This window comes from Arthrobacter sp. NPDC058192 (genome assembly GCF_042883665.1).
In the GTDB taxonomy this organism is placed as follows: domain Bacteria; phylum Actinomycetota; class Actinomycetes; order Actinomycetales; family Micrococcaceae; genus Arthrobacter.
This window is the reverse complement of record NZ_JBHVVJ010000001.1, coordinates 1-53,841: the sequence shown is the minus strand read 5'-3', so window position 1 is coordinate 53,841 and position 53,841 is coordinate 1. Positions and strand designations below refer to the sequence as shown.

The 53,841-nt window shown below is 66.2% G+C and carries 59 protein-coding genes (1 of these 59 only partly in view); 35 read left to right on the top strand and 24 right to left on the bottom strand.

Annotation, left to right across the window (positions count from 1 at the left end; genetic code table 11):
- Positions 1 to 1,162 carry the 3' portion of an aminotransferase class I/II-fold pyridoxal phosphate-dependent enzyme gene (locus ACFVVK_RS00295; RefSeq protein WP_390261801.1) on the top strand. The gene continues 299 nt to the left of window position 1, outside the view, so 1,162 of the gene's 1,461 nt are visible here — the last part of the coding sequence; the start codon falls outside the window, past its left edge; the stop codon is at positions 1,160 to 1,162.
- A 133-nt stretch (positions 1,163 to 1,295) separates the two neighbouring features.
- Here the strand turns inward: ACFVVK_RS00295 and ACFVVK_RS00290 are convergent, their stop codons facing one another.
- Positions 1,296 to 1,709: a hypothetical protein gene (locus ACFVVK_RS00290; protein ID WP_390261798.1), complete on the bottom strand. Its 414-nt coding sequence runs from the start codon at positions 1,707 to 1,709 to the stop codon at positions 1,296 to 1,298.
- 61 nt (positions 1,710 to 1,770) lie between these two features.
- Here ACFVVK_RS00290 and ACFVVK_RS00285 point away from each other — a divergent pair, with 61 nt between their 5' ends.
- Positions 1,771 to 2,139 (top strand): VOC family protein, encoded by a 369-nt coding sequence (locus ACFVVK_RS00285; RefSeq protein ID WP_390261796.1) that lies wholly within the window; start codon positions 1,771 to 1,773, stop codon positions 2,137 to 2,139.
- A 77-nt stretch (positions 2,140 to 2,216) separates the two neighbouring features.
- Here the strand turns inward: ACFVVK_RS00285 and ACFVVK_RS00280 are convergent, their stop codons facing one another.
- The 4 genes from ACFVVK_RS00280 to ACFVVK_RS00265 form a co-directional block, all read right to left on the bottom strand.
- A complete protein-coding gene (locus ACFVVK_RS00280; RefSeq protein ID WP_390261793.1) occupies positions 2,217 to 2,444 on the bottom strand; it encodes a hypothetical protein in 228 nt (75 codons plus the stop codon).
- Complete coding sequence (locus ACFVVK_RS00275) at positions 2,441 to 3,187, bottom strand: GAF and ANTAR domain-containing protein (RefSeq protein WP_390261791.1); 747 nt, start codon at positions 3,185 to 3,187, stop codon at positions 2,441 to 2,443. Before ACFVVK_RS00275 ends, ACFVVK_RS00280 begins: the two co-directional genes overlap by 4 nt.
- A 105-nt stretch (positions 3,188 to 3,292) precedes the next feature.
- Positions 3,293 to 4,057 (bottom strand): GAF and ANTAR domain-containing protein, encoded by a 765-nt coding sequence (locus ACFVVK_RS00270; RefSeq protein ID WP_390262757.1) that lies wholly within the window; start codon positions 4,055 to 4,057, stop codon positions 3,293 to 3,295.
- 293 nt (positions 4,058 to 4,350) lie between these two features.
- A complete protein-coding gene (locus ACFVVK_RS00265; RefSeq protein WP_390261788.1) occupies positions 4,351 to 5,064 on the bottom strand; it encodes a GAF domain-containing protein in 714 nt (237 codons plus the stop codon).
- 478 nt (positions 5,065 to 5,542) lie between these two features.
- Here ACFVVK_RS00265 and ACFVVK_RS00260 point away from each other — a divergent pair, with 478 nt between their 5' ends.
- Positions 5,543 to 6,127 (top strand): ArsR/SmtB family transcription factor, encoded by a 585-nt coding sequence (locus ACFVVK_RS00260; RefSeq protein ID WP_390262754.1) that lies wholly within the window; start codon positions 5,543 to 5,545, stop codon positions 6,125 to 6,127.
- Between the two features lie 290 nt (positions 6,128 to 6,417).
- Here the strand turns inward: ACFVVK_RS00260 and ACFVVK_RS00255 are convergent, their stop codons facing one another.
- The 3 genes from ACFVVK_RS00255 to ACFVVK_RS00245 all read right to left on the bottom strand — a co-directional run bounded on the left by ACFVVK_RS00255 (position 6,418) and on the right by ACFVVK_RS00245 (position 11,012).
- Positions 6,418 to 7,341 (bottom strand): AEC family transporter, encoded by a 924-nt coding sequence (locus ACFVVK_RS00255; protein WP_390261785.1) that lies wholly within the window; start codon positions 7,339 to 7,341, stop codon positions 6,418 to 6,420.
- 304 nt (positions 7,342 to 7,645) lie between these two features.
- Positions 7,646 to 10,042 (bottom strand): phosphoenolpyruvate synthase, encoded by a 2,397-nt coding sequence (gene ppsA, locus ACFVVK_RS00250; RefSeq protein ID WP_390261783.1) that lies wholly within the window; start codon positions 10,040 to 10,042, stop codon positions 7,646 to 7,648.
- 151 nt (positions 10,043 to 10,193) lie between these two features.
- Entirely contained in the window at positions 10,194 to 11,012 is an 819-nt protein-coding gene (locus tag ACFVVK_RS00245) for a pyruvate, water dikinase regulatory protein (protein ID WP_390261781.1), read from the bottom strand.
- A gap of 132 nt (positions 11,013 to 11,144) precedes the next feature.
- Between ACFVVK_RS00245 and ACFVVK_RS00240 the strand changes: the two genes are divergently transcribed.
- Entirely contained in the window at positions 11,145 to 11,291 is a 147-nt protein-coding gene (locus ACFVVK_RS00240; RefSeq protein ID WP_390261778.1) for a lmo0937 family membrane protein, read from the top strand.
- 132 nt (positions 11,292 to 11,423) lie between these two features.
- A complete protein-coding gene (locus ACFVVK_RS00235) occupies positions 11,424 to 12,578 on the top strand; it encodes an MFS transporter (protein ID WP_390261775.1) in 1,155 nt (384 codons plus the stop codon).
- 19 nt (positions 12,579 to 12,597) lie between these two features.
- Here the strand turns inward: ACFVVK_RS00235 and ACFVVK_RS00230 are convergent, their stop codons facing one another.
- On the bottom strand, positions 12,598 to 12,939 hold the full coding sequence (locus ACFVVK_RS00230; protein ID WP_390261772.1) for a YnfA family protein: 342 nt from the start codon (positions 12,937 to 12,939) through the stop codon (positions 12,598 to 12,600).
- 103 nt (positions 12,940 to 13,042) lie between these two features.
- Entirely contained in the window at positions 13,043 to 13,711 is a 669-nt protein-coding gene (locus tag ACFVVK_RS00225; protein ID WP_390261769.1) for a GntR family transcriptional regulator, read from the bottom strand.
- 118 nt (positions 13,712 to 13,829) lie between these two features.
- On the opposite strand from ACFVVK_RS00225, the gene glyA reads away from it, so the two are divergent.
- The 8 genes from glyA (at position 13,830) to ACFVVK_RS00185 (ending at position 23,418) form a co-directional block, all read left to right on the top strand.
- Positions 13,830 to 15,170 (top strand): serine hydroxymethyltransferase, encoded by a 1,341-nt coding sequence (glyA, locus tag ACFVVK_RS00220; protein ID WP_390261766.1) that lies wholly within the window; start codon positions 13,830 to 13,832, stop codon positions 15,168 to 15,170.
- Positions 15,167 to 16,387, top strand: coding sequence for a sarcosine oxidase subunit beta family protein (locus tag ACFVVK_RS00215; protein ID WP_390261763.1), 1,221 nt, complete (start codon positions 15,167 to 15,169; stop codon positions 16,385 to 16,387). The genes glyA and ACFVVK_RS00215 overlap by 4 nt, the downstream gene beginning before the upstream one ends.
- A gap of 27 nt (positions 16,388 to 16,414) precedes the next feature.
- Positions 16,415 to 16,729, top strand: coding sequence for a sarcosine oxidase subunit delta (locus ACFVVK_RS00210; RefSeq protein ID WP_390261760.1), 315 nt, complete (start codon positions 16,415 to 16,417; stop codon positions 16,727 to 16,729).
- Positions 16,726 to 19,689, top strand: a complete 2,964-nt coding sequence (locus ACFVVK_RS00205) for a sarcosine oxidase subunit alpha family protein (protein ID WP_390261757.1) — start codon at positions 16,726 to 16,728, stop codon at positions 19,687 to 19,689. Before ACFVVK_RS00210 ends, ACFVVK_RS00205 begins: the two co-directional genes overlap by 4 nt.
- Complete coding sequence (locus tag ACFVVK_RS00200; protein WP_390261754.1) at positions 19,682 to 20,332, top strand: sarcosine oxidase subunit gamma; 651 nt, start codon at positions 19,682 to 19,684, stop codon at positions 20,330 to 20,332. Before ACFVVK_RS00205 ends, ACFVVK_RS00200 begins: the two co-directional genes overlap by 8 nt.
- Positions 20,332 to 21,747 (top strand): L-serine ammonia-lyase, encoded by a 1,416-nt coding sequence (locus ACFVVK_RS00195; RefSeq protein ID WP_390261751.1) that lies wholly within the window; start codon positions 20,332 to 20,334, stop codon positions 21,745 to 21,747. Before ACFVVK_RS00200 ends, ACFVVK_RS00195 begins: the two co-directional genes overlap by 1 nt.
- A 3-nt stretch (positions 21,748 to 21,750) precedes the next feature.
- The gene (purU, locus tag ACFVVK_RS00190) at positions 21,751 to 22,647 is read left to right on the top strand and encodes a formyltetrahydrofolate deformylase (RefSeq protein WP_390261748.1); all 897 of its coding nucleotides are present in this window, start codon (positions 21,751 to 21,753) and stop codon (positions 22,645 to 22,647) included.
- A 363-nt stretch (positions 22,648 to 23,010) separates the two neighbouring features.
- Complete coding sequence (locus tag ACFVVK_RS00185) at positions 23,011 to 23,418, top strand: hypothetical protein (RefSeq protein WP_390261745.1); 408 nt, start codon at positions 23,011 to 23,013, stop codon at positions 23,416 to 23,418.
- Between the two features lie 83 nt (positions 23,419 to 23,501).
- On the opposite strand, the gene ACFVVK_RS00180 is transcribed toward ACFVVK_RS00185, so the two are convergent.
- Positions 23,502 to 24,137: a LysE family translocator gene (locus tag ACFVVK_RS00180; protein ID WP_390261742.1), complete on the bottom strand. Its 636-nt coding sequence runs from the start codon at positions 24,135 to 24,137 to the stop codon at positions 23,502 to 23,504.
- A gap of 170 nt (positions 24,138 to 24,307) precedes the next feature.
- Here ACFVVK_RS00180 and ACFVVK_RS00175 point away from each other — a divergent pair, with 170 nt between their 5' ends.
- Positions 24,308 to 24,619, top strand: a complete 312-nt coding sequence (locus tag ACFVVK_RS00175) for a DUF3311 domain-containing protein (RefSeq protein ID WP_390261739.1) — start codon at positions 24,308 to 24,310, stop codon at positions 24,617 to 24,619.
- Complete coding sequence (mctP, locus tag ACFVVK_RS00170; protein WP_390261737.1) at positions 24,616 to 26,313, top strand: monocarboxylate uptake permease MctP; 1,698 nt, start codon at positions 24,616 to 24,618, stop codon at positions 26,311 to 26,313. Before ACFVVK_RS00175 ends, mctP begins: the two co-directional genes overlap by 4 nt.
- Positions 26,314 to 26,362: 49 nt before the next feature.
- Here mctP and ACFVVK_RS00165 read toward each other — a convergent pair whose 3' ends face one another.
- From ACFVVK_RS00165 to ACFVVK_RS00155, 3 genes are all read right to left on the bottom strand, one after another.
- Entirely contained in the window at positions 26,363 to 26,689 is a 327-nt protein-coding gene (locus ACFVVK_RS00165; protein ID WP_390261734.1) for a hypothetical protein, read from the bottom strand.
- Positions 26,690 to 26,878: 189 nt separating this feature from the next.
- A complete protein-coding gene (locus tag ACFVVK_RS00160; RefSeq protein WP_390261732.1) occupies positions 26,879 to 27,058 on the bottom strand; it encodes a hypothetical protein in 180 nt (59 codons plus the stop codon).
- 354 nt (positions 27,059 to 27,412) lie between these two features.
- The gene (locus ACFVVK_RS00155) at positions 27,413 to 28,495 is read right to left on the bottom strand and encodes a LacI family DNA-binding transcriptional regulator (protein WP_390261729.1); all 1,083 of its coding nucleotides are present in this window, start codon (positions 28,493 to 28,495) and stop codon (positions 27,413 to 27,415) included.
- 177 nt (positions 28,496 to 28,672) lie between these two features.
- Between ACFVVK_RS00155 and ACFVVK_RS00150 the strand changes: the two genes are divergently transcribed.
- From ACFVVK_RS00150 to ACFVVK_RS00100, 11 genes are all read left to right on the top strand, one after another.
- Positions 28,673 to 29,536: an ABC transporter substrate-binding protein gene (locus ACFVVK_RS00150; protein WP_390262751.1), complete on the top strand. Its 864-nt coding sequence runs from the start codon at positions 28,673 to 28,675 to the stop codon at positions 29,534 to 29,536.
- Positions 29,537 to 29,657: 121 nt separating this feature from the next.
- Positions 29,658 to 30,446 carry an amino acid ABC transporter permease gene (locus ACFVVK_RS00145; protein WP_390261726.1) on the top strand — a complete coding sequence of 263 codons (789 nt, stop codon included), beginning with the start codon at positions 29,658 to 29,660 and terminating at the stop codon, positions 30,444 to 30,446.
- The gene (locus tag ACFVVK_RS00140) at positions 30,443 to 31,243 is read left to right on the top strand and encodes an amino acid ABC transporter ATP-binding protein (protein WP_390261723.1); all 801 of its coding nucleotides are present in this window, start codon (positions 30,443 to 30,445) and stop codon (positions 31,241 to 31,243) included. Before ACFVVK_RS00145 ends, ACFVVK_RS00140 begins: the two co-directional genes overlap by 4 nt.
- Positions 31,243 to 32,286, top strand: a complete 1,044-nt coding sequence (locus ACFVVK_RS00135) for a Gfo/Idh/MocA family oxidoreductase (protein WP_390261720.1) — start codon at positions 31,243 to 31,245, stop codon at positions 32,284 to 32,286. The genes ACFVVK_RS00140 and ACFVVK_RS00135 overlap by 1 nt, the downstream gene beginning before the upstream one ends.
- Positions 32,287 to 32,348: 62 nt before the next feature.
- A complete protein-coding gene (locus ACFVVK_RS00130; RefSeq protein WP_390261717.1) occupies positions 32,349 to 33,470 on the top strand; it encodes an NAD(P)/FAD-dependent oxidoreductase in 1,122 nt (373 codons plus the stop codon).
- A gap of 198 nt (positions 33,471 to 33,668) precedes the next feature.
- A complete protein-coding gene (locus tag ACFVVK_RS00125; RefSeq protein WP_390261715.1) occupies positions 33,669 to 34,040 on the top strand; it encodes an ArsR/SmtB family transcription factor in 372 nt (123 codons plus the stop codon).
- On the top strand, positions 34,015 to 34,482 hold the full coding sequence (locus ACFVVK_RS00120) for an SRPBCC domain-containing protein (protein WP_390261714.1): 468 nt from the start codon (positions 34,015 to 34,017) through the stop codon (positions 34,480 to 34,482). Before ACFVVK_RS00125 ends, ACFVVK_RS00120 begins: the two co-directional genes overlap by 26 nt.
- Before the next feature lie 104 nt (positions 34,483 to 34,586).
- On the top strand, positions 34,587 to 34,997 hold the full coding sequence (locus tag ACFVVK_RS00115) for a molybdopterin-binding protein (RefSeq protein WP_390261711.1): 411 nt from the start codon (positions 34,587 to 34,589) through the stop codon (positions 34,995 to 34,997).
- The gene (gene modA, locus ACFVVK_RS00110) at positions 34,994 to 35,809 is read left to right on the top strand and encodes a molybdate ABC transporter substrate-binding protein (RefSeq protein WP_390261708.1); all 816 of its coding nucleotides are present in this window, start codon (positions 34,994 to 34,996) and stop codon (positions 35,807 to 35,809) included. The genes ACFVVK_RS00115 and modA overlap by 4 nt, the downstream gene beginning before the upstream one ends.
- A gap of 8 nt (positions 35,810 to 35,817) precedes the next feature.
- Complete coding sequence (locus tag ACFVVK_RS00105; RefSeq protein WP_390261706.1) at positions 35,818 to 36,636, top strand: ABC transporter permease; 819 nt, start codon at positions 35,818 to 35,820, stop codon at positions 36,634 to 36,636.
- On the top strand, positions 36,633 to 37,682 hold the full coding sequence (locus ACFVVK_RS00100) for a sulfate/molybdate ABC transporter ATP-binding protein (RefSeq protein WP_390261703.1): 1,050 nt from the start codon (positions 36,633 to 36,635) through the stop codon (positions 37,680 to 37,682). The genes ACFVVK_RS00105 and ACFVVK_RS00100 overlap by 4 nt, the downstream gene beginning before the upstream one ends.
- A 36-nt stretch (positions 37,683 to 37,718) precedes the next feature.
- Here ACFVVK_RS00100 and ACFVVK_RS00095 read toward each other — a convergent pair whose 3' ends face one another.
- Positions 37,719 to 38,255: a hypothetical protein gene (locus ACFVVK_RS00095; protein ID WP_390261700.1), complete on the bottom strand. Its 537-nt coding sequence runs from the start codon at positions 38,253 to 38,255 to the stop codon at positions 37,719 to 37,721.
- A 318-nt stretch (positions 38,256 to 38,573) separates the two neighbouring features.
- Between ACFVVK_RS00095 and ACFVVK_RS00090 the strand changes: the two genes are divergently transcribed.
- On the top strand, positions 38,574 to 39,005 hold the full coding sequence (locus tag ACFVVK_RS00090; RefSeq protein WP_390261697.1) for an SRPBCC domain-containing protein: 432 nt from the start codon (positions 38,574 to 38,576) through the stop codon (positions 39,003 to 39,005).
- A 17-nt stretch (positions 39,006 to 39,022) separates the two neighbouring features.
- On the opposite strand, the gene ACFVVK_RS00085 is transcribed toward ACFVVK_RS00090, so the two are convergent.
- The 4 genes from ACFVVK_RS00085 to ACFVVK_RS00070 all read right to left on the bottom strand — a co-directional run bounded on the left by ACFVVK_RS00085 (position 39,023) and on the right by ACFVVK_RS00070 (position 42,549).
- Entirely contained in the window at positions 39,023 to 39,595 is a 573-nt protein-coding gene (locus tag ACFVVK_RS00085) for an MOSC domain-containing protein (protein WP_390261694.1), read from the bottom strand.
- Between the two features lie 40 nt (positions 39,596 to 39,635).
- Complete coding sequence (locus ACFVVK_RS00080; RefSeq protein ID WP_390261691.1) at positions 39,636 to 40,640, bottom strand: PDR/VanB family oxidoreductase; 1,005 nt, start codon at positions 40,638 to 40,640, stop codon at positions 39,636 to 39,638.
- A gap of 54 nt (positions 40,641 to 40,694) precedes the next feature.
- Positions 40,695 to 41,792, bottom strand: a complete 1,098-nt coding sequence (locus tag ACFVVK_RS00075; RefSeq protein WP_390261688.1) for an aromatic ring-hydroxylating dioxygenase subunit alpha — start codon at positions 41,790 to 41,792, stop codon at positions 40,695 to 40,697.
- A gap of 175 nt (positions 41,793 to 41,967) precedes the next feature.
- A complete protein-coding gene (locus ACFVVK_RS00070; protein WP_390261685.1) occupies positions 41,968 to 42,549 on the bottom strand; it encodes a PadR family transcriptional regulator in 582 nt (193 codons plus the stop codon).
- Between the two features lie 267 nt (positions 42,550 to 42,816).
- On the opposite strand from ACFVVK_RS00070, the gene ACFVVK_RS00065 reads away from it, so the two are divergent.
- Positions 42,817 to 44,157, top strand: coding sequence for an MFS transporter (locus tag ACFVVK_RS00065; protein WP_390261682.1), 1,341 nt, complete (start codon positions 42,817 to 42,819; stop codon positions 44,155 to 44,157).
- 15 nt (positions 44,158 to 44,172) lie between these two features.
- Here the strand turns inward: ACFVVK_RS00065 and ACFVVK_RS00060 are convergent, their stop codons facing one another.
- Entirely contained in the window at positions 44,173 to 45,186 is a 1,014-nt protein-coding gene (locus ACFVVK_RS00060; protein WP_390261679.1) for a medium chain dehydrogenase/reductase family protein, read from the bottom strand.
- Positions 45,187 to 45,354: 168 nt separating this feature from the next.
- Between ACFVVK_RS00060 and ACFVVK_RS00055 the strand changes: the two genes are divergently transcribed.
- The 3 genes from ACFVVK_RS00055 to ACFVVK_RS00045 all read left to right on the top strand — a co-directional run bounded on the left by ACFVVK_RS00055 (position 45,355) and on the right by ACFVVK_RS00045 (position 47,195).
- Complete coding sequence (locus ACFVVK_RS00055; protein ID WP_390261677.1) at positions 45,355 to 45,789, top strand: ArsR/SmtB family transcription factor; 435 nt, start codon at positions 45,355 to 45,357, stop codon at positions 45,787 to 45,789.
- Positions 45,786 to 46,283: an SRPBCC domain-containing protein gene (locus ACFVVK_RS00050; protein WP_390261674.1), complete on the top strand. Its 498-nt coding sequence runs from the start codon at positions 45,786 to 45,788 to the stop codon at positions 46,281 to 46,283. Before ACFVVK_RS00055 ends, ACFVVK_RS00050 begins: the two co-directional genes overlap by 4 nt.
- Before the next feature lie 123 nt (positions 46,284 to 46,406).
- Positions 46,407 to 47,195 (top strand): alpha/beta fold hydrolase, encoded by a 789-nt coding sequence (locus ACFVVK_RS00045; RefSeq protein ID WP_390261671.1) that lies wholly within the window; start codon positions 46,407 to 46,409, stop codon positions 47,193 to 47,195.
- Between the two features lie 7 nt (positions 47,196 to 47,202).
- On the opposite strand, the gene ACFVVK_RS00040 is transcribed toward ACFVVK_RS00045, so the two are convergent.
- On the bottom strand, positions 47,203 to 47,934 hold the full coding sequence (locus ACFVVK_RS00040; RefSeq protein WP_390261668.1) for a TetR/AcrR family transcriptional regulator: 732 nt from the start codon (positions 47,932 to 47,934) through the stop codon (positions 47,203 to 47,205).
- Between the two features lie 162 nt (positions 47,935 to 48,096).
- Here ACFVVK_RS00040 and ACFVVK_RS00035 point away from each other — a divergent pair, with 162 nt between their 5' ends.
- Positions 48,097 to 48,804, top strand: a complete 708-nt coding sequence (locus tag ACFVVK_RS00035; protein ID WP_390261665.1) for a DUF2306 domain-containing protein — start codon at positions 48,097 to 48,099, stop codon at positions 48,802 to 48,804.
- Positions 48,805 to 48,865: 61 nt separating this feature from the next.
- On the opposite strand, the gene ACFVVK_RS00030 is transcribed toward ACFVVK_RS00035, so the two are convergent.
- Entirely contained in the window at positions 48,866 to 49,696 is an 831-nt protein-coding gene (locus tag ACFVVK_RS00030; protein ID WP_390261663.1) for an oxidoreductase, read from the bottom strand.
- 139 nt (positions 49,697 to 49,835) lie between these two features.
- On the opposite strand from ACFVVK_RS00030, the gene ACFVVK_RS00025 reads away from it, so the two are divergent.
- Together ACFVVK_RS00025 and ACFVVK_RS00020 are read left to right on the top strand one after the other, a co-directional pair.
- On the top strand, positions 49,836 to 50,375 hold the full coding sequence (locus ACFVVK_RS00025; protein WP_390261660.1) for a DinB family protein: 540 nt from the start codon (positions 49,836 to 49,838) through the stop codon (positions 50,373 to 50,375).
- Positions 50,376 to 50,544: 169 nt separating this feature from the next.
- Entirely contained in the window at positions 50,545 to 51,819 is a 1,275-nt protein-coding gene (locus ACFVVK_RS00020) for an MFS transporter (protein ID WP_390261657.1), read from the top strand.
- A 120-nt stretch (positions 51,820 to 51,939) separates the two neighbouring features.
- Here the strand turns inward: ACFVVK_RS00020 and ACFVVK_RS00015 are convergent, their stop codons facing one another.
- Positions 51,940 to 52,827, bottom strand: coding sequence for an SRPBCC family protein (locus ACFVVK_RS00015; protein ID WP_390261654.1), 888 nt, complete (start codon positions 52,825 to 52,827; stop codon positions 51,940 to 51,942).
- 128 nt (positions 52,828 to 52,955) lie between these two features.
- Positions 52,956 to 53,231, bottom strand: coding sequence for a hypothetical protein (locus ACFVVK_RS00010; RefSeq protein ID WP_390261652.1), 276 nt, complete (start codon positions 53,229 to 53,231; stop codon positions 52,956 to 52,958).
- A 216-nt stretch (positions 53,232 to 53,447) separates the two neighbouring features.
- Between ACFVVK_RS00010 and ACFVVK_RS00005 the strand changes: the two genes are divergently transcribed.
- Complete coding sequence (locus tag ACFVVK_RS00005; RefSeq protein WP_390261649.1) at positions 53,448 to 53,639, top strand: hypothetical protein; 192 nt, start codon at positions 53,448 to 53,450, stop codon at positions 53,637 to 53,639.
- Positions 53,640 to 53,841: the final 202 nt, after the last annotated feature.

Sequence of the window (53,841 nt, the reverse complement as noted above, 5' to 3'; positions counted from 1 at the left end):
GGTCGCCGCGGGCAAAGGGGATCTTCTGGTCAGCCGTGATGCGCACAAGTCGATCGTCGCGGGGCTGGTGTTTTCCGGCATCCAGCCGCGCTGGATCCGACCGCAATGGGACCCGAAACTGCATCTGGCGCATCCGCCGTCCGCGGCTGATGTGGAAGAGATGTGGGAACGATATCCCGACGCCGCGGGCGCGCTGATTGTCAGCCCGACCCCGTACGGGACCTGTGCGGACATCGCCGCCATCGCGAAAGTATGCCACGACCGCGGCAAACCCCTGATTGTTGACGAGGCTTGGGGCGCTCATCTGCCCTTCCATGAAGGCCTGCCCACGTGGGCGATGAACGCGGGCGCCGACATCTGTGTTGTGAGCGTACACAAGATGGGTGCCGGTTTCGAACAGGGCTCGGTCTACCACCTGCAAGGAGACCTGGTGGATCCCGCGCATTTGTCCGCGTGCGCGGACCTGCTGATGACTACCAGCCCGAACGCGATCCTGTATTCGGCCATTGACGGCTGGCGCCGCCAGATGGTCCAGCAGGGGACCGATCTCCTCGGCAAGGCCCTGGCCCTGGCCGGCAGGCTGCGCCGCGACATTGACGGGCTCCCGGGCATTCACGTGCTCGAAGATGAACTTCTCGCCGCAGAGTCCTCCCACGACCTGGACCGGCTGCAGATCCTGATGGACCTGACAGGACTGGGCATCAGCGGCTACCAGGGGGCGGACTGGCTTCGGGAACACCGGCAGCTCGACGTCGGCCTTAGCGACCATCGGCGGATCATGGCAACGCTGTCCATGGCCGACGACGAGGCCTCGGCCCAACGACTGATGGAGGCACTCAAGGCCCTCACGGAAGCGGCGCCCTCGCTGCCTACGCCTGCGCCTGTTGCGTTGCCGTCGCCCAAGGAACTGGAACTCGAAACTGTGGTCCTGCCGCGGGACGCCTTCTTCGGCCCCGTCGAGGATGTTCCGGCCCGGGAAGCCGTGGGACGCGTCGCCGCAGAGCAGATCACGCCCTACCCGCCCGGAATCCCGGTGATCGTCCCTGGCGAAAGGATCAACGCCGCCGTCGTCGACTACCTCGAATCAGGGCTGCAGGCCGGCATGGTTCTCCCTGACCCGGCAGATCCTGCACTGCACACGATCAGGGTCGTCCGCCGGTAGCCCGATCCCAGCCGAACCGGGTGCTGCCCCGCGCGCCGGGGAGATCTCCGACGCGTGGGGCGGCGATCCGGGCGCGGTCGATGGCGGCCAGCGCAACAGCGCTTGCGGCCAGCCTGACCCCATGAATCCGGTACTACTTGGTCAATAACGGCTTCCGGCGGGTCGGATCTAACGGTTGCGGGCTGAAGAAGAGTTCGGGGTTAACAGACCGCAGCAGGTAGGCCGTCGCCGCCCCGCCCACCGCAGAGCTGGCGGCCGCGAGCAGCAGCCAGGACCGGCTGCCTGAACGGTTCCAGCCGGCCACGAGTGCGGAGCACACGAGCGGGACATTGAGCGGGGCGACGGGCGCGTAGTACCGGCCCGGACTGCCGGCCCCAAAGGGCGCGCGGGGCAGTTCGGCGCTGGCCGCCGAGGCCGCGACCCGGTCCGGGATCTTCACCAGGGCTTCATAGAGGTTGCCGAAAAACCAATGAGCGTGGGTGAACTCCGCGGCGCCAAGGAGCCGGTCCGCCACCACACCACGCCGATCCGATGAAGCATTCCTCATGCCCACAACATAGTCCTCCCGAGCCTGGGAGGCGGGAAGTTTGTGCCGTAGGGTAGCCCACATGGAACTCCGCCTCGAGGTCGTCCAGATACCCGTCACCGACGTGGACCGGGCCAAGGCCTTCTACACTGACAACCTCGGCTTCGTGCTGGATCACGACGTCGAGCACATCCCCGGCATGCGGGTCGTCCAGCTCACCCCGCCCGGCTCGGCTGCCTCCATCGTCATCGGGACCGGGATGACCAGCATGGTTCCCGGCAGCCTGGAAGGCCTCCAGCTGGTGGTGCCAGACATGACTGCCGCACGAAGCGAGCTGCTCCGACGAGGCGCGCCTGTCAGCGATGTCCAGGACCTCGGCGGATTTGCCTTTGCCTATTTCAGTGACCCCGACGGCAACCGCTGGGTGATCCAGGAAATCCCGCCCAAGTAAGCGTAAGTACGGGCAGCGCTGAGGTGCTGCAGGAGCTTTAGCGGCTCGGCCGAGACGCTGCGGGCATGACGGTGCGCTCAGTCCTTGTGGCCATCGCCAAGTTCGTAGATGGCGTGGTCGAGGAGGTCCCGTTGGATGGGGCGCAGCATGTACGAACCGTGGAGGTAGGCTTCAGTTTCCATGGCTCCTGCGTCGCCGCCCATGCTGAAGTAGTGCATCCATAATTGATCGATATCGAGCTGGGCCTGGCGGAAGGCCCTGGCCGCCCGGTCCCTTTGCGCCTCGCCGTCCGAGTCGACGTTCATGGCGTCCGGTCGATTTCCGTCTGGTCGAGAATCCCCTGGGCCACACCGCTCAGAAGGACCCCTTGTGCACGCGCGCGGGTGATCATGACCTGCAGGGCACTTCTTTCCGTCACGTGCAGCCGCTCCATGAGCACGCCTTTAGCAAGGTCGATGACGCTTCGGCTGTGAAGGGCGCCCTTGAGGGCCTCGCTAAGCGTGGCGGCGCGCTCCCGGGCCTGGAGGTTGGCCAGGATCAGCGCGGCAGATCCGGCAAGCAGGGACAGAACCTCTTCGCTGTGTTCGTCGAAGGCATACGGCTGGTCTGAGTAGACCTTCATCGCGCCAATAGGCTCAGGTCCGCCGTGTCCGGTCACGTCCGGGACAAGGAGCGGGACACTGATGCAGGACAGCAGGCCCAGGCGGGCGGCCGCCGCACTCCACTCCGGCCAGCGCTGTTCAACTCGGAGATCGTCCACGCGAACGGCCCGGGCGCTCGCCCAAGCAGAGAGGCAAGGCCCATCGCCGAGCTCGTACTGCAGCCGGTCGGCTTCCTGCACGAGGCTGTTCGTGGAGGCTGTGCTTGTCGGCCGGCCCTGGGCGTCGATAAGCGTGCCGCCGGCGCCGGCACTGCCCGCGAGACTTTGGTGCGCCGCCTGGGCAAGATTAGCCACGGCCCGGTCAACCACCGGTTCGGTGAGCAGGAGGCCCGTAACCCGCGCGAAGATTTCTGGCAGTTCGGCTGCCCTTGGGTGCTTCTGCGTCACAGGCTGGCCTCACTTGTCATCAGGGTCGTCAGCATCGCGGTGGAGGGATGCAACAGACAGATGCTTCCCATGATAGTGCCGCGTCCGGCAAGGACCGACACAGCCCTACTGCTGCACTCCGCCGTCACGTTTCGCCTGCTCAGGGTACTTGACGCCAGTCAAAATGTCCGCTGCTATCTGTTTTAGTTGTTGTTTGTTGGAGAGTGCCATCTCATGCAAAAGAGCGGCGGCGTCCTCGCGGCTGCCCCGGGTTTGGGCCATGATAAGGCTAAGGGCGGCATCGATAACTGCCCTGGACTGCAGCGCCGCGTGCAGTCCTTCTGGAATGGTTTCCAGGCGATGTACGCGAAGGGCCAAGCGGAGAATCCGCGACAGCGGCACGGCATACGACTCCACAGCAGCGATGGTGGCTGCATCAAACGTTTTCGTGCTCCGGGCATAACAGTTGAGGGCCGCCGCTGCGTTCGCTCCTGCATCTACCGGAACGGCAAGGACGGATGTGATGCCGTCGTCCGCGACAGCCTCTGCGTACCGCTTCCACCGTTCGGACGTCTTGAGGTCCGCAGCGACGACGGTTCGGCCCTCCCGCAGGGCCGTCAGGCAGGGGCCGTCATCGGCCCCGTACTGTTTTTCGTCCATCCTTTTGGCAGCGTTGCTGCTGCTGGCCACGGTGATCGGGCGCCCGTCACGTTCGACCGAAATCGCGCACAGCATTGGTTCGGGTGCCGGGAGTTTGGACGCGGAGAAGACCGTCAGCTCAAGCAGAAACTCGTCAAACCCAGGGCTTTCCAGCAGAAGATCCTGCAGCTGTTCCAATGTGGGCGAAGGAAGTTGCCCGAACGTCGGCGGCCGGCCAGATTCTGCGGCCATCACATGCCCCGATCCATTTTGAGCCGGATTCCGATTCCTCATTTACCCGGGTACACCGACCGGGAACGATCGCGGACTCCCTGCGTCCTCGACCACGACGCAACGACAGGACGAACGCGAACTCGGGTGCCTGACGTGTTGGCTCCCGTACCTGGGTGTTCGCTTCGCCTTTGATTCGAGCCTACTCCCAATGAACCGCACAAGATACAAACCTATGTACCCCGGGCGGTGGACCATTCCGGCTGGCTGGCTGGCTGGCTGGCTGGCCGCCGACTGTGCCGCCTTTTCCCGAGCTAGAGCTGCGCGCCGCCGATAATTTCCCGGGAGAGCTGGTGCAAAGGTTCGTGCCGCCGCCGGGAAGTGGTGATGAGGGCGGCAAGGGCCTGATCCCGGCTGAAGCGGTGGCGTTCCATAAGGATGCCGGTTGCTGTTCTCACTGAGTCGCGGTCTCCGAGTGCCTGGATGAGTCGCTCGCTCAGGCGTTCCGCGGAATCACGTGCCTGAGCATTGGCAAGCATCAGGGCTGCCGGGCGGGCGAGAAGCTCGATCACTCTTACGGCTCTTGAATCGAACCCGCCGGGGACGGGGGAGTAGACCTTCAGCGCCCCGATGGCGCCGCCAGGAGTCGAGAGCGGGGAGCTGATGACGGAACGCAAGGGCAGATGGGCGACCGACCGGGTCCAGGCAGGCCAGCGCCGTTCCGTGCGGGTGTCCTCAACAATCACGGTCGCCTGCTGGGCCCAGGCGGTAAGGCAGGGACCTTGTCCGAGATCGTACTGCAGCTGATCCGCCTCCAGCACCACCGGATCCGTCGATGCGGTACTTGTGCGGTGGCCCCCGACATCCATCAGGCTGACGCCAGCGCCGGCGGTGTCCGGGATTGCTTCTACGAGGGCACCGGCGAGAGCCCTGACGGCTTCTTCGACGGTGTCGTGGGTCAGCAGCAGGTCCGCCACGCGGGCGGTGAGGGCGGCGAGCTCATCCGCGAGGGGCAGGTCGGCTTCCATCAGAGATTCCCCATGGCTACAGCGGGCCTTCCGGCGCGGGAAGGTCCGCGGGAGTTCGTCCGTCCCAGGACCGGGGTCCCGGTCCGGAGGACGGTTGCTGGAGAGGCGGGCACGGATGCGATCCTTTCTTGGGTCCGTATGAGCCGCGCCGCGGGGGCCTGCCGCGGTGGACGGGCGCCCTGGGGGTTAGGCGTTCGGCTGACGCTGAGCCCGTCAGACGGCACCGTCAAATGGCCCTTCATGAGCGCTTCGTTTCTCTACTCAATTATATTGAGCCCGACCGCCCGCCGCGAGGGCTCGCCGTCCTTGGTCGGCCCCCCGACGCGGTTGGGTCTGCCCGTGGCATTTATCGCCTCGGCGCGCCCGGGGACGTCAATGGACTGTTCGCTGCGTCCCTTACCTTGCGCGGTGAGAGGATAATCAGCTTATAGGCACCCAAGTTGCCACGAATGTTTATACCCGCCAGTAAGGAGCCGTGATGATTGGACCGGCGCAGGCTGCTGATATGCTCGCGGCTGCTGAGGCTGAGCTGTTCAAGGCGCTCGCGCATCCCGCCCGCGCACGGGTGGTGGGCGTGCTCGCCTTGGGCCCGTCCTCAGTGCCGGACTTGTGCGAGGCCACGGGGCTGAAGCCCTCGCATCTGGCGGGCCACCTTGCCCAGCTCCGTGCCCAGCACCTGGTGACTGGGAAGCGTGCGGGCGGGCGGCTGCTGTACCGCTTGTCGTTTCCTGAAGTTGCCCGGATCCTGTCGGAGGCCGATGCTGTGTTGTCCGTCCGCGCGGCTGCTGAGGCAGATGGCCTGACTGCCATGAGTGCTCCGGAGACAGCCCCCCGAGACACCGAGAACGAAGATGTGGGTGCCTTGGTGGAGGAACTCGTTCCCCGACTCGAACAGTCCCTGGAGAGGCGCGCGCTGATTGCCGCGGCCGTTGAATCCGTCAGCGTCCGGACGGGCCGCAGTTCCGAAGCCGCCCTCGCCGCACTCCTTTCTGAGGCGCGTGAACGCGGGCGGACACTCGCCGAGACAGCCAGTGACGCCGTTGCTGGGAATGTAACGGAATAACTACTTCTCTTGACGGCCCGCTCTAGCGCGCGACAGACTCGTTATTGAGGAATTGATCAATTCATTGCTTCTTCAGTCCCTCTCCATTGGGGGCCTTCTGTTCCGAAGCGCACAGAGGGGCCGGACTCATCACGGGGCGGGGGCAATAGAGATATTGCCCGAGGCGCCGTGAGACAGGCGGAAAGGGGCAGGCACAGTGTGGTCCCTGTCCCTTTCCGGTTGCTGCCTGAGCTCCGCCGGCCCTGTTGAGCGCGCTAACGCCGCCTGATTGCGCCCTATCCTGGTTCGGCTCAATTCATCAGCCAGGCTGCCCCCAGCAACAGCGGGACCGCCAAGGCTGAGGTGATGACGGCGACAGACTGCGCGAGATTCTTGCCCACCCCGTACCGGACGGCGTAGAGGACCACATTCTGGCCGGTCGGCAGGATCGCGCAGGCCGTGACCACAAAGGTGCTGAAAGCATCGAGGTGGAAGACATACATGGCCAGCACCCACGCCAGAACGGGCTGGATGGCGGATTTGAGGATGACTGCCACCAGTGTTGGTGCGCCGTCGCCAGCGCCGCCGCGCGGTGAAAGGCCGTGGAGGGACATGCCGAAAATGATCAGCATCAGGGGCACGGTGAGCTGGGCGACGAGTTTCAAAGGGTCCAACGCCACGGCCGGGAACTGAATGCCGGCCGCGCTGACGATGACTCCGAGAATCGCCGCGACCGTCACGGGGTTGCGCAATGGAGTGGACAGGATGCGGCTGATCGAGGCTCTTTTGCCCGCAGGATCCGTCAGGTCCAGGACGGTCAGCGCAACCGGCGTCACGAGGGCCAGTTGGAACAGCATGATGGGGGTAACGAAGGTGGCGCTGCCGAGGACGTACAGTGACAACGGAACGCCGAGGTTCGTGGAATTGACTATCCCCGTGGACAGCGCCCCGATGGTGGTCCGCCGGACACCCCACCTGGCAACCGCGCCGGTGGCGGCGAACAGTGCCATCACGGCCAGAGCCGTGACCACCGAGATCAGCCCGGTCTGGCTGAGGACTTCGGAAATATGGCGGGAAGCGATCGTTGAGAACATCAGGCTCGGCAGGCCAACCATAAAGGTGAGGGTGGACAGCACCTTCGTCCCGTGGGGCCCGAGGGCGTTCGTCCTGGCCAAAACGTAGCCGACGAGCATTACTGCGCCCACCACAAAGAACCCCTTTAAGACTCCGTCCAAACCGCTATCCTCAATTCGTTCGGCCGGAGGGCAGCGGTGGCTGAGCCCTGCCAGCAAGCTGGTTGGGCGCCGGGTACCCAATTATTTTGATATGTCGGCGTCGGGAGAGCGTCCGGGTTAGTCGTCGGTGTCGCGCGGCCCTTTTCTGTTTAGACGATAGTCCAGCCTGCAGGTGATGTTCATTTCCGCACCTTAGGAGCGGCGCTGCCCGCAACTGCAAACGAAGCCAGGGCGCGCGGTTTAAGACAAGTGGAGGACCGCCAACGGCGATCCTCCACTCTGCGTCCGCTGCAGTATCGTGCTGTTAGTTCGCCGCGGCGCCCGCCACGGCCGCGCCGGCGAGCCGGAGCCAGGTATCCACCACGGTGTCGGGGTTCAGGGAGACGGAATCGATGCCTTCGTCGACGAGCCACTCGGCGAAGTCCGTGTGGTCACTGGGACCCTGGCCGCAGATGCCCACATATTTGCCGCGGGCCTTGCAAGCCTTGATTGCCAGGCTCAGGAGCTTCTTCACGGCAGGGTCGCGTTCATCGAAGCCACCCGAGACGACCGCAGAATCCCGGTCGAGCCCCAGGGTCAGCTGGGTCATGTCGTTGGAGCCGATGGAGAAGCCATCAAAGTAGTCCAGGAACTCGTCGGCGAGCAGCGCGTTGGACGGAATCTCACACATCATGATCACCTCGAGGCCGTTCTCGCCGCGGGTGAGGCCGTTCTCCGCCAACAGTTCAATGACGCCGCGGGCCTCGTCCAGGGTCCGCACGAACGGGATCATCAGCTTGACGTTGGTCAGCCCCATCTCGTTGCGGACGAAGGACAGTGCCTCGCACTCAAGGTCGAAGCAGTCCCGGAAGGACGGCTCCAGGTAACGTGAGGCGCCGCGGAAGCCGATCATCGGGTTCTCTTCGTGCGGCTCGTAGGCGGGTCCGCCAATCAGGTTCGCGTACTCGTTGGACTTGAAGTCGGACATGCGCACAATCACCGGTTCCGGCGCGAAGGCCGCCGCGATGGTGGACACGCCTTCGGCCAGACGCTTGATGTAGTAGTCGCGCGGGCTGTCGTACGCGGCGATCCGCTCACGGATTTCCGCGGCGACGTCCGCCGGCTGTTCGTCCAGGTTCAGCAGTGCCTTGGGGTGGATGCCGATCTGGCGATTGATGATGAATTCCAGCCGGGCCAGGCCCACTCCGTGGTTGGGCAGCTGCGCGAAGGTGAACGCCTGCTCCGGCGTGCCGACGTTCATCATGACCTTGACCGGGGCTTCGGGAAGCTCGGTAATTTCGGTTTCCTCGACGCTGAAATCCAGGAGCCCCTCGTAGATCAGGCCGGTCTCGCCGTCGGCGCAGGAGACGGTCACGTCGAGGCCGTCGGAGAGCGCGTCCGTGGCGTTCCCGGTGCCGACGACGGCGGGTATCCCCAGTTCGCGGGCGATGATCGCGGCATGGCATGTGCGGCCGCCGCGGTTGGTCACGATCGCGGAGGCACGCTTCATGATCGGTTCCCAGTCCGGGTCGGTCATGTCGGCGACGAGGACATCGCCGGTCTTGAAGGCGGCCATCTGGTCAATCGCCGTGAGGATGCGGACACTGCCGGCGCCGATGCGCTGCCCGATGGCACGACCCTCGACCAGCACCCGGGCGGTCCCTTCGAGGCGGAAACGGCTCAGGCTGCCGGAGGCCCGTCGGGACTGCACGGTTTCCGGGCGCGCCTGCAGGATGTACAGGCCGCCGTCGACCCCGTCCTTGCCCCACTCGATGTCCATCGGGCGGCCGTAGTGGTTCTCAATGGCGACGGCGTGCCGGGCCAGCTGTTCGACGTCGTCGTCGTTGAGGCTGAAGCGGTTCCGCAATGCAGCCTCAACGGGGACGAAGTCGATGGTGCGGCCGATCTCGCGGCTGGCCGTGTACGTCATCTGGAGGGCCTTCTCGCCCAGCCCTCGCTTGAGGATGGCGGGACGGGCGGCCTGCAGCGCGGGCTTGTAGACGTAGAATTCGTCCGGGTTGACGGCGCCTTGCACTACAGCCTCGCCGAGGCCGTAGGAGGACGTGACGAACACGGCGTCCTGGAACCCGGACTCCGTGTCCATGGTGAACATGACGCCGGAGGCCCCGATGTCGGAGCGCACCATGCGCTGGATGCCGGCCGAGAGCGCCACCTCGGCATGTTCGAACCGGTGGTGTACGCGGTAGGCAATCGCCCGGTCGTTGTAGAGGGACGCGAACACATCCTTGACGGCGAGCAGGATGTTCTCGATTCCGCGGACGTTCAGGAATGTTTCCTGCTGCCCGGCGAAGGAGGCATCGGGAAGGTCTTCCGCCGTGGCGCTGGAACGGACCGCCCAGGACAGGTCCTCAGAGCCGCCGTGCTTGTCCACGAGCTGCTGGTAAGCGTCCCGGATCTGCGCTTCAAACTCCGGCTGGAAGGGCGTCTGGCGCACCAGTGCCCGGATCTCCTGGCCGGCCGAGGCCAGGGCCGTGACGTCATCGGTGTCCAGACCGACCAGGCGGTCGGCGATTTTCTGGTCCAGGCCAGAAGCTGCCAGGAAATTGCGGTAGGCATCCGCGGTGGTGGCGAACCCGTCCGGGACCTGGACCCCGGCAGAGGTCAGGTTCTGAACCATCTCGCCAAGGGAGGCATTCTTTCCGCCCACCCGGTCCAGGTCCTTGAGTCCTAGTTCTGAAAACCACAGGATGTCTGTCGTCATTCTTGCTGCTCCTTTGCAGATGATGGCATGCAATTGCGCCGCCCCGCCCGCGGCGATGGCCGGTTGCGGGGCGCGGGTCCCGTCCACAGTGACAGGTCCGCAGTGCCGTTTCCATATGACGTGCGCCACACCGAATTTGTGAAACTTTTCCCTAATGTTTGAGGTTCATCCGCTGCAGGATGGTGGCTGCCATTTCTTCCACGGAGACGGTGGCCGAATTCAGGTAGGGAATCCTATGGGAGACGTACAACTGCTCGGCGCTGCGCAGTTCGAAACCGCACTGCCGCAGCGAGGCGTACGACGAGCCGCGGCGCCGTTCCGTGCGGATCTGGCTCAGGCGCAACGGGTTGGAGGACAGGCCGAAACACTTCGACACGAAGGGCCTCAGGGGCTTGGGGAGCCCTTCCCGGCGGAAGTCTTCGTCGACCAGCGGGAAGTTCGCGGCGAAGATCCCGTGCTGCAGGGCCAAATACATCGTGGTGGGCGTTTTCCCGCACCGGGACGGCGCCACCAGAATGACCTGGGCCTTTTCGAGCGCACGCAGGCTCTGGCCGTCGTCGTGTTCCATGGCGTATTCGACGGCGGCCATCCGGGATTGATACCGCTCCGCGTTGCCCAACCCGTGGGCTCTGCCGGGTTCGCCGCTGGCCGGGGAGCCGAGGGCCTGCTCCAACTGTCCGACGTGCATCCCGATGAGGTCCACGATGATTCCCTTGCACGTCGCCAGGACCCGACGGATTTCGCTGCTAACTGCAGTGGAAAAGACGATCGGCCGCAGGCCCGTGGCGGCGAACCGGTCGATGGTCCCGACCACGGTCCTGGCCTGTTCGGCTGTGGTGATGAAGGGGATCGTGATGCGGTCAAAGTTGTTCGCGGGGAACTGCGTCAGCAAGGTATTGCCGAGAGTTTCCGCGGTGATGCCGGTGCTGTCGGAGAGGAAGTAGACAGGCCGGAGAGCGTCGTTGGTCATGAAGGCATTCTCCATCAGGGCAGGCCCGGCGTGCGGCTATTTCCGGCAACCAGTTCCTGGCATAGGGTGATAGGCACCACAGCCGAATAGCACAAAACTAGCTTTTCCATCCGCCAAACGAAGGAGATTCTCGTGTTGCTTTGGATAGCCATCATCATCGCCGTTCTCTGGCTTCTCGGCCTGATCGCCAATATCGGCGGCGCACTAATCCACCTACTACTGGTTATTGCCGTGGTCGTCCTAATCTTCCACTTCGTCCGCGGCAGGTCCCGCGCGTAGATTCGAACTTCTGTTCCACCCGGGGGCGAAAATTGCATCCGGCGAAGAACTGGGCAATGCTCGACGGCGGTACCTGCAACGAATGAGTTAAAGGCCGGAAGGAACTGAAGAACAAGAGGAACTGAAGACAAGATGAGCGTCGTCCGTTATCTGGCCGCGTCGCTACCACCACGAATGGCGAGTGCCGGAGCGGCTGTGGCGCTCCCCCTTCTGGCAGTGGAGCGCCTGGGCGATGTGGCCGTCGGGGGCCTTCTGGTTGCGGCATCCCTCGGGCCGAGTGTCCTTGCTGCCCCTCTGGTGGGGGCCGCGCTGGACCGGGCGCGCCGGCCGGCCCTGCTGGTGGCCGCGGCCGGGATCATCACGGCGGCTGCGTTTGCGGTGGCTGCCTTTCTCGGCCAGATACCGGTGCCGGTCGCGTTAGTTGTTTTGGCCGCGGCCGGGGCGGTGGCTCCCTTTTACATGGGCGGGCTGTCCAGCTTCGTGGCCGGCACAATTCCTGATGGGCGCCGGGCCTTCGCCTACGACGCCCTTTGCTACAACGTCTCGGCCGTGGCCGGCCCGGCGCTCGTGGCCGTCATCTCGATGTTTCTGCCGGCCCAGACCGCCCTCTGGGTGCTGGCGGCCGCCGCCGCCGTGGGCGCGGTAGCCGCTCCCGCCGTCGGACTTCGCCCCCACACAGGGACGGGAGGATCGCCGTGGCTGGCCATCAAATCTGGGCTGCACAGAATCTTCAGCCACCGGCCGCTGGCGGTGGTCACCGCTTCCTCCACCCTGACCCAGCTTGGCCAAGGCGGTCTGGCGATCGCGGCGGTTGCGCTCTCCATCGAGCGGGTCGGATCGCCCGGCGACGGCGCCGCGGTGGTGACGTCCTTTGCCATCGGCAGTCTTCTGGGAGCCCTTTACGAGACGGCCCGGCCCACACGCCGCCGCCCCCACTCCGCCATGACGGCGGGTTTCCTCGCTACAGGACTGCTCACCATCGCGGCCGCGTTCGATCTGGGCACCACGTGGACCGTCATCGCCATCGGTCTATCCGGCGTCTTCACGGCTCCCACTGCGGCTGCCATGCTCTACCTTCGCAACTGGCACAGCCCGGCACACCTGAAGTCTCAGATCTTCACCGTGAGCGCAGGCTTCCGTGCCAGCGCCTCTGCCGGGGGCGCGGCGCTCGCCGCGTCAGCCGCAGGATTCGGCGGCGCGGCGACCGTGGGGGCGATCGGCCTAGTCTGGATGGTGTCAGCAGCGCTGATGGGCGCCTATCCGCGGGCCGCGCAGGGCACTGACTAGCAACCTCCCTGACGCCCTCCTAGGTAACAGGCCCTCGGGGAGCGAACATGATCACGGCCACCCCCGCCACACAGATCAGCGATCCGATGACGTCCCAGCGGTCGGGCCGGAACCCGTCGAAGACCATGCCCCATACCAGGGACCCAGCGACGAACACGCCGCCATAGGCGGCCAGGATCCTCCCGAAGTGCGCGTCAGGCTGCAGGGTCGCCACGAAACCGTACAGGCCAAGGGCGATGATCCCGAATCCGGCCCACCACCAGCCGCGGCCCTCCCGGACGGCCTGCCACACCAGCCAGGCGCCGCCGATCTCGGCGGCGGCGGCCAGGATAAAGAGCAGCACGGACTTTGCAATGGTCATGATCCTCATCATGCCGCACGATGGAGGTCATCCCACGATGCCCCGGAAGCGGGAGGGGTGCGCACCCGCGCGCCGGGTGTGCCCGCGGGCCGAGAGCAGCGGTTCAGAGCACGCTGCGGATGGCCTGCTCGAAGCTGGTGACGTGTTCAAGGGCCAGTTTGCCGGCCTGGTCCGAATCCCCGTCGGCGATGGTCTCCAGGAGCTCCACGTGCTCGGCAATGTGTTCGACGACGGAGGGGACCTTCTCCAGCACCATGCACCAGATCCGGGTGGCCAGGTTGTCGTAACGGATCAGGACGTCCTCGAGGTGCGGATTCGCTGCTGCCCGGTAGATGAGGCGGTGCACTTTGATGTCGTACCGCATGAGGTCGTAAGGGTCTCCGGCGGGGTCGATGCCGGCAATGGCGCCGGCCGTGCTCCGCAGTTCCGAGCGCATCGCAGGCGTGGCGAGCTTCGCGGCGCGCCTGGCGGCGAGGGGTTCGAGGGACTCCCGGATCTCGGACACGTCCGCCAGCGCGGTGATGTCCACGGCAGTGGCAAAGGTTCCCCGGCGCGGGTAGGAGACCACCAGATGGTCGCTTTCCAGGCGCTTCAGGGCTTCGCGCACCGGTGTGCGGCCGATGCCGAGTTCGGCGGCGAGCTTGCCGTCGTTGATGGCCTCTCCTGGCCGGATCTCCAGCATGATCAAGCGGTCCCGCAGGTGCTGGTAGGCCTGCTCGGCCAGCGAGAGTTCCCCGCCGCCCGCGAGTTGGTTCTCTAGCGTCAGGCTCATCGAGACTTTCACCCTCCTATTGACCACGTAGTGATCTAGAACATACTATTACGTCAGTTCTAATATATCAGTTGAAGATCAGTTGTGGATCAAGACTCGAAAAGCTCTAAGGAGAAATATGCCGGACGCACTCAATGCCTCTCTTGCCAGCGTGGATGCCGATGTTGCTGCTGCCGTGGCGCAGGAACTGGAACGCCAGCAGTCCACCCTTGAAATGATCGCCTCGGAGAACTTCGCTCCGGCAGCGGTGATGGAGGCACAGGGCTCGGTCCTGACCAACAAATATGCCGAAGGCTACCCGGGCAAGCGCTACTACGGCGGCTGCGAGCACGTGGACGTCGTCGAGCAACTGGCCATTGACCGCGTGAAGGCCCTGTTCGGCGCCGAATTCGCCAACGTGCAGCCGCACTCCGGCGCCCAGGCCAACGCCGCAGCAATGTTCGCGCTGCTGCAGCCGGGCGACACCATCATGGGACTCTCCCTGGCCCACGGCGGCCACCTGACCCACGGCATGAAGATGAACTTCTCCGGCAAGCTCTACAATGTGGTTCCGTACCACGTGCGCGAATCCGACCTCCGGGTGGATATGGCCGAGGTGGAAGCCCTGGCCCTGGAACACCGGCCCAAGCTCATCGTCGCCGGCTGGTCCGCCTACTCCCGCCAGCTGGACTTCGCCGAATTCCGCCGCATCGCCGACCTCGTAGGCGCCTACCTGATGGTGGACATGGCGCACTTCGCCGGACTCGTCGCCGCCGGGCTGCACCCCAACCCGGTCCCGTACGCGGACGTCGTCACCACCACCACGCACAAGACCCTCGGCGGACCCCGCGGCGGAGTGATCCTCGCCAAGGAGGAATACGCCAAGAAGATCAACTCCGCCGTCTTCCCCGGCCAGCAGGGCGGACCCTTGGAGCACGTCATCGCCGCCAAGGCCGTCGCCTTCAAGCTGGCCGGATCCCCGGAGTTCAAGGAACGCCAGGAGCGCGTCCTGCAGGGCGCGAAGCTGCTGGCCGAACGCTTCCTCCGGCCCGACGTCGAGGCTGCCGGCATTTCCGTCGTGAACGGCGGCACCGACGTCCACCTGGTCCTGGTGGATCTGCGGAACTCCGAACTGGACGGCCAGCAGGCCGAGGACGCCCTGCACCGGATCGGCATCACGGTGAACCGCAACGCCGTTCCGTTCGACCCCCGCCCGCCGATGGTCTCCTCCGGGCTCCGGATCGGCACGCCGGCGCTGGCCACCCGCGGGTTCGGCGCCGCCGCCTTCAGTGAAGTGGCGGACATCATCGCGACGGCGCTGATCGCCGCAGCGGACACCGGCACCCTTGAGGCCGACACGGCCGCCGAACTCCGTGCCCGGGTGACCGCCCTCGCCGCACAGTTCCCCCTTTACCCGCACCTCACCACCGACGCCGCACTGGCCGGGGCCGAGGCAGACCTGATTGGAGCCGCCCTGTGAGCACTCAGCAGCTTCCGGAACATCCGGACTTCCTCTGGCGGAACCCCGAGCCCAAGTCCTCCTACGACGCTGTCATTGTCGGCGGCGGCGGACACGGCCTGGCCACCGCGTACTTCCTGGCGAAGAACCATGGCATGACGAACATCGCGGTCCTGGAAAAGGGCTGGCTGGCCGGCGGCAACATGGCGCGGAACACCACGATCATCCGCTCCAACTACCTCTGGGACGAGAGCGCGGCGATCTACGAGCACGCCCTCAAACTGTGGGAGATCCTGCCGGAGGAGCTCGAATACGACTTCCTCTTCAGCCAGCGCGGCGTCATGAACCTGGCCCACACGCTGGGCGACGTGCGCGAAAGCATGCGGCGCGTGGGCGCCAACAAGCTCAACGGCGTCGACGCCGAATGGCTGGACCCGCAGCAGGTCAAGGAACTGTGCCCCATCCTGAACATCAGCGACAACATCCGCTACCCCGTGATGGGCGCCACCTACCAGCCGCGGGCAGGCATCGCCAAGCACGACCACGTCGCCTGGGCCTTCGCCCGCAAATGCGATGAGCTGGGCGTGGACATCATCCAGAACTGCGAGGTCACCGGGTTCCTCAAGGACGGCGAACGCGTGGTGGGGGTCAAGACCAACCGGGGCACCATCCACACCGAAAAGGTGGGCCTGTGCGCCGCCGGCCACAGCTCGGTCCTGGCCGAAATGGCAGGCTTCCGCCTGCCCATCCAGTCCCACCCGCTGCAGGCGCTGGTCTCCGAACTGCACGAGCCGGTCCACCCGACCGTCGTCATGTCCAACCACGTCCACGTCTACGTCTCGCAGGCCCACAAGGGCGAACTGGTCATGGGCGCCGGCGTTGACTCCTACAACGGCTACGGCCAGCGCGGTTCCTTCCACGTGATCGAGCAGCAGATGGCTGCCGCCGTCGAACTCTTCCCGATCTTCGCCCGGGCGCACGTGCTCCGGACCTGGGGCGGGATCGTCGACACCACCCTGGACGCCTCCCCGATCGTGGGCACGACACCGGTGGAGAACATGTTCGTCAACTGCGGCTGGGGCACCGGCGGGTTCAAGGGCACCCCGGCGGCCGGCCTCACGTTCGCCCACACCATCGCCACCGGCGCCCCGCACAAACTGAACCAGCCGTTCTCGCTGGAACGCTTCGAAACCGGCGCCCTCATCGACGAACACGGCGCCGCCGCCGTCGCCCACTAGCCGCCGTCCACCAGAAAGAAGACGCACATGCTCCTCATACCGTGCCCCAACTGCGGCCCGCGGGACGAAACCGAATTCCACTACGGCGGCCAGGCCCACGTGCCGTACCCCAAAGACCCCGCCGCGCTGAACGACCGTGAATGGGCCGAACTCCTGTTCTACCGGGACAACCCCAAGGGCGCCTTCGCCGAACGCTGGGTCCACAGCACCGGCTGCCGGCAGTGGTTCAACATGCTTAGGGACACTGTCACCTATGACATCCAGGCCATCTACCCCATGGGCGCACCACGCCCCGAATCCGCCAAGACCACCTCTGCATCACCGGAAGGCGCCGTTCAATGACCACCCAGCAGAACCGCCTCAGCACCGGCGGACGCATCGACCGCAGCATCACCTGGCGCTTCAGCGTGGACGGCGAGGAATTCACCGGCCACCCCGGTGACACGCTCGCCTCGGCCCTGCTCGCCAACGGCCGGGTCGCCGCCGGCAACTCACTCTACGAGGACCGGCCCCGCGGCATCCTGGCCGCCGGGGTGGAGGAACCCAACGCCCTGGTCCGGATCGAACCGCGGTTCCCGGGCCACGTCGCCGAATCCATGCTCCCCGCCACCACCGTCACCCTCGTGGACGGCCTTGCTGCAGACCTGCTGAACGGCCTGGGCAGGCTGGACCCGGAAGACGACCGCGCCGAGTACGACAAGAAGTACGTCCACACGGACGTTCTGGTGATCGGCGGCGGGCCCGCCGGCCTGGCCGCAGCCCGCGAGGCCGTGCGCACCGGTGCCCGCGTGATCCTCATGGACGACCAGCCCGAACTGGGCGGGACGCTCCTGTCCGGTTCCACCGCCCCAGGACTGGCCGAGACCATTGAGGGCAAGCCCGCCCTGGAATGGGTGTCGGACGTGGAGAGCGAACTCGTCTCCGGGGCCGAATGCACCGTCCTGAACCGCACCACAGCCTTCGGCGCCTACGACGCCAACTACGTCATCGCGGTGCAGAACCGCACCGACCACCTGCCCGGCCCGGCAGCCTCCGGCGTGTCCCGCCAGCGGATTTGGCACGTCCGTGCCAAGCAAGTGGTCCTCGCCCCCGGCGCCCACGAACGGCCCCTGGTCTTCGAAAACAACGACCGCCCCGGCATCATGCTCGCCTCGGCCGTCCGCACCTACCTCAACCGTTATGCCGTCGCCCCCGGGCAGCGCGTGGTCATCAGCACCACGAACGACTCCGCCTACGCCCTGGCCGCGGACCTCCAGGCCGCCGGCATCAAGGTCGCGGCCGTCGTCGATGCCCGTCCGGGCCTCACCCCGGTGGCCGCCGCCGCCGTCGAATCCGGCACCCGCGTGCTGATCGGCAGCGCCGTGGCCAACACGGCGTCCTCCGAAGGAGAGGGCACGGCGGAGAGCGCAGGACGCCTCGACGGTGTGACCGTCCGCAGCATCAACAACGAGGGCGAACTCACCTCCGGCGTCGAAGAGATCGCCTGCGACCTGCTGGCCGTGGCCGGCGGGTGGAGCCCGCTGGTGCACCTGCACTCGCAGCGGCAGGGAAAGCTGCGCTGGGACGAGGACCTGGCGGCCTTCGTGCCGAGCACCGCCGTCCGGGACCAGCAGATCATCGGCTCCGGCCGCGGCAGCTTCGAACTCGCGGACTGCTTCGCCGAAGGCATCTCCGCCGGTGCGGCCGCGGCCATCGCCGCCGGCTTCACCTCCGACGTCGTCCCGGCCGTGATCGGCGAGCCGAAGGCCTCCGGCCCCACCCGCCAGCTGTGGCTGGTGCCCGGCCAGACCGGCACACCGGATGACTGGCACCACCACTTCGTGGACTTCCAGCGGGACCAGTCCGTCGCCGACGTGCTGCGCTCCACCGGGGCCGGGATGCGGTCCGTGGAGCACATCAAGCGCTACACCTCCATCAGCACCGCCAACGACCAGGGCAAGACGTCCGGCGTCAACGCCATCGGCGTCATCGCCGCCGCCCTCCGGCAGGCGGGGGAGGCATCCCGCGGCATCGGCGACATCGGCACCACCACCTACCGGGCGCCGTTCACCCCCGTGGCCTTCGCGGCACTGGCCGGACGCCAGCGCGGCGAACTGTTCGACCCCGCCCGCGTCACCTCCATCCACCCGTGGCACGCGGCGCAGGGGGCACTGTTCGAGGACGTGGGGCAGTGGAAGCGGCCCTGGTACTACCCGCAGGACGGGGAGGACATGGACGCAGCGGTGCTCCGCGAGTGCGCCGCCGTCCGGGAATCCGTCGGATTCATGGACGCCACCACCCTGGGCAAGATCGAAATCCGGGGCAAGGATGCGGGGGAGTTCCTCAACCGCATCTACACCAACGCGTTCAAGAAACTGGCCCCCGGCTCTGCCCGCTACGGCGTAATGTGCATGGCGGACGGCATGATCTTCGACGACGGCGTGACCCTGCGCCTGGACGAGGACCGCTACTTCATGACCACCACCACCGGCGGTGCCGCCAAGGTCCTGGACTGGCTGGAGGAATGGAAGCAGACCGAATGGCCGGAACTGGACGTGCACTGCACCTCGGTGACCGAACAGTGGTCCACCATCGCCGTCGTCGGGCCCAAATCCCGCGCGGTGATCGCCAAGGTGGCCCCGGAGCTGGCCGCCGACGGCGGACTGGAGGCCGACGCCTTCCCGTTCATGACCTTCCGCGAAACCACCCTCGCCTCCGGCGTGCAGGCCCGCATCTGCAGGATCTCCTTCTCCGGTGAACTGGCCTACGAAATCAACATCCCCACCTGGTACGGCCTCAACACCTGGGAAGCCGTGGCAGCCGCCGGGGCTGAATTCAACATCACCCCCTACGGCACCGAAACCATGCACGTGCTGCGCGCCGAAAAGGGCTACCCCATTGTCGGGCAGGACACGGACGGAACCGTCACCCCCCAGGACGCCGGCATGGAATGGGTGGTGTCCAAGGCCAAGGAATTCATCGGCAAGCGCTCCTACTCCCGGGCCGACGCGCAGCGCGAGGACCGCAAGCACCTGGTCAGCGTCCTGCCCGTGGACGGCACGCTGCGGCTTCCCGAGGGAACCCAGCTCGTGGAAAAGGGCCGCTCCACCAACCCGGCCTATGGACCGGTGCCCATGGAGGGCTTCGTGACCTCCAGCTACCACAGCGCAGCGCTGGGCAGGTCGTTCGGCCTGGCCCTGATCAAGAACGGCCGCAACCGCATCGGGGAAACCCTGGTGGCAGCCGCCGGCGATCAACTGGTGGACGTTGTTGTCGCAGAGACCGTGCTTTTTGACCCCGAAGGAACCCGCAAAGATGGCTGAAACAGCAGCATCCCACACCTCCGCAAGGCACCCCGCAGAAAAGGACCTTGCCGCCCGCACCAGCCCTGCATCGCACCTGTTGGAAGCCTTCGCAACGGGCTCCCTGGCAGGCACCGTTGAACTGGCCGAGCTGCCCTTCCTCACCCTGGTGGGACTCCGGGCGGCCGCCGGCACCGAAACAGCGGAACGGCTCGCGTCCGTTACAGGAGGGCTTCCCGCGGCATCCGGTGAAATCCGCAGCAGCGGTGACACCTCCGTGCTGTGGCTGGGGCCGGCCGAGTTCCTCGTGGTGGCCCCCGCGGAAGCGCACGAGTCACTGGGCGGCGACCTGATCCCGGCCCTGCAGTCCGCGCTGGCCGACGGCGAAGGCCAGGTGGTGGACCTGTCCGCCAACCGCACCACCTTCGAACTCACCGGCCCGCGGGCCCGGGCGGTGCTGGAAAAAGGCTGCTCGCTGGACCTGCACCCCCGGGAGTTCAACGCCGGAACGGCCTACTCCACGGTGATCGGCAACATCCCGGCCATCCTCTGGAAGACCGGCGAGGAAAGCTTCCGGGTCCTCCCGAGGGCGTCCTTTGCCGACTTCCTGGGCCGGTGGCTCCTGGACGCCATGCGGGAGTACGCCTCAGCCGAGGTCCCCTAATGGCGCTCAGCGTCCTGGATCTGTTCTCCGTAGGCATCGGGCCCTCGTCCTCGCACACCGTGGGCCCGATGCGGGCGGCCAAACTGTTCGCCGACGGGCTCAAGGGCGACGGGCAACTCAGCTCCACGGTCCGGGTCCAGGCAGAGCTGTTCGGCTCCCTCGGCGCCACCGGCCGCGGGCACGGATCCGACAAGGCGGTGGTCCTCGGACTGCAGGGCCTCGAACCGGAGACGGTGGACACCTTCACCGCCGACGACCGGGTGGCGGCCGCGGCGCTGGACGCCGAGCTGCACATCGGCGGAACCCAGCGGGTTGATTTCAACTGGGACGAGGACGTGGTGCTGCACCGCCGCAAATCCCTTCCCGCCCACCCGAACGGCATGACCTTCCGCGCCCTGGACCACACCGGCGCGGTGCTGCGGGAGCGGAGCTACTACTCCATCGGTGGTGGCTTCGTGGTGGACGGCGATGCGGAGGGCGCGGATAGGGTGGTGGCGGATGACACCGTGCTGCCCTACCCCTTCAGCACGGCCGATGAGCTCCTGGAGATCTGCCGCCGGGAGGACATGTCCATCTCCGACGTCATGCTGGCCAACGAACTGACGTGGCGCACCGAAGCCGAACTCCGCGCCAGGCTTCTGGACCTTTGGGCGGTCATGCGCGAATGCGTGCAGAACGGCTGCAATGCGGAGGGCATCCTGCCGGGCGGGCTGAACGTGACGCGCCGCGCCCCGGCATTGTTCCGGACGCTGACGGCCTCGGCCGCCACCGCCGAAGCCGCGGCAGGCACGCCCTCCCTCGTCCAGGCGCCCGCGGACCCGCTGCTGGCGATGGAATGGGTGAACCTGTTCGCCCTCGCCGTCAACGAAGAGAACGCCGCCGGCGGCCGCATCGTCACCGCGCCCACCAACGGAGCCGCAGGCATCGTTCCGGCGGTCCTGCACTACTACGTCAAGTTCGTCCCCGGAGCCGACGACGACGGCGTGGTCCGCTTCCTGCTGGCCGCGGCCGCCGTCGGAATTCTGTTCAAGACGAACGCCTCCATCTCCGGCGCGGAAGTGGGGTGCCAGGGGGAGGTGGGGTCTGCCTGTTCAATGGCCGCCGCAGGGCTTTGCGAGGTCCTGGGCGGAACGCCGGCCCAGGTGGAGAACGCCGCGGAAGTGGGCATCGAACACAACCTCGGGCTCACCTGCGACCCGGTGGGCGGCCTCGTGCAGATCCCCTGCATCGAGCGCAACGCCATCGCCAGCGTGAAGGCCATCAACGCTGCCCGGCTGGCCCTTCACGGGGACGGCAGCCACAAGGTCTCCCTCGACAAGGCCATCAAAACCATGCGCGACACAGGAGCTGACATGAAAACCAAGTACAAGGAAACGTCCCGAGGCGGCCTCGCCGTGAATGTGATCGAGTGCTGAGCGATGACCATGACCCAAACTGAGACCTCTGCCGAAAAGCCGGCCACCACCGTGGAGCACATCCTGACCCTCGATTGCCCGGAGAGGCGCGGAATCGTGCACGGCGTTTCGGGATTCCTGCTGGACCAGGGCTGCGACATCCTTGAAAGCAAACAGTTCGACTCGCAGCTGGACGGCCACTTCTTCATGCGGCTCCACTTCGAATCGGCCGGAGACCACAACACTCTTGAGCAGCTCAGGGAGGCGTTTGTTCCGGTCGCCGATAAATTCGGCATGCGCTGGGACCTGCGGCGGCACGGGAGCAAACGGCGCGTCCTGATCATGGTTTCGAAATTCGAGCACTGCCTCAACGATCTGCTGTACCGGGCCCGTACCGGTGAACTGCCCATCGAGATCGTCGGCGTCGTCTCCAACCATCCCGATCACCGGCGGACCGTCGAATGGCACGGAATCCCCTTCTTCCATGTGCCCATCACCCCGGACACCAAGCCCGCGGCCGAACAGCGGCTCCTGGAACTGATCGACCGGATGGACGTGGAGCTCGTGGTGCTGGCGCGCTACATGCAGGTGCTCAGCGACGAGTTAACCCGCGAGCTCGACGGCCGGGCCATCAACATCCACCACTCCTTCCTGCCCAGCTTCAAGGGCGCCAAGCCGTACCACCAGGCGTACGCCCGCGGCGTCAAAACCGTCGGCGCCACAGCCCACTACGTCAACGCCGAGCTGGACGAGGGACCGATCATCGCCCAGCAGGTGGTGGAAGTGGACCACACCTACGGGCCCGAAGACCTCGTGGCCGCGGGGCGTGACACCGAATGCAAAGCGCTCTCCAACGCCGTCCGCTGGCACTGCGAGGGCAGGGTCATCCTGCAGGGAAACCGTACAGTGGTGCTCCGCTGACGCGGCCACTCCGGGGCGCAGACTCCGGGGCGTGATCCAAAACCGGGACCTCCGGCATCGAGACGGGATTCGATCCCAACCGATACCGGAGGTCCTTTTTTGTGGTCCGCCCCAGGGCCCTGTCGAGCACGAAACAGGTGTGCCGCCCGGGTGATTCACGCAGGGCGGCACACGCGTACAATGTTCGAAGCTGCGCTCGGCTACCAAGCATGGGCCGAACCCCAAGAGCTCAGCGACACCAGCACCGACCAAATGCCTATTCCGGGGTGCCCAGATCCATCCGGCAATGCCGTCCAACAAAGTCCTAACCAACAACAAGACACCGCCCGACGCTAACGGACGGGCCACACCTGAAGGAACACCATGGAACTGCTGTGGGAAATTGCCGGCTGGGCAGGCGCCGCTGCCATACTCAGTGCATACCTAGCTGTCTCCATGAATTGGCTAAAGGCCGGCAAGGGTTTCCAGACGGCAAACCTCCTCGGCGCTTGTGCCTTTATCGTCAATGGCGCATTCCACCAAGCGTGGCCATCAGTTGTCACAAATGTGGCGTGGTTCCTCATTTCCGCCATTGCGCTTCTGCGCATGCGTTCTATGAGCGAGCCGCCCATGCCCGCTGCTGATGCTGCTCCACACGTTCAATTCCCTGGCGTCCCTGACACAACCGGTCAACTCGCTGTTGTTGAGGTTCTCACAGGTTCCGATCACGGCGACGCTGACGGGCAGCATCCACTGCACCGATCCAGCGACGCGTCCAGCTCGGCAAACTAGGTTCCGCCAATCCACGGGTTGGGGGAAGTGCTGGCCGGCGCCCTAATGTCTGGACAGAAACTCGCCGGCGCCCGAGGCACGGGTCAGGCGTTGGCGCTGGATGCCAGGACGCCCAGGCCCAGGGCGGCGATGATGCCGCTGCTGCCACGTTCGAGCCAGCTGCTGACCCGGGGGCGCTTCAGCCAGGCCATTGCCTTCGCAGCCACGACGGATACGGCCGCCAGATAGAGGAAGCCGATGACGCTTTCGATCGCACCGAGCACCATCGCGGTGTCCAGCGTGTTGCCGCCGTGCGGGATGAACTGCGGCACGACGGCGAGGTAGAAGAGGCCGACCTTGGGGTTGAGCAGTGTCGAGAGCGCGCCGGCGCCGAACCCGGCCTTCCGGCTGTAGCTTCGGCGCGGAGCCTGCCCTTCCGCCGCCGGGACCTTGGTCCGGCGGGCCCGGATCAGCGAGGAGATTCCCAGATACAGCAGGTACAGGCCGCCTGCGATCTTCAGCCAGCGGAACACTTCCGCGGAGTCCTCCAGGATAGCGGCGAGCCCCACGCCCACCAGCGCGGCCCAGACCAGGGCGGCAATGGCCGAGCCGAGCGCGGCGGCAAGGCCGGCCGCGGCACTCTGCAGCGAGATCCGCAGCACCAGGAAGGTGTCCGGGCCGGGGGTGATGGAGAGCAGCAGGCACAGTCCGGCAAAGGCCAGCAGGGTCACAGCGGTCATGGGCTCCATTCTCCGGGTGGCGGCCGCCCGGTGGCAATTGCGTTTGCCCTGTTGGACAGTAAATCCAGTGTCTATTCTGTTCCTAGGGACCGCCGCGACACACGGTCCAGGCCGCCGGCACGTCCCGGGAAGCGTTCCCGCACCGGGGCCGTCTCGAAGAGGAGGCGTCGATGTCCAGCCCTGAGATGTCCAGCCCTGATATGCCAACGCACGATATGCCAACGCGCGGGCCAGCAAGACCCGGTCCTTATGCCATCACCGGAATCCTGCTGACCATCGCGGTCGTCGTTCCGTTGTTTGTGCCCGCCTATTCGGTCGCCGATCCGAGCCTGGCCGGTATGCCCTTCTTCTACTGGTACCAGATGGCGTGGATTCCGATCACGTCGGCCCTGGTGGGGATTTCCTTCTGGCTGGTTAGCAAGGAGGACCGCCGCCGGCGTGAAGCCGTGCGGGACACGACCGACGCCGGGGAGGAACGATGAACGCCGCGGCCGCCGTGCCGCTGGCCGCCCCGGACCGGCCCATTAACTGGATCGCACTCACAATTGTGATCCTTCTCTTCGTCCTGGTGGCGGTGCTGGGGTTCGTGGCAGCGCGGTGGCGCCGGGGAGAGGGCACCGGCCTGCACAGCCTGGACGAGTGGGGCCTCGGGGGCCGCGGATTCGGAACCTGGGTGACCTGGTTCCTGCTCGGCGGCGACCTCTATACGGCCTACACCTTCGTGGCCGTTCCGGCCGCGATGTGGGCCACCGGGGCCGTGAGCGGTTTCTTCGCGGTGCCATACACGATCGTGCTGTACCCGATCGTGTTCCTCCTGATGAGCCGGCTGTGGTCCGTCTCGCATCGGCACGGATTCGTCACACCCGCGGATTTCGTGGGCGGCCGCTACGGCAGCAGGGCGCTGACCCTGGCCGTCGCCGTCACCGGCATCGTCGCGACCATGCCCTACATCGCGCTCCAGCTGGTCGGCATCAGGGCCGTGCTCACGGTGCTGGGCCTGGGCAGCGCGGAAAACGTGCTGCTGACGGACCTGCCGCTGATCATCGCCTTCGTGGTCCTGGCCGCCTACACGTACACGTCCGGGCTGCGGGCTCCCGCCCTGATCGCCGTGGTGAAGGATCTGCTGATCTATCTGGCGGTGCTCGTGGCAGTCATCTACCTTCCGATCAAGTTCGGCGGCTGGGGAACCATCTTCGATTCCGCCGAGACGAAACTCGGTGCCACCAACCCGGCCACCGGCAAACCCGTTGGAGTGTTCATTCCCGGCGCGGCCAGTTACTCCGCCTACTGGACCCTGGCCCTGGGCTCGGCCCTGGCACTGTTCATGTACCCGCACTCGATCACCGGCGTCCTGGCCACCAAGAGCAGGAACACGATCCGCAAGAATGCGGCAGTCCTGCCGCTGTACTCGCTGATGCTGGGGTTCCTGGCGCTCCTGGGCTACGTGGCCATCTTCGCCGGCACGAACCCCATCGACCTGAACGGCACCGTCAATCCGCAGCTCGTGGTGCCGCAGCTGTTCCTCGACAACTTCCCGTCCTGGTTCGCCGGCATCGCCCTGGCCGCCATCGCCATCGGTGCCCTGGTCCCGGCTGCGATCATGTCCATCGCCGCGGCGAACCTGTTCACGCGCAACATTTACCGAGACCTGATGCGGCCGGACGCCACACCACGGCAGGAAGCCAAAGTCTCCAAGATCGCTTCCCTGGTGGTGAAGTTCGGTGCGCTGGTCTTCGTCATTGGCATGGACCAGTCAGCGGCGATCAACATGCAGCTGCTCGGCGGCATCTGGATCCTGCAGACCTTCCCGGCGATCGTGGCGGGGCTCTACACCCGCTGGTTCCACCGGTGGGCCCTGTTCGGCGGCTGGCTGGCCGGCATCGTCTACGGCACCGTCGCGGCGTACAACGTGGTCAACCCCGTCACCAAGGCCAACTTTGGCGGCTCCATCGCGCCCATTCCCGGCACCGACGTGCAGGTCTACATCGCTGTGGTGGCGTTTGCCATAAACCTCATCGTTGCCGCCGGCCTGTCCCTGCTCTTCCGCGCATTGAAGCTCTCCGACGGGACGGACATCACCCGCCGCTCGGACTACGGCGCCGACGAGAACGATCCGAAGGTCGCCCAGCTCCAGCGCGAGCAACCGCTCGCCGAGCCCGGAGGCCCCGCGTTCTGATCCGCTCACTAAAGCCGACGACAGCGGGAAGGCCCGCCGTCGTCCTGAATCAGGCTGCCAGGACGAGTGAGGATGCCGGCGATATCGCACGGTCCGGCGTCAGGATCCTGAGCCGATAGTCGTGCTGGAGCGGGTCGACGCGCACAGGCAGATGATGCGACTTCGCGCACGCATGCAGTTCCTCCATGGCGTCGGGCTCGGTCTGTGCACGGGTGACATCCAGTTCCAGTGACAGTCCGGTGGCCAACGAGCTAGCGCGCTTCACCACGTCGTACAGGCCGTGGACGCTCTTGGAGGTCACATGCCCCTGGACGTTGACGTGGGCCTTGGCGCCGTCGAGGTCCACTCGGACCAGCACCCGCAGCTTCTCGTTCACAGAATCTCCGCTCTAAAACGGGGCCACCACGCTGTGGCCCCATAAAAGAATAGAGGCAATGTGACCTGGGTTACAAATGCGCCCGTGAGGGCGGCTGTAGTGGAAATTGCCCGAATGCAAAAACGACGACGGCGGGAGGTGACTCCCGCCGTCGTCGTTTGGCGTTGCTAACTGCCGGAAAACCGGGCCTTAAGCTCCGTGGCTCAGGCTGAACGTGAAGGTGTTCGGGCCGCTGGCGTGGACCGCGATGTTGCTCTTGGCGGTGTTGTGGCGCTCGGAGAGGTCGTGGACCAGCGCATCCAGCTCGTGGTGCATGGTGGCGCGGTCCCAGAGCTTGTGGGTTTCAGAGGTGGCAGATTCAAACGTCATTGTTCAGTGCTTCCATTCGTGATCCGGGTGTCCGGCTGCCGCACCGATGCGGAGCCGTCGTAGGTCCAAACCAGGAACGCCTGAGACCTTGGCAGCTCTGCGAGCTCACCGGTTTGGCCTCATTGCGTCCACCAGGATGGGTGCCTGACCTTCACTGCGACCATCTGGCGGCTGCAGGAACATCGGGCTGCGTCAGCCGAGGATTCCCGGCTTTGCCTTTCCATAGTGCACAGCGCCGCACGGCAGGCTCAAGCCAGATGGCGGAAAATGGAGCGTGAATCTCATCACAGGGGAGCGCGGGCCCGCGAGGGCGAGCCGAACGCGGAACCGGCTGTTCACCCCGGGGCGTTGGTGCTAGCTGTGTGCTTCCGCCGGTCTCAGCGTCCCTACGGATCCCCGGCGGACCAGCGTCGCGGTGAACTTGGGCGCGGGGACCGCGGGCGGCAAGCCCTCGATTTGGCGGATCAGTGCCTTCGCGGCGGCCACGCCCATGTTGTACACGGGCTGCGCGATGACTGTCAGCGGCGGGGTGGTCAGGCGCGTCCAGGAGAAGTCGTCATACATGAGGAACGAGACGTCTGCCGGGATGGCGAGTTCCAGCTCCTGGATCGCCTCCACGATGCTGAGGGCAATGAGCCCGTCGGAAGCGACGATGGCGGTGGCCTGGTTCGGCATGAGCAGCACATCGCGGGTAATGCGGCGGATGGATTCTGCATCACCGGCGTTCAACCGCACGAGGTCCTCCGGGAAGGGCAACTCCTGCTCCTGGAAGGCCTGCCGCATGCCGTCAAGTCTTTCCGCGATCTGCGAGGAATCGAGCAGCATTCCGGGGCGGTAGGGAGATTCGGTCCTTAGCGTGGAAATGAAGGCGATCCGGCGGTGTCCGGCCTGCAGCAGGTGGAGAGTGGACTCGTGGGAAATATCGGCCATGTTCACGGCCATGGTCTCTATGTCCATCTGCCCGGCCTTTCGGTCCAGCAGCACCAAGGGCCGGCCGGAGTCCTGAACGCGCTGTAGATGTTGGGTTTCGACCGAGGACGCCGGCGCCACAATCAGGCCGTCCACGCGCTTGTCCAGCAGTACCCGGACAGCGTCAACTTCGGCCGCCGTGTCCTCATCGGTGTTGACCAGGATGACGTTGAAGCCGCTCTTTTTGGCGGTGTCCGTGATGCCCCTGGTGGCCAGGCCGAAGTGGGGGTTTTCGATGTCGCCGACCACTACGCCGATGGTGTGTGATTTTCCGGTGTTCATGCTGCGGGCGAGCTCGTTCGGTCGGTAGGACAGCTCCTCCGCTGCCGCCAGAACACGCTCCCGGACCTCGTCGCTGACGGCGCCGTAGTTCCCCAGCGCGCGGGCAGCCTGGGCCTTGGAGACCTGTGCGGCCTTCGCGACATCCGCAACCGTGATGTCGCGTCGCCGTGAATTGTTACTGCTCATATGCGGCCTTTCGAAGGGGCCTTGACGGCCGTTGTGGCTTGGGTTACATTTTTTAGCAACCCCGATGTGAGTCCGGTCTCAATCGTAAGCGTTGAGACCGGACTCAGCAAGGGATTCAGAGCAGAGGGCCGAAGGCCGCCTAACTTCCACGATTGGAACAATGAAGTGACTAAACGAATGATTTTGCGCCCGGCTGCGCTCGTCGCGGCCGCTGTCGCAACGGTCCTGGCACTGTCAGGCTGTGCCGGTTCGTCCCCGGGGGCGACCTCGACGGCCGACAACCCGTACGGACTGATCCAGTCGGGCACCATCCGGGTGGCCAGCCTGGGCGACTCGAAGCCTTACACGTTCACCGACGCCAAGGGTAACTTCACGGGCTTCGACGTCGAACTGTTCAAGGATGTGGCCCACCGGGCCGGGGTGGACAATGTGGTCTTCACCGGCCAGGACTTTTCCGGCCTGCTCGCCGCCGTCTCCAACGGCCAGTTCGACGTGGGCGTCGCCGCGATCGGCATCACAGACAAGCGCAAGGAAACGGTTGACTTCTCCGACGGCTACCTCGCCGGCTACCTGACGGTCATCACCACCAAGGACTCGGGCATCAAGGATGCCAACGGCCTGTCCGGCAAGCGGCTCGGCGTGGTCCAGGGGACCCTGCAGGAGGCTTACGCGGTCAAGAACTTCACGTCCGCCAACCTGGTCCGCTTCCCGGACAACAACACCGCGATCGCCGCGGTCAACAGCGGCTCCGTCGATGCGCACTTCCTGGACTATGAGGCCGCCAAGTCCTATGAGTCCCAGTTCGGGCTGGTCAGTGCCGCCGATATCCCGTCATTCGATGCTCCAGCAGGCTTTGCCGTGGCGAAGGGCAAGACCGCCTTCAAGGATGCCCTGAACAAGGGCCTGGCCGCCGCGATGGAGGACGGCACCTGGAAGAAGCTGTACCAGAAGTGGTTCCCGGGCTCCCCGATGCCCGAGCAGTACCTGCCGAAGGCCGAGCAGACGGCAAGCCCGGCACCCAGCCCGTCCGCCAGCAAGTAACGTCCCGACACGCACAGCAACGCACGCACGTCCGGCATCTAGCCCGGCTGCCACCTGACCGGGCGGACCGCCACCGACGGTCCGCCCGGGACCCACAAGCTACCTACGTCTGAGAGCAACCATGGACTGGTTCAGCACCATCATCCGTACTTTCTTCGATTTCAAAGCGATGGCCGAAGTTCTGCCCCAACTCCTCGGGGTTGGCCTCCTGAACACCCTGATCATCTCCATCGCCGCCACCATCATCGGCGTCGCCCTCGGCATGATCATCGCGGTCATGGGCATCTCGCCCTCCAAATGGCTGCGGGTTCCGGCCCGGATCTACACCGACCTCTTCCGCGGCCTGCCCGCGATCCTGACCATCCTGCTGATCGGCCAGGGATTCGCCCGCTTCAGCCAGTCGATCTTCGGCCCCTCCCCGTACCCGCTGGGAATCATCGCGCTAAGCCTGATCGCCAGTGCCTACATCGGCGAAATCTTCCGCGCAGGGATCCAGAGCGTGGACAAGGGCCAGGGCGAGGCATGCCGCGCCCTGGGCATGAGCTACGCGAAATCCATGGCCCTGGTGGTGGTCCCGCAGGGCATCCGCCGCGTCCTGCCGGCCCTGGTGAACCAGTTCATCGCCATCGTCAAGGACTCCTCGCTGGTCTACTTCCTGGGCCTGCTGGTCACCGAGCGGGAACTCTTCCGCGTCGGCCAAGACGCCGCCGTCCTCTCCGGCAACCTCTCACCGCTGGTCATGGCCGGAATCTTCTACCTGGTCATCACGGTCCCCCTGACCCACCTGGTCAATTACTTCGACAACCGCTTCCGCACCGGCCGGCGCCGCCCCGCTCCGCCCACCAGCGGCCTGAAGGAAGTCACAGAACTTGATGCGGCATCACCGCTGATCACCGGGAGCAACACATGAGCCTCGCAAGCAACAGCACCAGCAACAGCACCTCCGGTGCCACCAACGCCGCCCCGGACGTCGAGACGTTCCACGGCTCCAGCCTGGAACTGCAGAACCTGACCATGGCCTACGGGGACATCGAGGTGCTCCGCAACGTCAGCCTCACGGTCGCGCCCGGTACCACCACCTGCATCATCGGGCCCTCCGGGTCGGGCAAATCCACCCTGCTGCGCGGAGTCAACCGCCTGCACGAACCCAAGAGCGGGGACGTGCTCCTGGCCGGCGAGAGCGCCCTGGGCGTCAAGCCGGACATCCTGCGCGCCCGCATCGGCATGGTCTTCCAGCACTTCAACCTCTTCCCGGACCACACCGCCCTCGAGAACGTGGCCCTGGCCCTGTGGAGCGTCAAGGGCATGCCCAAGGCCGAGGCCAGGGACCACGCCCGCCGCCGCCTGGCCGAGGTAGGCCTCGCCGAACGGGCCGACCACCGGCCCCGGGACCTCTCCGGCGGACAGCAGCAGCGCGTCGCGATCGCCCGCGCCCTGGCCATGGAACCTGAGGTCATGCTCTTTGACGAGGCCACGTCAGCCCTGGACCCGGAACTGGTCAAAGGCGTGCTGAACCTCATGGCAGGCCTTGCCAAGCGCGGCATGACCATGGTGGTGGTCACTCACGAGATGGGCTTCGCCCGCAAGGTCGCCGACCAGGTCGTCTTCATGGACGAGGGCGAAGTCGTCGAGGCCGGCGCGCCCGCCGACCTCTTCGACAACCCCCAAAGCAAACGCCTGCAGCGCTTCCTCTCTGAGGTGCTCTGATGGGGACGGCTACAGCGGCACCCATCCGCACCGCCGTCGTCGGATTTGGGATCTCGGGCAAGGTCTTCCATGCGCCACTGGTCGCAGCAGATCCCGCATATTCCCTCGATGTCATCGTGACGGCCGACCCCGAACGCGCCGCCGAGGCGGCCAGGATCTACCCGCACGCCCGGATCGTTCCCACCCCGGATGCCCTGTTCGCCCTCGCCGCAGATCTTGACCTCGTAGTCCTCGGCACCCCGCCTCTGACACATTTCGACCTCGCCGCAACGGCGATCGCCTACAATCTCCACGTGGTGGTGGACAAGCCCTTCGTCACGACGGCGGCCCACGGTGAGGAACTCATCACCAGGGCATCCGACGCCGGCGTGCAGCTCACGGTGTTCCAGAACCGCCGGTGGGACGCCGACTTCCTGACGCTCCAGCGGCTCCTCGCTGACGGCGCCTTGGGGGAGGTCCGGACGTTCGAGTCGCGCTTTGAGTGGTGGCGGCCTGAAGGCTTCGGGAATTGGCGGGACTCCGCCACCTTGGCCGAGGGCGGCGGCATTCTTCACGACCTCGGCGCCCACCTCATCGACCAGGCCATCCAGCTGTTTGGCCCGATCGAGGAAAGCTACGGGGAGACCGCCAACCACGGCCCGGCACCGGAGGGCGCCGACACCGAGGCCTTCGTGTCCCTGCTCCACGAATCCGGGGTCAGGTCACGGCTTTGGATGAACGGGATGGCAGCCCAGGTTGGTCCACGCTTCCATGTCCTGGGCTCCGAAGCCGGCTACACCAAGTGGGGCCTGGACAGCCAGGAACCCGCGCTCGCCGCCGGCATGGCGCCGACGGATCCCGTCTACGGCGCCGACCCCCAGGGCTCTTGGGGGGTCCTGGGAGTTGACGGCTCTGCCGCCCCTGTTCCTGCCGCGCGGGGAGCCTACCCACGTTTCTACACTGAACTGGCCGCCGCCCTCCATGGACGCGGGCCCTTGCCCGTCGAGCCCGCCGAGCCTCTCGAAGCCCTGAAAATCATCGAAAAAATCCACGCCCTCGCCTGACCGGTCCACTTCCGGACGAGCCAGCACCAGTACAGCCACAATTTTTTAGAAAGGGAGAACCAATGTCCTCCACTGCTTCAGCCAAACGCGTCGCCGTCATCGGCGGCGGCATCCTCGGCGTCTCCACCGCCGTCCACCTGCTCCGCGAAGGCGCCTCCGTGATCCTCCTGACCGAGCGTGGCCTGGTCAGCGAGGCGAGCGGCCGTTCGCTGTCGTGGCTGAACTCCGCCGGGGAACGGTCCACCCCGTACCACCAGCTCCGGGTCGCCGGCGTGGACCGCTACCGCACCCTTTTTGCCGCCGACCCGGGCCGGGACTGGCTGCAGTTCGGCGGCGGCCTCATGTGGAATGCCGCCGGGCAGGGGGCAGTCACGGAAACCCGCCATGCTTACGAGAAATCCATCGGCTACGACTCCAAGCTCCTGGCCCCTGAACAGATTTCGTCCGCCACCCCGGGCATCGATGCAGACGCCGTTCCGGACAATGCCATCTTCAACCCCGGCGAAGGCTGGGTCAGCCTGCCCGACCTCGTGGACTACCTGATGGAGGAATTCCACGCCCGGGGCGGCGAACTGGTCCTCAACGCAGGCAAAGTGTCCGTCACGGTCGACGCCGGCAGGACCACCGGCGTAGAGACCGCCGCTGGCGGCACCTATGAGGCGGACGCCGTGCTCGTGGCGTGCGGCGCCGCAACACCCGCCGTCGTCGCGCCCCTCGGCGTCGAAATCCCCAACGGTTCACCCGTCTCCATGCTCGTGCTGACGAAACCTGTGGACCACCAAGTGAAGGCCGTTCTGAACACTCCCCGCGCCGCCGTCCGGCCCAACCCCGGGAGCACCTTCGCCTTGGACCACGACTGGTACGAAGAGGACATCACCGAACACGCCGACGGCTCCTTCACCGTCCCCGACGAGGTGGTCCAGGAACTTGCCGATGAGGCATCCAAACTCATGGCCGGCCACCCCGAACTGAAGCCCGCCTCCTGGAAGATCGGCTACAAGCCCATCCCCGGCGACGGTGAGCCCGTCCTCGGTGAACTCGACCAGGTGCCCGGCTGCTTCGTCGCCTTCACCCACTCCGGGGCCACCCTCGGCCTCGTCGCCGGCGAGCTTCTCGCGGGCGAGATCATGACCGGCAAGAAGCACCCGATGCTGGCCACCTTCCGGCCCGGACGCTTCTCGTAGCGTCGAAATAGCGAGCTGCCTGCGGGAGCAGGCAGGGACCGGTCCTCCCCGGCCCCTGCCTGCTCCCGCTTTTGTCGTTTTCTGATCTGGTGCCGGTGTACTCGAGTGGCAGGCCCCCTTGACGCGAGGGCGGATGCGCGTGCATATTTAACGTGTTAGTTAATTAGCGTTTGCATTAAATACGGAGCGAATACCACGATGGCAACCGATCGGCTCAGCCTGATCTTCTCGGCCCTCGCCGACCCCACCCGCAGGGCCATCCTGGCCCGGCTGGCGGAGGGCGAAGCGACCGTGAATCAGCTGGCCGAGCCGTTCGACATCAGCCTCCCTGCGGTCTCGCGCCACCTCAAGGTCCTGGAAGCCGCAGGGCTGATCACCCGGAGCCGGAACGCGCAGTGGCGCTCCTCGAAGCTCGAGGCCGCGCCGCTGCGCGAGGTTGCCGAATACATGGAAGATTACAGGCGCTTCTGGGACGCCAGCTTCAACCGTCTCGATGCGCATTTGCGAAAGATTCAGCAATTTCCCGAGAATCAGGAGCCAGACAATGAGCGCAGAGCAGAACACCCGTGAGTCTCACACCCTCACCATGACCAGGGAGTTCGATGCTCCCCGCGAACTGGTCTTCAAGGCCTTCACCGATCCGGACCAGCTCGCCGCGTGGTTCGGTCCGGTCGGGGTGGACTCGCCCCGGGACCGGATCGTGGTCGAACCCCGCGTCGGCGGTGCCTGGCGGCTGGTCATGGTCTATGAAGAGGACGGCGCCACCAAGGAGTCGCCGGTGGACGCGGTCATCTCCGTCTACGACCCGCCGTCGCTGCTGGTGGCCACCCAGAGGACGGAGCCCGACGCCGGCATCACGCTCCAGCTCGAAATGCGGCTTGAGTTTGAAGACCTGGGCGCCCGGACGCGGCTGCACCTTACCCAGGGGCCGTTCGACAGCACCGAGTGGGTGGACATGACGCGCGAGGGCTGGGGCACATCGTTCACCAAGCTCGACGAGGTTCTGGCGTAACGCGGCGGCTCGCCGAAGTCGGGCGGGCGGCCCCTCATGGGCACTTCCTCCTGATTTGCGGATCAAAATCCCCTTTTCTTCCGCAGATGGTGGATTATGGGTTCATGCCGAAAATTCGCGTATCAGAAGCAGCACGCTTCCTCGGGGTCAGTGACGACACCGTCCGGCGCTGGACCGAGAATGGGATGCTGACCCCGGTCAAGGACGACTCCGGGCGGTTGGCCGTGGACGGCCTGGAGCTCGCCCGCCTCGCCCGTGACCAGGCCCAGCTGCCCGAGGATCCCACCCGGGTGGGGTCCTCGGCCCGCAACCGGTTCGTCGGTTTAGTCACAGCCATCACCGCCGACAAAGTCATGGCGCAGGTGGAGCTGCAGTGCGGGCCCTTCCGGGTCGTGTCCCTGATGAGCAGCGAAGCGGTCCGCGAACTGGGCCTGGAGCTCGGCTCCGTCGCCACCGCCGTCGTCAAAGCCACGACCGTCATCATCGAGACACCCCAGGGAAAGAGCATCATATGAGGATTACCCGCCAGCGCGAGGCCGCCCTGTTCGTTGCAGGCGCCCTGGCAGCTGGCCTGGCCGGCTGCGCCTCCGGTACGGCTGGAACCGCGGCAAGCAGTTCAGCCAATGCCACCGCCAGCGAGACACCGAAGCTCTCCGGCACGGCGACCGTCTTCGCCGCGGCGTCGCTGAAGGCCACCTTCACCAAAATCGCCAGCGACTTCGAGGCCAAGAACCCCGGCACCACAATCACGCTGAACTTCGCTGGGTCCTCGGACCTGGTCACGCAGATCACCCAAGGCGCGCCGGCGGACGTCTTCGCCTCGGCCGACACCAAGAACATGGCCAAACTCACCGATGCGAAACTGGTCGACGGGGCGCCGGCCAGCTTCGCCACGAACGTCCTGCAGATCGCCGTCCCGCCGTCCAACCCGGCATCGATCAGCTCCTTCGCCGACCTCGCCAAGCCCGGCGTCAAGGTGGTTGTTTGCGCGCCGCAGGTCCCCTGCGGTGCCGCCACCCAGTCCGTCGAAAAAGCCACCGGCGTCACGCTCACTCCGGTCAGCGAGGAATCCTCCGTCACCGATGTCCTAGGCAAGGTCACCTCCGGTGAAGCCGACGCCGGGCTCGTCTACGTCACCGACGTCAAGACCGCCGGCGACAAGGTCAAGGGCGTCCCGTTCCCCGAATCGAACCAAGCCGTGAACACCTACCCGATCGCCACCGTCGGCGACAGCAAGAACAAGGACCTGGCAGCTGCCTTCATCGCAACGGTCACCGGCGCCGAGGGCCAAAAGGTCCTAAGTGACGCCGGATTCGGCGCTCCGTAACGGGCAGCATGCACCGACGCAGCGGCACCGGCTACACCGGCATCCCGGCATGGATTTACGCCATCGCGGCAGCAGGAGCATTCTTCGTCCTGCTGCCGCTGGCCGCGATGGTGGCCAGGGTCAACTGGTCCCAGTTCATCCCGCTGGTCACCTCCGAATCCTCACTCACCGCACTGGGCCTGAGCCTGCGCACCTCCGCGGCGAGCACCGCCTCCTGCATCGTCCTCGGCGTGCCCCTGGCACTCATCCTGGCCCGCAGCCCGTTCCCCGGCCAGCGGCTCCTCAGGGCTTTCGTCCTGCTGCCCCTGGTCCTGCCTCCCGTGGTGGGAGGCATTGCTTTGCTCTACACCTTTGGTCGCCAGGGACTCCTGGGCAAGAGCCTGGGGCTGGTTGGAATCCAGATCGCCTTCTCCACCACCGCCGTCGTGCTCGCACAGACCTACGTTGCCCTCCCGTTCCTGGTGGTCAGCCTCGAAGGTGCCCTGCGCACCGCCGGCAGCAAATTCGAGGCCGTCGCGGCCACCCTCGGCGCACGCCCAAGCACCGTGCTGCGCCGCGTGACCATCCCGCTGGTCCTGCCCGGCCTGGCCTCCGGCGCCGTCCTGTCTTTCGCGCGCAGCCTGGGCGAATTCGGCGCCACCCTGACCTTCGCCGGCAGCCTGCAAGGGGTGACCCGCACCCTGCCGCTCGAGATTTACCTCCAACGCGAAACCGACGCCGACGCCGCCGTCGCGCTCTCGCTCGTGCTGGTCGCCGTGGCAATTGCCGTCGTCGGGCTCTCCTATCGGCGCCCCGGCAACGTGGCACCCGAAAGGGCAGCACTGTGACCTTTCACCTGGAGGCGGTCCTCGCGGCCCGGGGATTCGACGTCTCCCTCAGCCTTGGGCCGGCCGAGACCATCGCCATCCTCGGCCCCAACGGCGCCGGCAAATCGACACTCTTCGGCATCATCGCCGGGCTGCTGCGCCCCGACACGGGCAGGGCACAGCTCGGCGACAAGGTCCTGTTCGATCTGGCCGCAGACAAGAATCTCTGGAGTGCCCCGCACACCAGGGGCACGGCACTCCTGGCCCAGGAGGCGCTCCTCTTTCCGCACCTCAGTGCCCTGGACAACGTGGCGTTCGGACCCCGCAGTGCGGGCGCGTCCAGCACCGAGGCACGGGAAACCGCCATGCACTGGCTGGCCGAAGTCGACGCCGGGGAACTTGCCTCGCGCCGTCCCGGACAGCTCTCCGGCGGCCAGGCCCAGCGCGTGGCCGTCGCGCGGGCCCTCGCCGCCGACCCCGACCTGCTGCTCCTCGACGAACCCATGGCCGCCCTCGACATCCACGCGGCACCCCTGCTCCGCCGGCTCCTCAAGCGCGTCCTGGCCGGCCGCAGGGCCATCATCATCACGCACGACATCCTGGACGCGCTCATGCTCGCGGACCGGGTGATCGTCCTCGAGGACGGCCGGATCAGCGAGGCGGGACCCACCCGGGACATCCTCGAAAGGCCGCGCAGCCGGTTCGCGGCCGGTCTGGCGGGCCTGAACCTGGTGGCCGGAACCGTCGCTGCCGCCGGCATCACCACCGCCACTGGGATGGTCGTCGCCGGCCACCACGACGATGCCCTCGGCCCCGGACAGGACGGCGTCGCGGTCTTTCCCCCGTCGGCGGTATCCGTGTTCCTCACCGAAGAGCACGGCAGTCCGCGCAACTCCTTCCGGGTGACCATCACGGATCTCGAGCCGCACGGCGACCAGATCCGCGTCCACGCCGGGGGCCTCTCCGCTGACATCACTCCGGCCGCGTCAGCCGACCTCGGACTGGCACCAGGAATGACCGTGTATTTCGTCATCAAGGCCGCCGCCGTCGCCATCTACCCGGCCTAGGTTCAACGGCGGCGCCAATCGGGGGCGCGTCCGGTGTTACTTCGTGGGGCTGGGGCTGGATGTCGTGCCAGAGGTCGTCCCGGGTCCTGGCGTTGCGGGCATGTAGGACTCATACTCGGGCAGGGTGGAGTTCAGGACCGGCAGTTGCACGTCGGCCGACGCGCCCGTGGAATCTTCGCTCACCCGAACCGTGACCAGGGAGCCGGGGGGCCCCGCAGCGGGGTCCAGCATCATGGCCGGCGATTGGGCCAGGGAGGTCTCGCCGTTGGCCTTGACCGGAATCGATACTTTCGAGCCCGATGCGCCGGAAATGGTGACGACCGCGTCTTTTGCCGAAGTGTTGAAAACGGTTCCCAGAATCCGTCCGGGCTGGTCCGCGGCGTGGGCGAGGATGAGCATGTCCGCCAGCTTCATTGGACCGACCGTGGCGTTGATCCCGTTCGTGGCTGCGGTGATTTTCGTGGTTTCTGGCGGATTGTCGTAGGAACATCCGGACCCGACCAGGAGGACCAACCCCATGGTGAGGGCGCAGGCCGTAAACCGTATCCCTGCCAGCAATGTTGTGGTGGCCACGGTCGGCTCCTCTCGGCAGAAAGCTATCCGGATACCTCGGATTATGGCCCGCGCCGGCGCCGAGCTCGAGGGTAGAAAGCCCTTGCCTGACGGCCGGCCCGTGCGGTCGCCGGTCTCGGCCCCGAGGCTGACCGTGCGCGCCGTAAGCTCAGCCGCCTCCATTTACCCGGTTGGGCGGGGATTTCCCACGGGGACCGGGCTTGCGGGCGTTCGGCCTTACGGAGGCAGGGCCGGCGGAGTAGTGTCGGTGCCGTGCGCCGCCGGCGCTGAGTGATTCGCAGGAGTCCGCACCAAAGTCGCAGAGGGCAGGGGAGAGCTATGACCGGAAAGTACGTGGCGACGTCGACCATCACCATCGAGGCGCCACCAAGCCGCGTATGGTCCGTGCTCACTGACCCCGGCGCAATCAAGGAGTTCATGTTCGGCACTGATGTCGAGACTGACTGGACGGTGGGCAGCCCGATTGTGTGGCGCGGCATTTGGGAAGGCAAGGCGTACGAGGACCGGGGCAGCATCCTTGAGTTTGATCCCGGCCGGCGGCTCACAGTCACGCACTTCAGCCCGCTCAGCGGCCAAGAGGATACGCCCGAGAACTACCACACGCTCACCTGGACTCTGCAGGCCCAGACCGGAGCCACAGAGCTGACGCTCTCGCAGGACAATAACGCAAGCCCCGAGGAAGCTGAGCACTCGCAGGGCATGTGGGACAGCCTGGTGCAGGGCGTGAAGGCGGTCGCCGAACGGGACTAGCGGGCTTCCGGCACCTGCTAGGGCAACCGCGACGGCCGCAGCAGGGTGGCGGCGCCGGCCTCTCCGGGATCCAGCGGGACGGGGCTGACCAGCACGGCCGGCCCTCGGCGCAAAATGCCGTCCGAGACCGGCTGGCAGCGCACGCCTCCGCGCCCGCGCATGGCGGCATGCGCGCCCGGGGCGAGCATCCGGTCCATCCAAACGCAGGGGTGGGCCGGCCGCCCGGCGCGGAGCTGCACCAGATCGCCTCCCGCTTCCAGGCCAAACTCATGGCCAAGAAGAGGCGCCAGATGGGCGCCCCTGAGGATCACATTGCGCCGGGTCAGGAGCGGGTCGAAGGGCTCGACGCCTAACTCCGCGGCCATCGCTTCGAGGGCCTCGACCGAAAGGAGCGTGACAGCTGCGTCCATGTGCGCGGCCTTGCCGAAGAACCGGTCGCCGACGATGCCTTTACCGGCAACCAGCTCAACCCGGTCGGCGTCGGCGGTGGGGACCGGCGCTGCCCCGTCGCGGGCGCGGCCGAAGTACGCGTGTGCGGGGGAGACGAGCAGATGGAGGATCTCGACGTCGTACCTGTAGCTTGCCGTCATGCCCCAAAACTATCCTCCGTCGCCGGGCACGACGCTATTCTCAGAGGTCGATGGTGACGACGGCGCGTTCCCCGGTTGCGTCCGCCCGCGCTCCGGTGCCGGTGCTGACGGCCCGGGAGACGCAGCAGCACATCTTTGCCGCCGCGTGCTGCTGGCGCTCGCTGTAGAACACATCGCGGTGGTCGACGGTGCCCTGGAGGCTTAGAAGGCGCACTTCGCAGAGGCCGCATTCACCCTTGCGGCAATCGAACATCATGTCGACTCCGACGGCCTCGAGGGCTTCCAGCATGGACTCACCGGGTCCGACGGTCGTCTCCACGTCCAGGCGCGGCACACGGACGACAAACTCCTCTGGGTCGAACCAGCCGCTGTTGCCGAACGTCTCATACCTGAGGTTCGGTACGCTCAGCCCGCGTGCGTCCCAGCCGCGTTTCACCGCGTCCATCAACCGGATGGGTCCGCACATGTAGAGTTCGGTCTCCGGGTCCACCCCGGCAAGCAACTCGTCGACCTTCAGCGCTGTGCCTTCATCATCCACGTGCACCCGGAGCGCGTCGGCGTGGAGCGCTTCGAGCTGGGGCAGGTATGCCATGGCCGCGCGGCTGCGGCCCGCGTAGACGAGGGTGTAGTCCGCCTTGATGTTGCGGAGAACCCGGGCCATGTTGACCATCGCGGTGATGCCGATGCCGCCGGCGAGGAGCACGTAGCGCGGGGCACCGACGCGGAGCGGGAAGTTTTGCAGCGGTTGGGTGATCTCCAACTGGTCCCCGACCTCCAGCGCTTGCATGAACACTGACCCGCCCCGGGATTGCGGGGCACGGTAAACGCTGATGGCCAGGCTCGCACCGTCCTCGCTGGAATCCACCACCGAGTAGGAGCGCTTATGGCGCTCCCCATTGATCGTGACGATGACGTCGATGTGCGATCCGGGCTCGGCCTTCTTCGGTAGCGACTGGGACAGGACCAGCCGTCGGGTTTCGGCGGTGACTGCTTCCGCTTCGACGACGGTTCCGGTCTGCCAGACCTCTATGTTGCTTGCTGCCATGTCGTTCTTCTAACCTCTTGCTGGGCTGGGCGTTGCTGGGCGTGTCTGGGTCGCTCAGACCGTGGGGATGAGTCGGCCCTCGGCGGCGAGCTGGCGCTCGATGAGCCTTCGGACCCACATGCCGCCGGCGTCGATATTGAGGTTGTAGAACTCGTAGTCCGGGTTGGCGTCGATCGCCTCCTGCTGCGCTTTGAGCATGGCCTCGTCCTCGCCGAAGACGCCGTTCACTCCGTTGCGGAGCTGGGTAGTGATGAGCTGGCTCTCCAGCCGGTAGTTGCGCATGAAGGCCCAGAAATAGTGGCAGGTCTTGGCAGTTTCGGGGGAAATAGTGTTCATGACGAAGCCGTTCACGCCCTGGCTGCGGTCCCCTTCCGGCGCCCCGGTGCCTGCCTTCGCGACGCCAACGTCGATGTTGATGGTCGACGGCGACTGGAAGGTGATGATCTGCCAGCGGTCCACCTTGCCCTCGAAGTCCGGGAACTTGTCGCGCATGTTCTTGAGCCAGAACGGCGGCGCGTCGATGTCGAGCATCCAGCGGGACACTGTGACGGTGCTGCCATCCTGGGTCACCTTGAAATCGGACTCGCTCAGTTCGTCCTGCCCGATCGAGGAGGAGTGGACGAACTCCTCGTGCGTGAGGTCCATCAGGTTGTCCAGCACCAGCTGGTAATTGCACGGGGCAAAGATGGTCTCGCCATCGCCGGCCCATTCATCCGAGCTCATCTGGTGCATGTCCGGGACCAAACTCGGGTCAGCCTGGGTAGGATCACCCAACCAGACCCACACATACCGGTACCGTTCAATCACCGGGAAGGACGGTACGGTGGCGCTCGGGTTAATGGTTTCCTGGGCCGGCATGGAGACGCAGCGGCCGGCGGAGTTGTAGACGATGCCGTGATACGGGCACTGGATCTGGTCCTTGGCAAGTGTCTTCCCCATGGAGAGCGGCGCCAGCCGGTGCCAGCAGGCGTCCGCCAGCGCCACGGCCTTGCCGTCCTCGGTGCGGTACAGGGCGAGTGGCCGGTCCGCGATCCGCCGGGACATCGGCTTCCTGGTCACTTCGTGGTCCCAAGCGGCCACGTACCAGGCATTCAGCGGATACCCGAGCACCTTGTTGGTTGTCGAACTAACGGACTGCATCAGCGCGGTCATGTCATTCCTTCGCTATATCTATCTACATAGGTAGTGGTCTGCGTCACAGCATACCTATGGACATAGATAGTGGCAAGGGGCATCTCCGACGGCGGGAAGGCGGAAGGTCCGGCCGCGGGAAGTGTGGGGGGCGCGAAGGGCCCGGCGGCCTCCAGGCCGCCGGGCCTTTAGCCGGTCAGGACTCGAGTTTGTCGATCAGGTCCAGGCCGCGTCTGGCCCACTGGATCTCGGCGTTGGCGCGCTCGATCATGCCCTCGTAGGTGAAAATTTTGTATCCGGCAATCCTGGCTCTGTCTGCCTCCGGGGCAGCCTCCAGTCGCGTCGCCAGGATGGGGTTGCTCCCGTCCTTTAGGGCGGCGATCATCTCCTCCCACTGCCGCGCACGGGAGGAGTGGTATTCGATGTGGGCTTTCATTTGCGCGCGGGCAGCGTCTGGCTCAGCCCACTCTAGGTATGCCGCCTTGAGGTGAATCGGATCCCGCTCCCGGGTGTAGTCGAGGGTGGTGTTAATCCAGGCTCGGAAGGCCTCACTGCCCTCCGCGGTGATGTGGTACCGCTTCTTCTTGCCCTTCTTGCCCCAGGCCTCCTCGACACCGTGCAGGAGGCCATCCTTTTCCATCCGGCGCAGTTCAGGATAGATCTGCGAATCGGGAGCGTGCCAGACGTAGCCGACTGATTGCTCGAAGTGTTTGAAAACGTCGTAGCCCGTAAGTGGCTGGGATGTCAGCAATGCAAGCAGTGCGTAGCGCAGACTCACCTGCCACCGGTCCTCTCTACTGGGGCCCATCCAGCCGCAACGCGACAAGCGGGTCCGACTTCATCAAAACTCTTGTCAACTAACTATGTTCATAGTTAGGCTGTGTCTCACGCCACATCTAACTATCAGTATAGATAGTCATCCGGCTGTCGGTGCCTCAGCGGCGAGGCCCGGCGGCAAGCTTCGGCCCAAGATGGCGCTTGCCTGCTGCTCGTCACCCAACTTTGTACCCGCCCGGACTGTCCGCGGCCTCCAGAAAGTAGTCTCATGCAACTCCAAGAACGCATCGACGCGTCCCGCATGTCCCTGTACCAATGGCTGATCGTCGGATTGTGCATCATCCTCAACGCCCTCGACGGCTTCGACGTTCTGGCCATGGCTTTCACGGCCAACAGCGTCACGCGCGAGTTCGGTCTGAGCGGGGCGGAGCTGGGTGTCCTCTTGAGTTCCGGGCTGGTCGGCATGGCCATCGGCTCGCTGGGGCTGGCGCCTTTCGCCGACGTCATCGGACGCCGGCCCATGGTCCTGGTCTCGGTTGGCCTTGCCACCGCCGGCATGTTCCTCGCCTCCTTGGCGCATTCGGCGCTGGAGCTGGGAATCTGGCGGGTCGTTACGGGCCTGGGAATTGGAGGCATCCTGGCCTGCACCAACGTGATTGCCAGCGAATACTCTTCTAAGCGGTGGCGCGGCCTGGCCATCAGTATCTATACGGCGGGCTACGGCATCGGCGCGACGCTGGGCGGTGCCGCGGCGGTATCTCTGCAGGCAAACTTCGGCTGGCGCTCGGTCTTCGTGTTTGGCGGCCTCTGCACCGGCATCGTCCTGATTCTTCTGGCGGCCCTGCTGCCGGAGTCGGTGGACTTCCTGACCAGCCGCCGTCCCAGCAACGTCCTCGGGCGGCTGAACAAGATCGCCCGCAAGATCGGGCAGCCGGAAGTGACGGACGTCGCTGCTCCCGCCGTCGTGGCGGTGCGAAAGAACAAACTTTCCGAACTCTTCACAGCAGGCAACCGCCGCTCCACGTTGCTCGTCTGGCTGGCCTTCTTTGCCGCCATGTTCGGGTTCTATTTCGTAAACAGCTGGACGCCGCGACTGTTGGTCACCGCCGGCATGACCGAAAGCCAGGGCGTCATTGGCGGCCTCATGCTCACCCTTGGCGGCACCTTTGGGTCCCTGCTGTACGGCCTGCTGACCATCCGTTGGAACAGCCGAAAGGTGATGATCGTATTTGCCGTTCTCTCCGCGGCGACCATGGTGATGTTCATTTCCACCGCCGGCATCCTCGCCTTGGCGTTCGTTGCAGGCGGAGTGGTGGGCATGCTGATTAACGGCTGCATTGCCGGCATGTACACCATCGCCCCCGCCCTGTACGGCGCGTCCGTCCGGAGCACCGGCGTCGGGTGGGCGATTGGAATCGGCCGCGTGGGCGCCATCGTCGCGCCGCTCATCACCGGCGCCCTGCTGGACGCACACTGGACGGCGTCCATGCTCTATGTGGGAGTCGGCGTCGTGGTTCTCGTGGCGGGCGGGGCAGTCGCAGCGATGCGGCCCGCGCGGCAGGAGAACGCCTCGGAACGCGGCGTCGAGGAGGTTGCCCTGCCGGTCTGACGGGACCGCGCGGGCTCAGGGCACGAGTACGATCTTCCCTCTCGACGCAGTGCTCCCCAGCAGCTCATGGGCGCGACGAGCCTCGGAAAGCGGCAAGCGCTCGGCCACCACCGGGTGGATCTCGCCGCGGCGGAGCATCTCGAGCAGCGCGAGGAAGTCGGCCTGGAACCAGTCCTGGTGGTGGATGCGCAACTTCTGGACGCGGTAGGACAGCACCTTTCGGCGCGGCGAAAGCCAACCCCAGAGCGCGACGCTCCCGGTTGCCGCGTACCAGGCGAACACCCCCGGCCAGTTCTTCCGCCCCCGCGCGATGGTGGCGTAGCGGCCGAAGACCACGAGGCGTCCGCCGGGCCGCAGCGCGCGGAAGGAACGCAGCGACAGCGGGCCGCCAAGCCCGTCGAGGGCAATGTCCACACCGTCGCCGGTGAGCCCGCGCACCCGGGCCAGGAAGTCTTCGTTCTGGTAGTCGATGGCCACCGCGCCCAGCCGCTCCACCGCGGCGCGGTCCCGGCCGGCAGCTGTCCCGTAGAGACGAAGCCCTGCTAGCGCTCCGAGCTCGAGGATGGCAGTGCCTACCCGGCCGGCCGCGCCGTGGACGAGAACGCTTTCCCCGGGTTTCGCCTTGGCCGTGCGGTGAAGCAGCTGGTAGGCGGTCATGTACGGGAAGACGAGGCTCACGACCTCGGCGGGGTCGCGGTCCGCGGGCACCGCCACCGCGTAAGCCTCTGGCACGCAGACGCGCTCGGCGTTGGCGCCCCATACCGTCAGCGCGCCGATGCGGTCTCCCACGCGTACGCGCGAGCAGCCGGGCCCGAGCTCATCGACGATGCCGACGAGCTCGTACCCGGGCGTGAACGGCGGCTTCGGCCCGCCGAGATACGAACCGGCGCGCAGCTGCGCGTCGGTGAATGAGACGCCCGAAGCCAGGACCCGGACGCGGACTTCGCCTGGATCTGGGCGGGGATCGTCGACGTCCACTACGTTCAGGACCTCGGGGCCGCCGAAGCGGTCGATCACCACGCGCTTCATGGGCTCACTCTACGCTCGCCCCGAAGCTAGCACACCGGCTGCATGTGCCAAGTCGCCGGAACCCTGCGGGCACGCCGGAACTTCCGGACTTTCCGGCCAACTCGGCTGCGCAGCGGATCTCAAGACAGCCGTTGACACCCGCTGAGCGCCGGACTATTCTACAACCAAATGATTGTAGATCAGCTCAGAACCCAGTTCAGCGACGAAGAGATGGACCGCCTGTTCCAGGCGTTCGCCGATACGACCCGCCGGGACATCGTGCGGCGGGTGACGGTGGCGGAGTACTCGGTCTCCGGTCTCGCCGCCCTCTACACCATGAGTTTCGCGGCCGTCCAGAAGCATGTGGCGGTCCTGGAGCGCGCCTCCCTTGTGGCAAAGGAGAAGCGGGGAAGGGAGCAGATTGTGCGGGCCAACCACGACGGACTGCAGAAGGCCCGCCGGCTGCTCGATGAGTACGAGGTCATCTGGCGGCAGCGTGCCGACCGGATCGCTGACCTGCTCGCCGAAACGGCCACCGCGGAGCCAGACCGGACACAGGCCGGCAACACGAAAACCAGCAAGACGGAAACCGGAAAGTCGCAGGATAGGAAGGGTTTGTCATGACGGTTGTTAGTTCAGTCAAGAATCTTGAGGCGCTGAGCCTCACCATGGTTGCCGAGTTCGATGCGGGCGTGGAGCGTGTCTGGCAGATCTGGGAAGACCCCCGCCAGCTCGAGCGCTGGTGGGGCCCGCCCACCTGGCCGGCCACCTTCGAAAAGCACGAGTTCGTCCCCGGCGGCGAGGCCAGCTACTTCATGACCGGGCCCGAGGGGGAGAAGGCCCGCGGCTGGTGGCGATTCGTCGCCATTGACGCCCCGCGCCGGCTGGAATTCGACGACGGCTTCGCGGACGACAACGGCGAGCCCGTGGCCGACATGGGCACCATCCACGGCCTGGTGACCCTGGAGCCGATCGGCGAGCGCACCCGGATGACCGTCCTGTCCACGTTCGAGGCCGAAGAGCAGATGGAACAGATCATCGCCATGGGCATGGAAGAGGGCATGAACGGGGCGCTGGGGCAGGTCGACGCGATCCTCGCCGAATCCGTCAGTGCCTGAGCTGCACGGCGCCTGAACTGCACGGCGGGCGGACGACGGCGGGAGGCCCCCGCCGTCGTCCGCCCACGTTCGAGTGTTCGGAAGACCCTAGCCGCCCGGCCTGCGCTGGCGTTAAGATGCCGTGTGACTTTCACCCACGGCTACGCGTCGAACGGCGACCTTCGGATGTACTACGAGGTCCATGGCCACGCGCTGGCCGACCAGGCGCCGCTGCTGCTGATCCCGGGCGGCGGCTCGACCATCGAGACGAATTTCGCCGGACTCATCCCGCTCATGTTGGCCGAAAGCCGCCAGGTGATCGCCGTCGACGAGGAGGGCCACGGGCGCACCGCAGCAACCGGCCGTCCGCTCACCGCCGAAAATTCAGCACAGGACATCATGGCCGTGCTGCAAGAACTGAATGTGGCGTCCGTCGATGTCCTCGGATTCAGTGCGGGCGGCCACACTGCCCTTGCCCTGGCCATGCAGCACCCGGCCACCGTCCGCCACCTCATTGTCGCTTCCACCTTCTTCGCCCGTGACGCCGTCACCGAGGAATTCTGGGACGGCATGGCGAAAGCCACGCTTGAGGACATGCCGGACGTCTACAAGGCCGCGGACCGCCGGCACAATCCCGATCCGGGGCACCTCGAGCGGCTGTTCGAACTTGATCGGCAGCGAATCCTGGGCTTCTCCGGCTGGTCGGGCGAGGACCTCGGCGGAATTGACACCCCCACGCTGGTGCTGAGCGCGGACAACGATGTGGTGAGTCCCGAGCACTCAGTACGGATGTTCCGGGCCATCCCCGGCGCGCGTCTTCTGATTGTGCCGGGCGGCCACGGCGACTACCTCGGCGAACTGGCTGCGAGCGCCGGGGACATGCGGGCGATGCGTCACGCGCTTCCCTATCTGCTGCGGTTTCTCGAGGAGTAGGCGCTCTTCACACCTGCGCCGGCGGCCGGCCGCTCCGGGAGCTCCAGTTCTGTGCGTGAAGCCGCTCGAAGCCGTCCAGCAGCAGGTCCAAGGCGAATTCGAACTCAAAGCGGTCATCGCACCCCTGGCCGACCACTGAATCATCGTGGGCCGAGGCCGCGGCCACCTGCAAAATGTTCGGGTACCGCTCCGCCATCTCCTTGAACAAGGCCGCCTGGGCCTCCGGAGTCAGTGCCGGCTGGGGCGCCGGGGACGCGGCGGCGGAGTCGTCGAACAGTTCCTGGGTGAACCCCCACATGCGGCTGCCGAGGGCGTGCATGACATGGTGCGTTAGGTCGACGGAGAATCCACCGGCCAGGAACATCCCAATGAAGGAGTCCATGTATCCAAGGACCGCCGGCGTCTTGTTGGTGCGGCTTTCCAGGACCTGCCGGGCCCAGGGGTGACGGAGGAGGGCGCCGCGCGCCGAGAGCACCCGGGACCGGACGGCGTCTTTCCAGCCTGCGTCGCCGACGGGGGGATCGATCTCGCTGACCAGGGCGTCCACCATGCCGTCGAGGAGTTCCTCCTTGTTGGTGACGTGCTTGTAGAGCGCCATCGGCACCACATCGAGCTCCTGCGCGAGCCGGCGCATGCTGAGCGCCTCGATGCCCACTTCATCGGCGAGTGCGACGGCGGCACCCAGCACCCGGTCCCGGCTCAGGGGAGTCCGGCGCGTGCGCTCGGCCTGCTGGGTCATCCGGCCACCTTTCCCTAGCGTCACCCTATTGACAAGTGTACGCCGTACACCTAGCTTTGGAGCCATCGGTGTACGCCGTACACCTTGGCTTCAGGCACGGTGTCCGCCGCACACCGGGCCGGACATCGATCGCAGTACCGGACATCAGCAGAGGACCCCGCCGTGACAACAGCCGCCAGCACCGTTTCCGTACCGCGCCGCCGGGCCCAGTGGCCTGTGCCCGCTGGCTTGATTCTCCTCAGCCTCATCCCGGTGATTGCGGGCGCGGCGCGGATGACCGAACTGACCGGCGGCGCCGCCATCACGCCCCAGAACGCACGGTTTTTCGCCTCACCTGGTCCCGTGGTGACGCACATTGTCAGCGTCACCACCTATTGCCTCCTCGGGGCGTTCCAGTTCGTGCCCTCCCTGCGTGGCCGGCGCGGCTGGCACCGCATTGCCGGACGTGTCCTGGCGCCCGCGGGCCTGCTCGCAGCGCTGTCGGGTCTGTGGATGGCGGCCTTCTACCCGCTCCCGGCCGGTGACGGGCCGGTGCTATTCGTTCTGCGGATGGTCTTCGGCTCGGCGATGCTGGCGAGCCTGATCCTGGGGGTCGTCACGATTGTGCGGCGGGACTTCGTGCGGCACAGCGCGTGGATGACCCGCGGCTATGCGATCGGTGTGGCTGCGGGAACGCAGGCGCTGGTGAGCCTGCCCTGGATGCTACTGGTGGGACCGCCCGACGAGCTGACCCGAGCGATCCTCCTAGGCTCAGCTTGGGTGATCAACGTAGCGGTGGCCGAACTGGTCATCCATCGGCGCGCGGTGTCGGCCAAACGGAGCCGTCCGGCCGGCAGGGCGGTCGCCGACCGGGCCGCGCCGGTGGCGTGAGCCCGCCCCGTCCCGCCCGGGCCCGGGCGGGAGGGCGGGAGGGGCATCGGCAGCCCGGGCCTTACTCCTGAATGCCGGTCTGGACGCTTACATCCCGCCACTTGTCGAGCTCGGCCTGCTGTGCTTCCTCGACCAGACGGAAGGCCCTCACCGCATCTTCGCCCAAGAGCAGCAGGGCCGGTGAATCGGGGGCCTCGACCGCGGCGATGATGGCCTCCGCGGCTTTGTCGGGGTCTCCCGGCTGGGTGCCGTGCACGGTATCGTGCTCCTTTCGACGTTTTCCCGCCGTTCCCGCATAGTCCGCAATGGCGTCCGCCGACTGCGTGAGGGAGCGTCCGGCGAAGTCTGTGCGGAACGCCCCGGGTTCGACCGCGGTGACGGAGATGCCCAGCGGCTCCAGCTCCTTCCGCAGTGAACCGGACAGCCCTTCAAGGGCTGCCTTCGTGGCCGCGTAGTAGCCGGATCCTGCCGGCGCAATCCGGGCGCCAATGGAGGAGATGTTCACAACTGCCCCTGCCCCACGCGCTCGCATGCCCGGCAGCACCGCCTTGATCATTGCGACCGGACCGAAAACGTTGGTGTCGAAGAGCGCCTGCACTTCGCTCTCGTCGCCCTCCTCAACGGCAGCACGGTAGCCGTACCCGGCATTGTTGACGAGCACGTCGACGGCGCCGAAGCGGTTCTCGGCCTGCGCCACCGCGTCGGTGATCTGTCTCCGGTCCGTGACGTCGAGCGGAAGTACGAGGGCCGAGTTCGGATACGCCGCGGAGAAGTCCTGGACGGCGTCGACGTGCCGGGCGGTGACGACGGCGTTGTGGCCGTGTGCCAGTACGGCGCGGGCGAGGGCACGGCCGAGGCCGGTCGAGCAGCCTGTGATGAGCCAGGTGGACATGGGAATGGGCCTTTCTGATCGGGACGGATCGCTAAGTCCATTGAACTATCGTTCTTCCGCGAACGGGAGAACCTGCAGATTCCGGGGACTGCCAATGCTGGCCTACCTGCGCGGCAGGCGCGTGGGTAGACTCGCGCGCATGACAATTGTGGATGATCAGGGACGCACCGAGCCGCCGATCGCTGCCGATGAAACGGCAACCCTCCTGGGCTTTCTGGATTACCAGCGCTCTACGCTGGCATGGAAGTGTGCCGGGCTGGATGCGGCAGCCCTCGCGGCCACCGTCGCGGCGTCGACAATGACACTGGGCGGCCTGCTCAAACATCTCGCCTATGTGGAGAGCGATTGGTTCTCCCGGGCCCTGCACGGCCTGGACTGCGATCCGCCGTTCGATGCGGTGGACTGGAAGGCCGATCCGGACTGGGAGTGGCATTCCGCCGCCGAGGACACTCCGGAACAGCTCCGCAGTCTCTGGGAAGACGCCGTCGAACGGTCCCGGGGCCGGGTCGCGGAGGCTCTGGCCGGCGGCGGCCTGGACCAGCTGGCCCGGCGTACTTGGCCCGACGGCACGGCGCCGAGCCTGCGCTGGATCCTGTGCCACATGATCGAGGAGTACGCACGGCACAATGGTCATGCCGACCTCCTGCGGGAAGCCCTGGACGGGGAAACGGGGGAGTAGCCGCAGCGTCCAACAGCCCGCTGCGCTGTCAGTTCTGGCGGTTACCAGGGCCGGATGACGACCACAACTGAAAGGGCAACCAGGGGTAGATGTCTGCTCTGGCACACGCGGACGGGCGGGGCGAGAATGGACTCGTGCGGCCCTTCGCTCCGGCGGGGACGGCGAGCCGATGAACGCCGCCGCCCGAAAGATTCAGCGCATCTATCTGACGTTGACGCTGGGCAATACCCTTGCGGCCTCGTTCATCTGGGGCATCAACACGCTCTTCCTGTTGGATGCGGGCCTGAGTAACCTCGAGGCCTTTGCCGCGAACGCCTTCTTCACCGCCGGCATGGTGCTGTTCGAGGTGCCCACCGGAGTGGTGGCCGACGGCTGGGGGCGCCGGGTGTCGTTCCTGCTGGGCACGGTGACACTGGCGGGGGCGACGTATCTCTACTACCTGCTCTGGCAGCTTTCCGCCCCGTTCTGGGCGTGGGCTGTCGTCTCGGTGTTGCTCGGCCTTGGCTTCACCTTTTTTTCGGGTGCGGTGGAGGCCTGGCTCGTCGACGCATTGACCTTCTCGGGGTATGAGGGCGGCCTCGAGGCGGTGCTCGGTCGCGGGCAGATGGTGTCCGGCGTTGCGATGCTCGGCGGCTCGGTGGCGGGCGGCGTGATCGCACAGGCGACCAACCTGGGCGTGCCGTTCCTGCTGCGGGTGGGTGTGCTGGTCGCCATGTTCGTCGTGGCTTTTGTGCTCATGCACGACGTCGGTTTCACCCCGGAACGCTCGACCAGCCCCCTCCGGGCGACCCGCGCCGTTCTCTCCGCGTCGATCGAGAGCGGATTGAAAAATCCGCCGGTCCGCTACGTGATGCTGGCCGCGCCGTTCAGCGCCGGCGTCGCAATTTACGTGTTCTACGCCCTGCAGCCGTACTTGCTTGAGCTGTTTGGCGACCCCCACGCCTACTCCGTGGCGGGCCTCGCGGCGGCCATCGTGGCCGGCGCCCAGGTGCTTGGCGGCTGGTTGGCGCCACACATACGGAGCCTCGTCCGTAAACGCACAACCGTCTTAATTGCCAGCAGCGTCGTGAGCGCCTCAATCCTGGTCCTACTCGGATTTACCCGGGTGTTCTGGGTTGCGCTGGTGCTGTTGGCGGTCTGGGCCGTGATCTCCTCGGCGGCCATGCCGGTGCGGCAGGCCTACCTGAACGACATGATCGCCTCGAAGCAGCGGGCAACGGTCCTTAGTTTCGACTCGCTGATGGGGTCCAGCGGTGGCGTGGTGGTGCAGCCAGTGCTCGGGCGGGCAGCCGACGTTTACGGCTACCCCACGTCGCTAGCGATCGGCGGCGTAATCGAGCTGATCGCCGTCCCGTTCCTGCTGGCCAGCCGCCGGCAGCGAGCCGCAGCCGATCTGTCCAACGCCGCGCCCGGCGCGTCGAACGCAGAACCTCAACCGACCTAGCCCCACCGCCGCCCCATGGCACACGTGGGGCGTGCAGCAAAAAAGCCCCGGACCTGAGTCCGGGGCTTCCTTGCTGCCGACCTGGTGCCCGGGGGGCACAGTCAGCGGCGGGGCCGGGTGCTAGTGGACGCCCGGTGCCGTCGGCGGGATAGGCGGCAGTCCGCCTTCACCCCGGGCCTCGTCGGCCTCCCGCTCGGCTGCACTCCGCGTGTCATTAGCGGCCAGGCCGCCGGTTTCGCCCTCGGCGTCCACCAGGCCGTTGGTCTGGTCAAAAGGTTCGGAGCCCCTGGGGACCATCGGCTCCGTGGTCACCGGCACGACCGGCTCCGCCGTCACCGGCTGAACCGGGACCGGCGTTCCGGTGGTGGGACCAGGCAGATCGGTGGTTGCCGTGTCATCGCTCTTGCTCTTGCTGGCAGCAGCTGCGGCGCCTCCGACTGCAGCGGCGGCAGCAAGGCCCACGCCCGCCGCGACCTTACCGGACACGCCGGCCTTTCCGCTGTCACCACGGGAAGCGCTGGCGTCCGCGACGCCCGGGGTCCCCGTCGGGGCACCCTCGCTCACGGTCCCGCGCCAGGCTCCGGTCGCGTACCCCTCGTCCTCAATAAAGGCCTTGAACCGCTCGAGGTCACCCTCGGCCTGTTTCTCCACCACGTGGAGTTTGTCGCCGATGTTCTCCACGATGCCTTCGGGTTCGTACTCGAGGACCAGCTGCACGGAGGTTTGACCTCCGCCGAGATCTTCAAACTCTACCGAACCCGCATTGGTGGCACCCTCCGTAGCCGCCCAGGACACCTTGCGATCCGGGACCTGCTCCAAAATCTTCGCTTCCCAGCGCCGGCGCACGCCCACAATTTCCGCGACCCACTCCAGCCGATTATCGCTGAGCTGGGTCACGCTCTTCACGCCTCCCATGAACCGGGGAAAATCCTCAAACTGCGTCCATTGGTTGTAGGCCACGCTCACGGGAACATTCACGAGAACGCGCTTTTCTACCTTTGTACTCACAACTTCTCCTTCAAAAGTAGGACCGGTTGCGACGAAAGCTCAATTCGTCAGCTTGCTTACTATATCGGCTGTGCCGGATTTGGGCTAGGGGTGCCAGTCATCCGGCGGGGGTGCGGCGCTGGAGCCGGTCAGGCATGGCCGACGCGAGTGGTCCCGAACATCAGGGTTTGCCGGCTGACGTCGTAGAAGACGGAGTCCGCGGTGGATAGGAGATCCTGCAGGTTGTCCGCGTCGTCGGCGTCGATGGTGAGGACTTCCTCCCACGCGCCTTCATCGAGCACAAGCTGCAACGTCCACACGCCGGGCTTGCCTGCGTCCCCGGCAATCCAGCTGAACTGGTAGTGGCTGAGCTGGCGGACCTTGATGCTGTCATCGGTAATCGGCTGCTTTGGGGTGGGGCTCATGGTCTCATCCTTGCCGGCTGCACCCGCCGCGCAGCCTCGTCGCTGTGTGCTGAATATGTGGGGGGAGGTTTTGCCGGCCGGTGACTCCATGGACCGGGACCACCAATGTAGCCCCGTCCCAGGACCGTGTAAATGACACGCGGGCACGATGCGGGCCGCGGGCGTACACTGACTGCCATCGGACTGAGGGCCATCGGACTGAGGAAAGGTACGGCCATGGGCGAGGACCAGGCGGATCCGGCAGGGCAGGACCCCGAGCGCAGCACGCCGGGGAGCGGCAGCACGATCCCCAAATCCAAGGACGGCGTCTGGGTGACGTCGACTCCCGGAAAATCCAGTTTTGAGCCGGAAGAGGATGTCCAAGGCAGCGGGGCCGAGGACGCGGGCAGGCCGGGGGAAGGTTCCTGACCGCTCGCGGAGCGGGCGAAAATTGGTAAAGCGCCACGAAAATTGCTCACGCAGGCAGAGCGCGACGACGGCGGGAGGCCGCCGTCGTCGTTGTGTGGAATGCGTTTAGAGTGCGCCCTGGTCCGGGGTTCCGGCGAGGATCGGCTCGTGGCGCGCCACTTCGACCGGGCGCTGAAGCAGCCCGTCGAGGGAGGCGTTGAGC

Excerpts from the sequence above, each read along its gene's own strand:
- ACFVVK_RS00290 (WP_390261798.1), bottom strand. The coding sequence starts at position 1,709 with ATGAGGAATGCTTCATCGGATCGGCGTGGTGTGGTGGCGGACCGGCTC.
- ACFVVK_RS00285 (WP_390261796.1), top strand. The coding sequence starts at position 1,771 with ATGGAACTCCGCCTCGAGGTCGTCCAGATACCCGTCACCGACGTGGAC.
- ACFVVK_RS00280 (WP_390261793.1), bottom strand. The coding sequence starts at position 2,444 with ATGAACGTCGACTCGGACGGCGAGGCGCAAAGGGACCGGGCGGCCAGG.
- ACFVVK_RS00270 (WP_390262757.1), bottom strand. The coding sequence starts at position 4,057 with ATGGCCGCAGAATCTGGCCGGCCGCCGACGTTCGGGCAACTTCCTTCG.
- ACFVVK_RS00265 (WP_390261788.1), bottom strand. The coding sequence starts at position 5,064 with ATGGAAGCCGACCTGCCCCTCGCGGATGAGCTCGCCGCCCTCACCGCC.
- ACFVVK_RS00260 (WP_390262754.1), top strand. The coding sequence starts at position 5,543 with ATGATTGGACCGGCGCAGGCTGCTGATATGCTCGCGGCTGCTGAGGCT.
- ppsA (WP_390261783.1), bottom strand. The coding sequence starts at position 10,042 with ATGACGACAGACATCCTGTGGTTTTCAGAACTAGGACTCAAGGACCTG.
- ACFVVK_RS00245 (WP_390261781.1), bottom strand. The coding sequence starts at position 11,012 with ATGACCAACGACGCTCTCCGGCCTGTCTACTTCCTCTCCGACAGCACC.
- ACFVVK_RS00235 (WP_390261775.1), top strand. The coding sequence starts at position 11,424 with ATGAGCGTCGTCCGTTATCTGGCCGCGTCGCTACCACCACGAATGGCG.
- ACFVVK_RS00230 (WP_390261772.1), bottom strand. The coding sequence starts at position 12,939 with ATGACCATTGCAAAGTCCGTGCTGCTCTTTATCCTGGCCGCCGCCGCC.
- ACFVVK_RS00225 (WP_390261769.1), bottom strand. The coding sequence starts at position 13,711 with ATGAGCCTGACGCTAGAGAACCAACTCGCGGGCGGCGGGGAACTCTCG.
- glyA (WP_390261766.1), top strand. The coding sequence starts at position 13,830 with ATGCCGGACGCACTCAATGCCTCTCTTGCCAGCGTGGATGCCGATGTT.
- ACFVVK_RS00210 (WP_390261760.1), top strand. The coding sequence starts at position 16,415 with ATGCTCCTCATACCGTGCCCCAACTGCGGCCCGCGGGACGAAACCGAA.
- ACFVVK_RS00205 (WP_390261757.1), top strand. The coding sequence starts at position 16,726 with ATGACCACCCAGCAGAACCGCCTCAGCACCGGCGGACGCATCGACCGC.
- ACFVVK_RS00200 (WP_390261754.1), top strand. The coding sequence starts at position 19,682 with ATGGCTGAAACAGCAGCATCCCACACCTCCGCAAGGCACCCCGCAGAA.
- ACFVVK_RS00195 (WP_390261751.1), top strand. The coding sequence starts at position 20,332 with ATGGCGCTCAGCGTCCTGGATCTGTTCTCCGTAGGCATCGGGCCCTCG.
- purU (WP_390261748.1), top strand. The coding sequence starts at position 21,751 with ATGACCATGACCCAAACTGAGACCTCTGCCGAAAAGCCGGCCACCACC.
- ACFVVK_RS00185 (WP_390261745.1), top strand. The coding sequence starts at position 23,011 with ATGGAACTGCTGTGGGAAATTGCCGGCTGGGCAGGCGCCGCTGCCATA.
- ACFVVK_RS00180 (WP_390261742.1), bottom strand. The coding sequence starts at position 24,137 with ATGACCGCTGTGACCCTGCTGGCCTTTGCCGGACTGTGCCTGCTGCTC.
- ACFVVK_RS00175 (WP_390261739.1), top strand. The coding sequence starts at position 24,308 with ATGTCCAGCCCTGAGATGTCCAGCCCTGATATGCCAACGCACGATATG.
- mctP (WP_390261737.1), top strand. The coding sequence starts at position 24,616 with ATGAACGCCGCGGCCGCCGTGCCGCTGGCCGCCCCGGACCGGCCCATT.
- ACFVVK_RS00160 (WP_390261732.1), bottom strand. The coding sequence starts at position 27,058 with ATGACGTTTGAATCTGCCACCTCTGAAACCCACAAGCTCTGGGACCGC.
- ACFVVK_RS00155 (WP_390261729.1), bottom strand. The coding sequence starts at position 28,495 with ATGAGCAGTAACAATTCACGGCGACGCGACATCACGGTTGCGGATGTC.
- ACFVVK_RS00150 (WP_390262751.1), top strand. The coding sequence starts at position 28,673 with ATGATTTTGCGCCCGGCTGCGCTCGTCGCGGCCGCTGTCGCAACGGTC.
- ACFVVK_RS00145 (WP_390261726.1), top strand. The coding sequence starts at position 29,658 with ATGGACTGGTTCAGCACCATCATCCGTACTTTCTTCGATTTCAAAGCG.
- ACFVVK_RS00140 (WP_390261723.1), top strand. The coding sequence starts at position 30,443 with ATGAGCCTCGCAAGCAACAGCACCAGCAACAGCACCTCCGGTGCCACC.
- ACFVVK_RS00135 (WP_390261720.1), top strand. The coding sequence starts at position 31,243 with ATGGGGACGGCTACAGCGGCACCCATCCGCACCGCCGTCGTCGGATTT.
- ACFVVK_RS00130 (WP_390261717.1), top strand. The coding sequence starts at position 32,349 with ATGTCCTCCACTGCTTCAGCCAAACGCGTCGCCGTCATCGGCGGCGGC.
- ACFVVK_RS00125 (WP_390261715.1), top strand. The coding sequence starts at position 33,669 with ATGGCAACCGATCGGCTCAGCCTGATCTTCTCGGCCCTCGCCGACCCC.
- ACFVVK_RS00120 (WP_390261714.1), top strand. The coding sequence starts at position 34,015 with ATGAGCGCAGAGCAGAACACCCGTGAGTCTCACACCCTCACCATGACC.
- ACFVVK_RS00115 (WP_390261711.1), top strand. The coding sequence starts at position 34,587 with ATGCCGAAAATTCGCGTATCAGAAGCAGCACGCTTCCTCGGGGTCAGT.
- modA (WP_390261708.1), top strand. The coding sequence starts at position 34,994 with ATGAGGATTACCCGCCAGCGCGAGGCCGCCCTGTTCGTTGCAGGCGCC.
- ACFVVK_RS00105 (WP_390261706.1), top strand. The coding sequence starts at position 35,818 with ATGCACCGACGCAGCGGCACCGGCTACACCGGCATCCCGGCATGGATT.
- ACFVVK_RS00090 (WP_390261697.1), top strand. The coding sequence starts at position 38,574 with ATGACCGGAAAGTACGTGGCGACGTCGACCATCACCATCGAGGCGCCA.
- ACFVVK_RS00085 (WP_390261694.1), bottom strand. The coding sequence starts at position 39,595 with ATGACGGCAAGCTACAGGTACGACGTCGAGATCCTCCATCTGCTCGTC.
- ACFVVK_RS00080 (WP_390261691.1), bottom strand. The coding sequence starts at position 40,640 with ATGGCAGCAAGCAACATAGAGGTCTGGCAGACCGGAACCGTCGTCGAA.
- ACFVVK_RS00075 (WP_390261688.1), bottom strand. The coding sequence starts at position 41,792 with ATGACCGCGCTGATGCAGTCCGTTAGTTCGACAACCAACAAGGTGCTC.
- ACFVVK_RS00065 (WP_390261682.1), top strand. The coding sequence starts at position 42,817 with ATGCAACTCCAAGAACGCATCGACGCGTCCCGCATGTCCCTGTACCAA.
- ACFVVK_RS00060 (WP_390261679.1), bottom strand. The coding sequence starts at position 45,186 with ATGAAGCGCGTGGTGATCGACCGCTTCGGCGGCCCCGAGGTCCTGAAC.
- ACFVVK_RS00055 (WP_390261677.1), top strand. The coding sequence starts at position 45,355 with ATGATTGTAGATCAGCTCAGAACCCAGTTCAGCGACGAAGAGATGGAC.
- ACFVVK_RS00050 (WP_390261674.1), top strand. The coding sequence starts at position 45,786 with ATGACGGTTGTTAGTTCAGTCAAGAATCTTGAGGCGCTGAGCCTCACC.
- ACFVVK_RS00040 (WP_390261668.1), bottom strand. The coding sequence starts at position 47,934 with ATGACCCAGCAGGCCGAGCGCACGCGCCGGACTCCCCTGAGCCGGGAC.
- ACFVVK_RS00030 (WP_390261663.1), bottom strand. The coding sequence starts at position 49,696 with ATGTCCACCTGGCTCATCACAGGCTGCTCGACCGGCCTCGGCCGTGCC.
- ACFVVK_RS00025 (WP_390261660.1), top strand. The coding sequence starts at position 49,836 with ATGACAATTGTGGATGATCAGGGACGCACCGAGCCGCCGATCGCTGCC.
- ACFVVK_RS00020 (WP_390261657.1), top strand. The coding sequence starts at position 50,545 with ATGAACGCCGCCGCCCGAAAGATTCAGCGCATCTATCTGACGTTGACG.
- ACFVVK_RS00010 (WP_390261652.1), bottom strand. The coding sequence starts at position 53,231 with ATGAGCCCCACCCCAAAGCAGCCGATTACCGATGACAGCATCAAGGTC.
- ACFVVK_RS00005 (WP_390261649.1), top strand. The coding sequence starts at position 53,448 with ATGGGCGAGGACCAGGCGGATCCGGCAGGGCAGGACCCCGAGCGCAGC.